The following is a 51,415-nucleotide window of genomic DNA, read 5'->3' on the forward strand; positions in this document are numbered from 1 at the left end:
TAGACTCCTACGGAAAACGGGCGTGCCGAGACCCCGGAAGCGGTTTTTGCTGAGGAGGCTCGGCCGAACGTCCGTGGAAAGCGGGACTGTTCCCTTCACCCTCCTGCACCACAACTTAAATGACAGAGCATCGTAAATCTTAGTTTATATGCAAATAGCAACAATCTTTGGGAAAACAGCCTTTAATTAATAACGTACTTTACCAAATATATACATAATTAATCAAACTCAACACACCATCTAACACCCATAAAATGATAGAAAAAGAGACAAATCCAAAGGATTTGTCTCTTTCCAACCAATTATGAAGAACGGACAGGATCTCCATCAGGTGCCCTATGTCGAGTGAACTTCGGAAGGGCGAACTGAATCGCAATCAATCCGCAAATCGCAATTAATACAGGATAGAAGGCATATGGGATGATGCTGATCGGCGATATACCGGCTACTTCTGCCACGAGCAATGCCTGTGCCCCGTATGGGATCAAGCCTTGAACGGCACAAGAGAAAATATCCAGGATACTCGCTGATTTACGGGCATCCACACCATATTTATCGCTAAGAGTTTTAGCCAGTGGACCTGCGATGATGATTGAAATGGTGTTATTCGCTGTGCAAAGATTCGTCGAGCTGACTAACCCCGCTGTTGCAAGCTGTGCTCCCTGAGGGGATTTAATCTTGCGGGTGGCGAGATAAAGGATCGCCTGAATCCCCCCGTTATGACGGATCAACTCGACTACTCCACCAATCATGATCGAAAGGATCACAATCTCTGCCATCCCAGTCATTCCGTCGGCTACACTGACGAAATAACTGGAAAGGGTAAAGCTTCCATCCACGAATCCGATGAACCCTGCTAACAGGATCCCGCCTAACAGGACGACAAATACGTTCAAACCTGCAAGCGCCCCGATTATGACTCCGAGGTAAGGAATGATTTTTACCCAATCAAAACTTTCTGCTTGTACAGAGGATGGAGTCCCCATTGTTAGAATAAAAAGAATGACCATGGTGACGATCGCTGCCGGTAATACAATGAAGAAGTTCACTTTGAATTTGTCCTTCATCTCCGTTTTCTGGGTACGGACAGCGGCAATGGTCGTATCAGAGATGAATGATAAGTTATCCCCAAACATTGCTCCTCCGATGACAGTGGCCATGGTCAGGGCCATTGAAATATCTGCGCCGGAACTGATTCCTACTCCAATCGGTGCCAGTGCTGCAATTGTACCCATGGACGTTCCCATTGATAAGGAAATGAAAGCGGCGATGATGAATAATCCAACAATGATCAAGTTCCCCGGAAGCACGGATAGAGCGAAGTTGACGGTTGAATCAACGGCTCCCATCTTTTCAGCCACACCGGAAAACGCACCTGCCAATAAGAAGATAAAGACCATTATCATAATATCCGGGTGTCCGGCTCCTTTAGCGAACCGTTCAATCTTCGCTGTCAACGTCTCTTTTCGGTTCATCAAGAGTGCCACAACGGATGCAATGATGATGGAAACGAGTACAGGGAACGCATAGAAGTCTCCTGAGATAATGCCTGCTCCCAGGAACAGTGATACAAATATGATCAAGGGCAATAAAGCCAATAAATTTCCTTTTTCTTGATTCATGCCTAACACTCCTTTGTCGTCGTAATAAGAAAAAAACCAAATAAAAAAACCTCTTCCAACATAAGAAGAGGTTTCATTCAAACGAAACACTCCTCTTATCTTTCAAGCATTACACTTGCTGGATGTGGCACAGCACTCTATATGAGTCCGCTGCCGAGACATCTTTGGGCCAGTCCCTCCGTCTCTCTGGATAAGAAGATATGTTATTTAGTTGATTTAAAATATACTTACATACTTTAAAGGGTTTAATTAAAAAAGTCAAACCGGAAATATTTTCAAACTAAAGCGGAGTTGCTTGTGGGGACTGGGTGGCGCAGCCGGTTGTCGCATTCATGAACCATGACTTTATCCATAAAAAGGCATAAACTCATAGACAATTGCCCGGTCAAGGTCTACTATAAAATAGACAAAAAACATCTTGGGGGATACGGAAGTGGAAAGAACAGTACGAAATCAAATTTTCACGTTACAAGGTTTTTATTTATTGACGTTTTTCGGGGTGGGGAGCCTCTACCCTTTACTCAGTGTGTATTTAAGTGAAAGCGTAGGACTGAACGGTTATCAAATTGGGACCATCATGTCCGTTGGTCCCATCATGATGATCTTCTTTCAGCCGATATGGGGGATGGTAAGCGACACAACCAACCGTCCAACCCTTGTGTTAGGAATGACTTCTTTAATAGCGGGTATCTTTGCCCTTGGTTACTTGTTCATGGACTTCTACTATGGGTTGCTGATCGTTGCGATTTTGGTTGCGATCTTCCAAAGTGCCATCATTCCTGTTTCGGATAGCATCAGTCTGAAGTACACAAGTAAAGTCCGGTATAACTACGGAAATATCCGTCTGTTTGGATCTCTCGGATTCGGAATTGCGGTCTTCATCATGGGAAGGCTTTCGGAGGGGTTCATCGGACCAACGATCATTTTCTACTCGTTCTTTATCTGCCTGGTCCTTTCAGGATTCCTCTCCTTCCGTTTTCCTAAAGAGAGAGCGGCTGCTAAGCTCGACTTAAAAGCGGGGATGAAGGAATTATTTACGATGAAGAAATTTCTGATCTTCCTGGCCGTAACCTTTTTGGTGTTCGGACCGAATTTAGCCAACAATGTTTATTTTGGGCTATTTGTAGAAAATTCCGGTGGTACGTACGCTGGAATTGGCCTCGCGTTTTTAATCGCCGTATTATCTGAAGTACCGTTCATGAGGATTGCAGGAGGGTGGATTGATAAGTTTGGTCTCCTGACCGTCGCAGCTCTTGCAGGTGCCGCTTCCATGATCCGATGGCTGTTTTACTTCACGGAACCAAGTCTTTGGCTCGTATACTCTTCGGCAGTGATGCAGGGTCTTGCCATCGGCTTATTCATTCCCGCAGGACTGCGTTACATTAAAGAAATCACACCGGCTCACATAACCGCCACAGCCGTCACCGTATATTCTGCCATCGGGAACGGTCTCGGTAATTGGTTCAGCACCTTTGTCGGAGGGTTCATCTATGAAACTTACTCCATATACACGGTGTACCTATTCTTTGCTGTACTATCACTTATAGGTATCTTCCTATGCTTCGTTCTCATGAAAGAAGAGAAGAAGAACGCATTGGCCTATTAATAAAGAAATGGCAGGCATCCAGTACTCAGGGTGCCTGTTTTTTTATGTAAAAGGAAGGATTTTCCTTATTTTGTATCGAAGTAAATATAAGAGAAGGCACTCATTTTAACCCTCCATGTAAAAAAAACACCACGGAAGGTTTCGACTTTATGAAATTGTGGTACAAAAAGGATAAGTCATACATTGATATTTATATAAATACACGTTAAAATAATATTATTAGAAAATTCTTTCAATTAAACAGAGAAACTCATAAAATATATATAAAGGGGATAATAAAATGGAAAACACATTCGTTTACTCAAAAGAGAATGCAAACCTTGGAGATACAGTTCAATTTAAAAGAAAGAAACACGTCATCAACGGCATCGTCACAACGCTAAGAGAAAATACCGTCATTGTTAAAATGGATAGGGATTTTGCAAAGAAGCTGGATTTGCCGGATGATCAAACCGTTGTGGCTCATAAAAACTACGTGGTGATTGAACGAGCGGAAAACGATTCACAGCCCGTATTTGTCTATGATGGGTGGAATAGCGCATTAAAAGCTTAATTTCTCAACAAAATAAAAAGCCCTGACCCAACTTCACCAGGAAAATGGATAGTTGTGAGTCAGGGTTATTTATGTTGTCTGAAATGAGGTTAGGCTTATGTTAACCGCCTAACGTATTCTTCAACCATTTCTGAAGTGACAATTTTTCTTTGAGGAACCACACCTTGACGGGCAAGGACATTTATCTCATTTGTCACTTGGTTGATGCGCTCAGTTGTAAACGGCTTCCCCGCTGAACACAGCTGAACCGCTTCATCAATCGCGCTTTCCCTTTTTTCATCCAGCCTTAAGAATTGCTGAACCAGCTGGTTTTGCTTGATGGAATGCTTGGAAATTTCTTTATGAACACTCATGATTTCATTCCTCTCTATTCAATAGCAGATTACCTCTATTATGCCTTTTTCCCGCACCTCATGGCAATGTCGAAACACCCCTTTTTATAAGATGGGGGACAAAAGCCTCGATATGGACTCCTTCACCTTAATCATCAATGGTCTTTGATGATAATCATCCAGTGTTAATTCCCTGCTCTTTTCAATATCATCCTTAAACACTGAGGCCAGGTCTTCAGAGAGTGCCTGGTCATATAGAAATGCATTGACCTCGAAGTTTAAGCGGAAGCTTCGCACATCGATATTGGCTGTGCCGACAGACGAGATCGCTTCATCTACGACGATGGTTTTAGCATGTATGAACCCGTTATCGTAAATATAAATCCTGACTCCCGCTTTCAACAGTTCCCCGATATAGGAATAGGTGGCCCAGTACACAAATAAGTGATCCGGTTTATTCGGAATCATGATGCGGACATCCACTCCCGTAAGAGCGGCGATTCGCAATGAATCGAGGAGGCTGACGTCCGGAATAAAGTAAGGAGTCTGAATGAGGATCGACTTTTTGGCAGACGAAATCATTTTGATATATCCGTTTTTAATTTGCTCCCATTCCGAGTCCGGGCCGCATGTGACAATTTGAACCCCTGCTTCACCCGTAAAAGAAGAGAGGGGGAAGTATCTCAAGTCGTAGGCAATCTTCTTGGACCGGCTCGCCTGGTTCCAATCCAGTATGAAGCGGGTCTGCATGGCCAGAGCTGAACTTCCTTCAATTCTCAGATGAGTGTCCCGCCAATAACCGAACTTCGGATTTAAGCCTAAGTATTCATCTCCGACGTTGAAACCGCCGACGTAACCGACCTTCCCATCGACAATTACGAGCTTTCTGTGATTGCGGTAATTTAAGCGCAAATTGATAAAGGGAATCTTTGAAGGGAAAAATACTTCCACTTCGCCGCCTGCAGAGAGGAGGTCCTTGAAGAACCTGCGCCTCGTTCGCCGGGACCCCATCTCATCGTACAGAACCCTGACCTTAACACCTTGTCGGGCTTTTTCAGTGAGTTTCTCCAAGATCCGCTTTCCAAGCTGATCTTTTTTGAAAATATAATATTGGATATGGATGTGGTCCTGTGCAGCATCCATGTCTTCTAACAGTGCTTGGAACTTGTCTTCACCGTGTGTAAACAGTGTAATCTCATTATCCTGGGTCAGTAACGCTTCATTATTGATCAAATGCATATAGATAAGATCCTGATATCGTGAAGAAATGTCATTCTTAAAAGGAAAACGATGTTCCTTCAGCGTATGGATTTGATTCTGTATCAAACCTTCTATTCCGATTTTCTTCATATCATCCCAATCAAACAACCGCTTCCTGCTTAAATTTTGGCCAAAGACCAAATAGAGGATGAACCCCAGTAATGGAATGAAGAACAATACCATCAGCCAAGCCCAGGTCGCCCCCGCATCCTTCCGCTCCAGAAAAATAATCACGGTTGCAAGGATCAGATTTAGAAAGAACAATATCCCCAGTAGAGTAGATAGGATACTCATAACGTTAAAGCTCCTTTGCTTACTTTCTATGACTAGTATACCTGAGAATGGAATAGAAAAAAATGACAAGAAAAAAAGAGCAGGACCCTGCTCTTTTTTAAATACTGTCTCTTACTCATTCACTGCCTTTTTAGGCATTCCCCTATCACGTTCCGGCCAGCTATCTACTCCCCGCAAGCCGGGAATATCATCCGCGTAGAAGACCGGATCCAGTCCTTGTCTGCGCTGGATCATATAGTTGTCCAGTGCCTTAAAGGCAATCGGGGCCAGGATACCGATTGCAACAAGATTTGTAAGGGCCATCAATGCCATGGAGAAATCAGCCAGGCTCCAAACGATATCAAGACTTGCAACGGAACCGAAGATCACCATCCCGAGTGCAATGAAACGATAGATGAGTAATCCTGTCTTGCTTTTATTGATGAATGGAAGATTGGCTTCGCCATAATAATAACTTCCAATGATGGAACTGAAGGCGAAGGTGAAGATGGCAATCGCCAGGAATATACCGGCCCATGAGTTAAAGTGTTCAGACATGGCTGCCTGAGACAATTCGATCCCCGTCAAGCCTGATCCGTAAGCATCTGATGTTAAAATGATGAATGCTGTTGCCGAACAGACAAGAATGGTATCAAAGAATACTCCAAGTGCCTGGATGAATCCCTGTTTAACCGGATGGGAAACAGATGCAGTAGCAGCAGCATTCGGTGCACTCCCCATACCGGCTTCATTGGAGAATAATCCACGCTTTACCCCGTTCATGATAGCGGCACCGATTCCGCCTCCGACCACTTGCTCAAAGCCAAATGCACTTTTGAAAATAAGGGCGATGACGCCGGGCATTTCAGTGATATTCGTAATGACGACATATAAAGCGAGTACAATATAAAATCCTGCCATGATCGGAACGATGAAGGATGAAAAGTTAGCGATGCGCTTTACTCCCCCAAAGATGATCAGTGCGGTCAATCCAGCCAATATAAGCCCGATAACGAAAGTATTGATTCCGAAAGAGTTACTGAACGCTGTTGCAATCGTATTACTTTGAACCGCATTAAAGGTTGTCCCGAAAGAAAGGATGATGGTGACCGCAAAGATCGAACTCATCCAAGGTTTGCCCAATTGTTTCTTCATATAGTAGCCGGGGCCGCCTTTGAATCCAACCTTATCTTTTTCTTTGTAAATCTGTGCCAATGTACTTTCAACAAAGGCGCTGGCACCTCCGAGAATGGCGACAAGCCACATCCAGAAGACCGCTCCAGGTCCTCCAATTGCTAAGGCAATGGCTACTCCTGCTAGATTACCTGTACCAATTCGAGTACCTGCTCCGATAAAGAATGCCTGCAGGGATGAAATCTGCTTTTCCCCCTCTGCTTCGACCACATCTTTATCTCCTAATAATCGAAACATTTCACCTAGATGGCGAATTTGAACAAATTTAGATCCGATGGTGAAGTATAATCCTAAAATGAGAAGTACGCCGATTAAAATGTACCCCCAAAGAATCGAATTCGCTTCCGTGACTAAATGGTTTAATATATCCATGATAACCCCCTCAGAAATTTGTGTCGGTTACACGTAATATTATCTGAAAATTTGAAATAAAAGTCAAGTTATTATCTGAATATTAAAATATTACCAACTTTTATTTAGAGGTACGAACTATTTTGTCATAGTATTAAAGGGTTTGATGAAGATAGTAGGACGAAGATACTAGAAGTTATAATTATATTAAAATAATTTATTGAGTCGATTGAAATAATATTGGCTTGAAAAGATTTTAAAGAACGAATCACAAAAAAAAGCCATAGGTATCCATGGCGTCAATGATATCAATAATATGAAAAATAATTGCAATTCAATGAATCAATAATAATTCCAAAAACCCAGTACAAATAATAATATACCTGTAATCATAGAAATCCCAAATAACATAAATAAAAAATCAAGAATGCTGTCGGCGAAGACTCTTTTGCGGTTCTCACGTTTGAAATGACGAACTTCCTTTCGGTACGATCGTGCAGTACGACTCATATAAAAACCTCCTCCTCCATAAACACCATTTGTATTAAATCACATATTCGTCACAAATAAAGAAAATCCTCCCTTTACAAGAAAATAATGACGATATACCCGTCTTTAAGTCAAAATGAGTCGAAGAGAGGGACGGACCTGTTAAAACAGAAATAAGGGGCTGTACAGCCCCTTATTCTGTAGAAAGATATGAAGTTAGTGCCCTTTGGCTTTGTGTTAGCGAAGGTGATTCTGTGAAATTCCGCTTAGGGCACTTCCGGCACTTTGATCGGACTTCTGTTGCACTGCCAAATCCCCCAAAGCCAGCATCCCGACAAGCTGTCCGTTTTCCACTACCGGTAAACGGCGCACCTGGTGTTGGGACATCAAAGCTGATGCCTCTTCGACAGAAGCATCCGGAGAAACGGTCACAACCTGCTGTGACATGACCTGAGAGACATTTCCTTGTGCACCTTGAGTCAGTCCACGAGTCGCAATATCACGGTCTGTAATCATACCGACAACCTGCCCGTTTTCAACGACGGGAACGGAACCAACGTTTCTGGAACTCATCTTAGAAGCGACGCTCTCAAGTGAATCCTGGTTAGAAGCGGCTTCCACATTTGTCGACATAATATCACGTACTTGCATGAAAAATTCCCCCTTGATCATAATGGCAGTACATGATTAGTATCGGGAATATCCACTTCGTTATTCCCAAAATGAATTTCCATTTTATTAATAGGGACGGAAATTCCCATCCATATTTATTTCGAAATGAAAAGCTGCGTCCAATACGTACCGTAAGCACCACCTTCTGCATATCCCACGCCTACATGGGTATAGGATCCGTTGAGGATATTCTTGCGGTGAACCGGGCTGTCCATCCATTTCTTCACCACCTCTTCGTAACTCGTCTGTCCGGCGGCAATATTTTCAGCAGCCTGCCTGTATGAAATGTGAAAGCTCTTCAACATATCATCAGGAGATCCGTAGGTCGGGCTCCTGTGAGAGAAATACCCGGCATCTCTCATATCACGGGACTTATATTCGGCGACCATGGAGAGATGCCCGTCTGTTTGAAGAGGGGAGAGCCCGTTTTTCTTCCTTTCCTGATTGATCAATGTAGTGACCCGGCCTTCAATTGAGCCCTTGGAGGCTGTTGGAATATTAATTGCTTGACCGGGGAAAATGATATCGGGATGCCTCACTTGAGGATTCGCTTCGATCAATTCTGATAATCCCATGTGAAACATCCTTGAAATGGACCAAAAAGTATCTCCTTTTTTTACAGAATATGTGCTTTCTGCGGCAGCGATATGTAGATCAAATAGGCTATAAAAAAGGGTTGATGTGATAAGAATGAGTGATAGTTTCGTCTTCATGAGTATAAATTGTGTAATTCGGAACAAATTATTCTTCTGAAATGTGTAAAATTAGGATTATCGTTGCATTTTTAGGGAAAAGGGAAACCATATAACATTAAGTGAAACCTTTTACTGAGTAAAACGTACAAATAGGTAACGATATTATAAAAGAGGTGAATAACGTGGTAAAGGAGAACGATCGCTTTAAAAAAGTGATAACGAAATTGTCGAACGTCGGAGTTAATATTTCAAAAACGAAATCAAGACGGGAAATTCTTCATTCACTAAAGCAGTATCAACCATTACCTAAGACGTTAACACAAGATTCATAAACAAGCGCATCCAGAAATGTGGGACAGACATATTTTCCCTTTCTTCCCGATATACTATAGGTAAGGTGAAGAGGAGGGTGAGGCATGGAGAGAATGATGTTTGATCTACAGGCATTAAAGGAGATCAGGAAGAAGGCAGATGAGATTTCATACTACTGTATGAGCCGGGAGGAACCTTCAGATCCCCGAAGGATAAGCATGGCTTTGGATCAAGTTAGTCGTGCCCTGGCCATGTTTGCGGAAATGGAACTCCATCGCATGCAGAATCGGCATATTCCATATGATCCCCAAAGCTATATCAAAGGGCGTCTTGGGATTGCCCATCGATCCTTACTCCCTGTCCCACAGGAAGATTCGAATACAGCATCGTAAAAGAGGTTGACCCAAGATTAATTTGGTCATAGTAAACGCGACCACAGAATATGAAGGTATCTGAAACATATGGCCTGGTCCGATAAGGATGATAATCACTCATCGTTTTGGGTCAGCCTCTTTTTTTATATTAATTTAATGAAAGAGTCAGGTGACGATTTTTATGTCGAAATATTCGGATATATTATTCATATGCAACGGCAAAGCAGGTCAAGGGACACTTGAGGTCCTGTTAAAGGATGCTGTTCCTCCTCTACTGGATATATGCACTAATCTGATCATTCATAAGACAAAAGAAAAAGGCGACGCAGAGAGGGTTTGCAGAGAAACAGGAAGTCAATATGAGCTTGTTGTGATCATGGGCGGAGATGGCACGGTTCATGAATGCATCAATGGTTTGTCTGCCCTTGAAAGTCGTCCTCTTGTAAGCATCCTCCCTGGTGGGACGTGTAATGATTTTGCCCGTTCATTACATATACCCATGAACATTGGACAAGCTGTCAGGCTGATAACCGAACAGCCCCTTGAGCAGGAAATCGACATCGTCCAAGCGGGTGAGAGATATTTCAGTAATTTTTGGGGGACGGGATTGGTTGCCCAGACGAGCGATAATATCGATGTGGGATCAAAGAGCGTCCTTGGGAAATTAAGTTATTATATTAGTGCTTTCCAATCGATTCAAGATTCTCCTATTTTAAATGTAAAGGTTACAACGGAAAAGGAGACAGTGGAGGAAGAGGTAGTCATGCTGCTGGTTGCCAACGGGCGTTCCATCGGATCCAACCCGCTGCCAATCTGTATTGATATGAGTGACGGCCTCATGGACATCTATATCGTAAAGAAAAGTGGATTTCCATTATTGAAGGAGTTTCTGGTGATCAAAAGTACGGGGAATATCAGTGAGGAATATGATGACATCATCCATATTCAAGCAAAGGAAGCTCATATTGAACTCGGGCAAAACGAAAAGCTTGATATGGACGGGGAGTTATATGAGGGAAGCAGGCAGTCCTTGAAAGTTCTGGAGAAACATCTGCAATTTGTGGTTGGTTCTGCGGACTAAAGGAAAAGGAGCATGGGTGCGTGTGTAACGTACGCCATGCTCCTTTTTATGTCATTGTATCAAGGGGTTCTTTTTTTCTTTTTGATGACCAGGTAGACAAGATATACAGCAATCAATACTCCACCAGCTGCAAGTGTGAGGAGTGTGAAATTTTCCTCGATAAAAGGTTTTGCCTTTGCCCCGAGGGTCAGGATGATGGCTCCTTCCAGGAAGAAACGGATACCTCTTCCGATAATCGACCAGATCACCAATACACGGATCCTTACGCCGGAAACCCCGGCGAAAATGGTGAAAATTTTATAAGGAACAGGTGTCAGACCGGCAATCAAGAGTGCCATGGGTCCGAATTTCGTGAAATATTCCTCTACTTTTTGGATGCGGGCTTCCGAGAATAAACGAACCAGAATCGGTCGTCCCAGTTTTTTTCCGATCAACCATCCAAATAGGGCTCCGATGACGGAAGCGACAGTCGTATAGAGTGCGTAAAGCAATGCGCTATCCGGGTTGGCAATCGAAAGTGGTATCAGTAACACATCAGGTGGGATGGGGAAGAATGATGAGTCTGCGAATGAAACCAGGATCAGTCCCCATACACCATAATCCAATAACCAGGCTTCGAACGTGTGAAGTAGTTCAGACATAGTACTCTCCTTTATGAATAAAGCGTTATTTTTCAAATTAAATAGAACATAAGAAAGTATATCACTTTTCATATAGGGAGTCATGAAATATCCCATTCATATCATTCTATTTCTCGGGAAATAGTGACAGAATTCTTTGCTTTTCTACATTTCTGAAGGTGATTTCATTCCGAGTAAACGCAAACCTTCGGATAGGACGATCCCGACAGCTTGAACCAGAGCGAGGCGCGAGTCTTGTTCTGAATCTCCTGCAAGGATCTTCGTTTTACCATAATAACGGTTGAAACTTTGGGATGTATCGATTAAATATTTAGCAATGATGGATGGGGCATAGTTCTGCCAGGCTTTTTCGATGATTTCCGGAAATAGGCGAAGTTGCTTGATCACTTCCCAGCTTTCGGGATCAGCAAGACCTTCGAACTTCATCGGAGACATGACCTCTGCTTTTCTGAGTAGTGACTGTGTTCTTGCGTAGGTGTATTGAATGTAAGGACCAGTTTCGCCTTCGAACGTGAGCATATGATCCAGGGAGAATTCTATATCATTAAGCCGATCATTTTTTAGATCATGAAATATGATCGCTCCGACTCCGACATTTCTAGCAACAACGTGAGCATTTTCTAAGCCGGGATTTTTCAGTTTAATGTTCTCCTCGGCCATTTTTATGGCCTCTTGAAGGACCTCTTCCAACAGGATGACTCGACCTTTTCGTGTCGACATCTTTTTACCGTCCTTTAAATACAGTCCGAATGGAATATGCTTCATATCATCCGCCCAATCGTACCCCAGCTGTTTCAGTACATTCATCACTTGTTTGAAATGGATCGTCTGCTCCTGGCCGACGATATACAGGGCTTCATCAAAGTCATATTGACGCTTTCTGTAGAGAGCGGCAGCCAGGTCGCGTGTGGCATAGAGAGTGGCGCCGTCTGATTTTGTAATCAGGCAGGGAGGCAGATTCCCATCTTCCATCCGCACTACCTGAGCCCCTTGGGATTCCTCAAGAAGCTGATTCTCCCGAAGGAGTGACACGACTTCTTCCATTTTGTCATTGAAAAACGCTTCCCCTTTATAGGAATCGAATTCGACTCCCAGTAAGGAGTAGATCGACTTGAAGGCTAGAAGAGATTCATTTTTGAACCATTTCCAAAGTTCCGTTACTTCTTCATCCCTATCTTCCAGTAGCTTAAAAGCTCTTCTTCCTTCATCTTCAAGGGCAGGATCGAGTTCCGCCTCAGCATGAAACTTCTTGTAAAGAACAAATAACTCGGCGATGGGATTCTCTTTCACTTTTTCGGGATCTCCCCACTTTTTAAAAGCAACGATCAATTTTCCGAATTGGGTGCCCCAATCCCCGATATAATTGATTTTCTCGGTTGTATAGCCGCATTTTTCAGCGATGGTTGCAATGGCATTCCCGATGACCGTTGAACGTAGGTGTCCCATGGAGAATGGTTTGGCGATGTTTGGAGAGGACATGTCTAATACGATGGTTTTCTCTTCTCCGAAAGTATGTGTACCATAACCTTTTCCTTTCGCCAAAATTTCCGACACGATTTCCTTTCCGGCTATTACCCCGTCGAAATGGATGTTGATATATGGTCCAACTGCCTCCACCTTGGTGAAAAGGGGAGAGGAGAGTGCAGCGGCAAACTCATTGGCGATTTGTGCCGGAGCTTTCTTTAGGGCTTTCGCCAGCTGGAAACATGGAAATGCCAGATCCCCTAAATGGCTATGCTTTGGTGTTTCAATCAAACCACAGAGATCTTCTTCGCTCCAATCTGATAAGAACTGAGTCTTTATTTCATGGGCCAGTATTGATTTTAAATCCATCTTTGTGCACCTCCAATAATAGTAAACAAAACATAAAAAAACCCGCCTCTATATAACATAGAGACGAGTTTAGCTCGCGGTACCACTCTTATTCCCGAAAAGGGCGCTCATTGTATAACGGGAGATCCCGGTTTTTCCCTACTGATTTCAAGAAAAACTTCTCGGAAGTGCGGTTCATCAAGAGTTTAACACCGGGCTTCCACCGTCCCCGGCTCGCTTTTGATTCAACATCAGGATTACTCTCTTCTTCATTGAATGTCGATATCTAATTACTATTATTTTACACATCCAGTGGATGAATGCAACCAGTAATTAAGAATCTTCTGAAGAAAACATATACGTTTTATGGTGAAACCTCATACTGAACACAAGTCCGAGTGCCAGCATATTCCCCATTAGGGAGCTTCCTCCATAACTGATGAACGGAAGGGGGATACCGGTGATCGGCAATAACTGGATCGTCATGCCGATGTTTTGGAATACATGGAATGTAATCATACTGATGATCCCTGCACAAACGTAAGCGTTGAAGGGTTCTTTCGTATCCAGGGCCGTCTTGGTCAAATGATAAATTAACAGGAAATATAAGCTGATGACGACACTTGCCCCGATGAATCCGTACTCTTCACCGATGACACTGAATATAAAGTCCGTATGATTTTCCGGGATATACACTTCGCGATCGCTGTAGCCTTTTCCAAAAATCTGGCCGGAGCCAATGGCGTTAAGGGAGTTGATTAAGTGAAAACCTTCTAATTTCGCGTAGTTATACGGATCAAGCCAAGCATAAATACGTCCGAATTGATAGGGTTTTACATTTAAATACTTTTCTAATAATTCAGGTGCCCAAATCACAAGTGAAAGGATGCCCGCTCCTAAGACCCCGATGGATGCGTAGATGGGAACGATCAACTTCCACGTAATACCTGAAACGAGAATGATCCCTGTCATAATGGCCAGGATGACCAGTGATGTCCCTAAATCCGGCTGCTGCATGATGAAAGCAAGGGGGACAAGGGTGGTCAAGCCGATTTTAATTAACAACTGAAAGTCTGTCTGTACCGTTTTACTTGGATTAAGTTCATGATGATTGGTGATGACGCGTGCCAGAGCAAGAATCAGGAATGTCTTCATAAATTCTGAAGGCTGTATGGACCCGAGCGGTCCGAGCATGAACCAGCTTTTGGCCCCATTCCGATGAGGTGCGATGCTCTCTGGTGAAATCAATAATAAAACGAGCAAGAAAATTCCGGCACCGTATATGTACCAGGCAAGCCGCTTATACTGATCTGAATCCAGGAATAATGCTGCCCCGATAATGATTCCACCCACTACATACCAAAATGCTTGTCTAATGACGAAATTTGTTCCATATTGCCCTGAGGTCTGGGCGCTGCTGATTCCCATTGCGCTTACGATGAAGAACAGCATTAATAAAAAGAGAAGACCCCAATCGATCTTATCAGCAAATCGCTGGCGAGTTTCCATATTCTATTCACCTGAATTTCTAAAGATTTCACATTCCCTAGTCTAATAGAAATGAAGGGAAATTTCTACTCATGACCGGAGAAATATGAGAACTTCTGTCGGGATCTGACAGGTATTTTGAACAGGTGAAGAAATGAATTCTTTGGGAATGTTGATAGCAGTAGGGCTTAATGGATAAAAGAAGAAAACTTCTACCAGTAATTACTTATTTTTGAGGGTTCAATGAGTTTCCGTCTTGTGCTTATGAAAAGTAGTTACAGCCTCAAGTACCGTAATATGACTATTTTCGACAATTCCCTGCGACTTTTGTCATCATTTTGAAATGAAATAGAAAAGAACAAGTGGCTACCAAATTTGATAAAATGAAATATATGAACTGTGCACCGTGTTAATCAGATGGAGGGAATGTTCTTGAAGGCAAATAACCAAGTTAAAGATATCATCTATGTTCACAAGAATCCGGATCGTCAGTATGTCGTTTCTTACGGAATCCATTTTAATGAATTTGTTCACAATGCCCGTAAGCCTTTAAAGAACTTACTTCTTATAAAGCACCAATACGAACAAGGTTCTTTCAATATACATACTCATATGGAATATGTGGAACAGAAAGAAATGAAGAAGCTCATGAACGACGGGGTTCAGAACTATGGAGATTTCTGCTGGATCGACTTTGAGGAAGAAGTGGGAGTCGATGAATTGAACGGCCAGGAAATTGCAGAACTCCTCTATATGGGACATATCAAGCAGCCGTTACATCCTCCTTTTTATTCCAAGCTGAATAATCGTTATGCCTATCTTTCCCACGATGATGGCTGGTTCAATAAGGTTTATTACCGGGACTTCGAGGACTTTTATCATATGCTGGGATCGACCCTTTCTTCAAAGCTCAGCAGCGTCAAGGGTGGGAAAGGCCTGTTCGGCATGAAAAAGGAGAAACCCTACCCTGTGATCGGGAAGGAAGTCATCCATTCCTTCAAAGATAAATTAAAAGAGGGAATGGTCATTTCCCTTGAAAAAGCCATACTAAGCAGAGGGAAGATCGAAATTCCCATCTGGGTGATCGGTGATTATTATGACATGGATGAAATGGCTGAGGATTATAAACAGATCCGCAAGTCACCTGCGAACGGCTTATTATCCTTTGACCGAAAAACGAAGAGTTGGAGTGCTCTGCTTAAATGAGAGGGCGTGAAGCATTGATAGACATACAATTTCAGGATACCCTGGTTCAAGGGGTCTTTCTCGAGAGACTCAATCGGTTTGTGTTAGTGTGTGAGCTTCCCTCGGGTTCAAGAGAAAAAGTCCATTTGCCTGACCCGGGAAGACTGAAGGATCTTTTGGTGCCTGGTGGACCGATTTGGCTCCAGGAATCCAACGATCCCAAAAGGAAAACAAAGTGGTCGGCAGTGATGACCCACGATCCCACAAACGATATATATGTTTCATTGAATACTCAATACCCAAATAGGCTGGTATTGGAAGCCTTTCAATTGGAAATGGTAGAGGAACTAAAAGATTGGCGCTTGGAAAAAGCCGAATATAAGGTAGGAGGGTCACGCTTTGACTTCTTACTTACACATAAACAAAATGATCAAAAGTTACTACTTGAGGTGAAAAGCGTCACCATGGTGGAAGATGGAATGGGTAAATTTCCCGATGCTGTTACGGCAAGGGGAGCAAGGCATGTAGAGGAACTCACCCATTTGCAAACGAAAGGAAACTACCAAACAGCGGTCTTATTCATTGCCCAGCGAACGGACTTGCAGGGAATCACGTCCGCTCCTGAAATCGATCCCCATTTTGCCCGGGTCATGGAAAGAGCCGCATGTCAAGGTGTCCGTTTCTTCGGAAGAAGCTGCATCGTAACGCCTGATCGCATCTCTTTAGATGGACCTATACCTGTATACACAAAAAAGGATTAATCTTATAAGATTAATCCTTTTTATATCCCTATTTGATTTCGACATCTGCCGTCGCTTTATAATCTTGATCCCCTTTGGCAGTCATCCAAACCGTTAGCGTATACGTACCGCTTTCGAGTTCCGGCAAAACAATCTTCTGAGAAAATTCTTCGCCCTGCTTCACTGTGATTTCCTGTATTGCCTGGGTATACATCTTATTCTTCGAATCTTTATATACGACCTCGCCTTTGTCGTTCTTCAGTTCGTAGTCGATTTTCTGACCCGATGAAAAGACAAACGTTTTTTCTTGCTCTGTTTGGTTTTTTACTGCATATACATAAACATTCTGATCTTCCGCATCTTGTACTGTTAATGAAGGTTCCATTGCTCCTGCAACAATTCCTTTCTGTACAGTCATATCTTCACCTGCTTCCTGGTCCGTTCCTTTATTCGTCGGCTCGCTGGCATTTTCATCAGCCGTCCCGCATCCGGCCAACCCCGCCATCAGAATGATCGTCATCATCATTAGTCGTTTCATGTTGAACGTCACCTCCTTACCGTATTAGACAGGCTCCTTTACAAAAGGTTACACACCTTATGAAAAATGAGCACGAAGACACAGGGGAATGTGTTCTACTGAGTTCTTTATGTCCTTCAGAAGGGTAATCTGCATATGTAAGGCAGATTACTTTTTTATATTATTGTGTTCAGTACAATAGAATTATAGTAAAACGCAGAGGAGTAGGATGGATGAGAAAATGGTTGGCTATGGTGAGCATTATTTCCTTACTATTAGTATCCGCTTGTGGTTCTTCGGATGCAACGGATACGAGCAAACTTCCGGATGATGATTGGGAGAGCATTGCTTCAAAAGCGGAAGGGAGCAAAGTGAATATATTCATGTGGGGAGGAGACGACGGGATCAACCGCTATATTGATGACGTCATGGCTCCCTTGCTGAAAGAAAGGAACAATATCGAACTGAACCGGGTACCATTGGATACGACTGAAATCCTTCAGAAGCTTCAAACTGAGAAACGGGCAGGCAAAGAAAAGGGGACAATCGATATCGTATGGATCAACGGGGAAAATTTTAAAAATGCAAAAGAAAATGATCTGCTGGCAGGAGCCTTCACTGAAAAGCTGCCGAACTATAAAAAATACTTCGATACCGATAGCGACGCATTCAAATACGACTTCGGAACCGAAACAGAAGGGTTTGAAGCTCCGTGGGGAAAGGTTCAATTCGTCTTTTTCTATAACAGTGAAAAAGTGAAAAATCCTCCTGCTACTTTTGATCAGTTAAAATCCTTCATGAAAGAGAATCCAGGTAAATTCACTTATCCTAACCCGAGTGATTTCACGGGAAATGCATTTCTTAGACATCTTCTTTATGCGAAAACCGACAAGAATTTCGCACAGGATGGATTTGATGAAGAAAGAGCGAAAGAACTCGGAAAGGATGTTTGGACTGAATTGAATGAAATGAAGCCATACCTATGGAGGAAAGGGGAAACCTACCCTTCCACCCTTACCGATCTGGATAAGCTGTACAGCCAGGGAGAAGTATGGATGACGATGGGCTATAACGAAGCAAGGGCTGAGCATTTGATCAAAGACGGAGTGTTTCCTGAAAGCACAAAGTCCTTCCTCCTTGAAGACGTCGGATCGATCGGAAATACTCATTTCCTGTCGATTCCATTCAACAGCCCCAATAAAGAGGGGGCCATGGTGGCCATTAATGAGTTCCTATCCCCGGAAGCACAGTACGAGAAACTGAAGCCGGATTATTGGGGGGAAAGCTCACCGATCTCTTATGAAAAGCTTGATGAAGACTGGAAGAAGAAATTCATGGAGATCAATCGTGGGGAAAGTGTGCTGGAGGCATCTACGCTTGAGGAATCTTTTAAAGGTGAGCTCGAAGCTGCTTACGTAGAATGGTTAAAGGAGAACTGGATCCGTGAAGTGGCTGAAAGTCAATAATGCGCTACTCATCCTTCCGGGCCTTCTCTTTTTCCTTCTGATCCCTGGCCTGGGAATTGTCCTGGCAATCTTTGAGAGTGTGAGGGACGGGGGAGACATCACCCTCAGGCACTACGGTAAATTGTTTGAAGAGGATCGTTTTGTCTCATCTGTCTTCTTCAGCTTGACGGTGACGGCCGTCTCGACCATCCTTGCACTTCTGATCGGCTTGGCAATCGTGAAGGCATTCGCTCCTCTATTAAAGGAAAACAAATATAAATTGATTGTGTGGATCCCGATGCTCGTTCCCCATTTTGTCTGGGCTTATCTTGTCTACTTACTTTTTAATCAGAGCGGCTTTTTCTCGAATGTTTCCGGGATGCTGGGATGGATTGACGATCGCAGTCAATTTCCGATTTTGGTTCAGGACCGGGACGGGATCGGCATTATCCTGACATATGTATGGAAGGAAGTTCCGTTTGTGACCCTGATGCTGCTGCCGGTATATGCCACCCTTTCAAAAAGGTATAAAGAGGTCGCTTCGTTATTGGGAGCGGGACCTTATCAAGCTTTTTGGGTAGCGGAGTGGCCTTTGATCTTTCCGGTTTTCATTGAAACCGGTGCAATAGTATTTGCATTCATCTTTACTGCATTCGAGGTTCCTCTGCTTCTTGGAGTGACTTCCCCTCAGATGCTGCCGATCCTTGCATATGACTGGTTTTACAGCGGCAGCTGGAGTGACCGTCCACTGGCGTTTGCCTCCCTTGTCCTGACAGGCATCGTCATCGGGATCTTCATGTGGGCCGTCCTTTATAGCACGAACAAGAAACGGATGCACATCACTAAAGGGATTGGGAATTAGAGGTGTTACTATGAGAAAATCTTTATTTTACAGCCTATCCTTCATCCTTTTCGTCTTTCCCATTCTTTTTTTGCTCTACAAAAGCTTTTTCGGTGTATGGGTATGGGGGAGTCCGGATCTTGGCGAACCAAACGCAAGGGCTTGGAAACTGTTATGGCATGAAGGTGAATTCCATGATTCCATAGGAGTTTCAATTTGGATTGCCCTTATCGTACTTGCCCTCAATCTGCTGATCGGCATCACTTCCGGGAAAGCATATGCCTTCTCCTCTTTCAGGGGAAAAGCGGTGCTCGAAGCACTTCTGATGCTACCGCTCTTTATACCAGTATTGGTGGTGGCCATCGGACTTCATATCACGTTTATACGATATGGCCTTTCAGATCACTGGCTGGGTGTAGCCCTTGTCCATCTGGTTCCGACCATCCCTTACAGCATCAAAATGTTTAAAACAGGCTATGAACGGATCGGCTCCAAATTAATCGAACAATCGACTATCCTTGGAGGAAGTGCCATACAACGTTTGTACCATATTGAATTACCGCTGCTATTACCAAGTATCCGAAGTGTATTATTCCTGACGATTGTCATCTCTTTAAGTCAATACGTCTTGACGGCAATCATCGGGGGAGGGAACGTGGTGACCCTGGCGATGGTTTACTATCCGTTTACCAACACGGCAGATGAAGCGGTCATGGCAGCATTCTCCATTGTGTTTGCCCTCATCCCCATCGCATTTTATATCATTCTTGAAGGGTGTTTGACGTTCATGCTCCCATATCAGCAGCAAAGAGGGAGGAAGAAAAGGTGAGTTCATTTATTGAGATTCAAGGGTTATTCAAAACATTTAAAGAGAAAGAAATATTAACCGACACAACCCTTTCCTTGAAAAAAGGAGAGATCCTATCACTCGTAGGAGCTTCTGGTTCAGGGAAATCGACCTTTCTGCGCATTCTATCAGGCTTAGAATCTGCCACGAAGGGAAAGGTGTTAATAGAAGGAAGCGATATTTCCTCGATTAAGCCCCGGAACCGCCCCATCGGCATGGTCTTTCAACAGCCCTTACTCTTCCCCCATATGAACGTTCTTGAAAATGTCATGTACGGGTTGAAAATGAAAGGAAAAAATAAAGAAAATAAGAAGAGAGCAAAGGATTATATAGAAAGAGTCGGACTCGGGGAATTCATGCACCATTACCCATCAGAGCTTTCCGGGGGTCAGCAGCAGCGGGTTTCTTTGATACGCTCCCTCATCTTAAAGCCAAAACTGTTGCTTCTGGACGAACCATTCAGCAGTCTTGATCTGCAGCTGAGGAAAGAATTGAGACAATGGGTACGGAGCATTCTGAAGGAAGAAGATACTACGGTCCTATTCGTGACCCATGACCGTGATGAGGCGTATGAGATGGGAGATCGTGTGGCGGTCTTACAAGACGGGCGCTTCCTGCAGATCGGGAGTCCAGGGGAGATCTACTATAATCCCGCTTCCCCGTTCGTCGCGTCGTTCATGAGTGACGTCCTCATCCTTCAGGAGCAGCAGTTTGTCCATGCTTCCCATATACGGGTCGTCCCTTCCGTAAAGGACCTCACCTCCCCTTGTTGGAAAGGGACGGTACGTCAAAAATTATTTATGGCAGGAACGGATATTCATGAAATATGGGTCGAAGAACTGAGGCAGAAGCTGCATCTTCCCCTAGGTTGGGACTCAATAAACGGAACGGTTTGGCTCTATGCAGAGGAAGAGAACATTCGAACGTTTCAGATAGAGAAATAGGAGGGAAGAATAATGAAGAGGAAGGAAATCGGCAAGATCCTGTTATTCATTGCGGTATTACTGTTCCTCATGTGGCTGAGCCGGAATTTCTTTCATGTAAAGCCTCATGATATCAGGGACTGGATTGTGTCATTTGGCATATGGGCTCCAATTGTATTCATCGCCGCTTACACGATCCGGCCATTGATCCTTTTCCCGGCTTCCATCCTTTCCCTTGCGGCGGGGCTCGCATTCGGTGCTTTTGAAGGCTTCTTTTATATTATTTTAGGAGCCCTAGGCGGTGCGACGGTAGCCTATTATGCAGCCACCTTCCTGGGGGCGAAATTGCTGAAAAAACCATCCCCACGCTTAGAGAAGATTCGTGACAAAATGGATGAGAGCGGCTTCTTCTATGTTCTGCTCTTACGCCTCGTGCCATTTCTGAACTTTGATTTGATCAGCTATTTGGCAGGAATGGGAAAGGTGAGATACCTTCCATTCATTCTCGCGACGGCCATCGGAATTTTACCAGGCACGTTTGGCTACGTCTTCCTGGGGTCAAGCTTGGTAGGAGAAGATCGGACGAAATTATATTTCGCCCTCGCATTTTTCCTGGTCATGATCATCGTACCACTCATTTTCAAAAAGAAGATGAAAGTATGGCTGGGGTTATCGGGTAAAGAAGATAAATAAAGGATGGGAACGATATGTTAGACACACACGCACGCAAATGGGTGCAGCCTAGTATAGAAGGAACGGCAAGGCTGTTTTTAAAGAAAGGCCTATCGGCGGATCAAGTGACGGTCACGGCCTTTGTCGTGGGATCTGTCACTGGATTGGTCTATTACATGGGGTTCCCGATCATCGCCGTCATCTTATTATGGTTGTCCGGATTCCTCGACGCAGTGGACGGCACGATGGCCCGATTGACCAAGCCGTCCCCCTTTGGGACCGTCATGGACGTGACCTTTGACCGGATCGTTGAGATCAGCGTCATCCTTGGTGTTGCCTTCCTGCACCCTGAAATCATGTGGGCACTCCTCTTACTGAGTGTCTCCATCATCGTTTCCATGACCATTTTTCTGACTGTCGGAGCTGTATCGGAAAAGCAGGGCATGAAGTCATTTTATTATCAGGCGGGACTCGCAGAAAGGACGGAAGGGTTCATCCTGTTCAGCGTCATGATGTTATTTCCGTCCATTGTCCTGTGGACGACCTTACTGTTTTTTGCAGTTGAATTGTATACGGGTATTCAACGTTTTCTAGAAGCGAAACGATTACTTTCATAAGGAGAGATGAAGATGGATCAATACGATTTGATTGTTATAGGCGGAGGCGCAGGTGGACTGACCGTCGCATCGGGAGCCGCTTCCCTTGGAGCCAAAGTGGCCCTCATCGAAAAAAGTGGACTGCTTGGCGGAGACTGCCTTCACTTTGGCTGTGTCCCATCAAAGGCCTTCATCCAGGCGGCTAGGGAAGTTGCGACCATCCGGAATGGAAGTGCTCTTGGGTTCGAAAGCAGTGGTACTGTCAATATGAAAAAGGTGAAAGAAAGAGTCAAGGGAGCCATAGCACATATTCAAAAGCATGATGATCCTGACCGGTTCCTGCAAATGGGAGTAGATATCTACTTCGGAGGTGCCGAGTTCCTGGATTCTCACAGTATTCTTGTGGAAAAGGAAGACCGGATCTCTGGGAAAAGAATCGTTGTCGCGACTGGATCAAGTCCTCTCGTGCCGGACATCGATGGCCTTTCCGAGGTGGAATATCACACGAATGAAACCGTATTTGACGTCGAAGAGCTGCCAAATAGGGTTGTATTCGTCGGCGGGGGTCCTATCGGGCTTGAACTTGCCCAGGCATTTTCTCAGTTGGGAGCTGAGGCTGTTGTCCTCGAACAAAATGATGGGATTCTAGGAAAAGAAGATAAGGAGATCCGTGAAGTGGCAACCGGCTTATTGGAGAAGGATATTCAGTTTGAATATGGAGCGGAAATCAAACGGGTTTCAGAGAAGGCTGGCGGTCAGAAGACGGTACATTATATAAAAGAGGGAGTAGAGCAATCTGTAGATGGGGACCTGTTATTTTTGGCAACCGGCCGCAAACCTGGTACAGAATCCTTAAACCTCTCCGCTGCAGGAGTGGAAGTTGACGACCGTGGTTTCATCAAAGTAAATGATGAACTGAGGACCAATCATTCCCATATTTTCGCCATCGGGGACGTGAACGGACGCTACCCATTCACCCATGGAGCCGGAATGGAAGGAAAGCTCGTCGTCCAAAATGCTGTATTCGGATTGAAACGGAAGGTTTCCTACAACAAACTTCCGTGGACGACCTATACGACACCGGAAATCTTCCATATCGGACTGACCGAAGAAGAGGCCGTGGAAAAAGGGATAGAATATAAAGTGTACAAGACGACATTGAATGAGGTCGACCGTTTCGTGGCCGATCACCGAACTGAAGGGCTTGTCAAAATCATCACAGAACCGAATGGTAAGATACTCGGTGCCCACGCCGTCGGTACCGGTGCAGGCGACTGGATGCAGCCCGTCATATTCGCCATGGAAAAAGGGAGCAAAATCGGTGCCCTGTCGAATATGGTCTACCCGTATCCGAACCACGCAGCTGCCGTACAGCAAACAGCGGACCTGTATTGGAGAGAGAAACTGTTTGACGGCGTACTGCCTGTGATTAGTAAGAAATATGTGGAGTTGTTTCGATAGGGGGGTAGAGCACGACTGCTGGTGGGGTGGTCGTGTTTTTTTGTGTGGTGAGAAATAAAGAGATGCCCATGTATCATCATTATTTGACTATTGGAGGACAAAATCACGATATCTCTCCATTTAGAATTCAGAAAAACAGTGCTCAAGATTGTTCAGGCCCTAAACCTCCCCGCCACAGGCACCACCAACACCAAAACCTACTACATCACCCCTCATACTTTCCAACAAACCTCACATCAATCCAATTCTTCAACCGCCAAGCCCATCTGCTGACCAATGAAAACGATCCGTACGTCAGGAAGCCTTGTCCGTTGCCCACAGACATAATCGCCAAATACCTTTTCTGTGGTTCAAATGGAATAATCTTTCCATCCGCCGCTGCACCGGTCAGATTTCTCCACAAAACAGGACCTTGTCGGACGGCCGTGACCCCGTTTTTCGGAAGGTCGGGGAAGTCTTGTAAAGTCGCACAATCCCCGGTTCCGAACACGTTAGGGTAATCCACTGATTGAAGATAGCTGTTTACCAATAGGAAACCTTTTTCATCGTTCCCCAGCACGCTGCTTCCGAACAATGGAGGTGCTTTAGGTCCGCCCAGGAAGATGACTTCATCAAAGTCTAGAATCTCACCTTCATCTGTATGCAGTCGAGCACTCTCAATCTTTGTCACCCGTCCTTGGTGCAACTCGATTCCCTTTGAACGTGCAAGATCCGTCATTTTTTTGGATGAAAAGGAACCCGCCTTTTCTAACAGGGGAGAGGAGTGGACAACCGCTATGGAATGGTCTCCATATCCCTTGTCCATTTTCCATGCCTTTAAAGATAATGCCATTTCGATACTCGCCGCCCCGCCACCGATAAAGACGGTTCTCCGGCTGTTGTGCAGCTTTTCAATTTGCTCCGGGAAACGATAGTTTGGTTTGATGGGCAAATTGTGTTCATGCAAGCCCTGTATCTCCATTGAGTCATTACGGGATCCGATGTCGAAGGAAACAAAGTCGTACGTGAAAATGTCGCCTTGGTCTGTGAGGAGATGCTGTTGATCGGGATCGATGGAGAGGACGGTCCCCTCGACGAAGTCACAGCCGGACCTCTCACATAAGTTCTTTAAATCTATACGGGTTTCTTCCAGTGCGTAGATTCCTTCGGTGTATCCCGAGAACATTCCAGAATAATACTGATAACGGGAAGGGGAAATGAGCATCCACTTCACGTTTTCTTCCTTAGAGTCTATTTTCTTTAAGCAGTGAAGGTGACTGTGGCCGCCACCGACTAGGATGATTGTTTTCATTGAGGATCTCCTTTTTTTAGAGAGCGCGTTTTTCTTCCCACTCTTCCCTGATCATGCCCATGCGGATGGAATCGTAATAGACGCCATCGTAATAGCGGCATTTTCTCATGCGCCCTTCAAGCTGCATGCCGACTTTTTCTGCGGCCTTCATCATCCGCTCATTTCCTGACCACGTCGTGATGCCGACCCGACCGATTTCCTTTGTGGTAAAAAGATGGTCGATCCAAAGAGAGAAGGCTTCGGTTCCATACCCGCCGTTCCAGTATGCAGGATCATATATGACAATGCCTGCCTCAAGCCATCTGGTTGGTTCATAGTCCCAGTAGTATGCCACGGTTCCAATGATGGTCCCATCTACCTCGATGATCCGCTGGAATTCATCGGTGCGGTTTCGATTCCGGATGGATGACTCCATATACTCTTCAAGGGGAACGTACTTATGTTCAAAATATGGAGCGTCCCATTTTTTCCACTCAGGCGATGGATTGCCATAAATATAATCCCATAGGGTAGGAAGGTCCCTCTCTTCTATTTTTCTAAGTGTTACACGCTGACCGGTTAATTTCAATGTAATAGCACTCCTTTATTATGTTAATATTTCCATTATACAGAAAATAACAGGATGATTCAGAAAAGATGAATGTAGGGCTTGTAACATATACCTCATAGCAAGCGGACACACGTGAAACAGTCAAAAGAAAGAATAAAGAAATCCCCCAAATAGAAACAGAGGTCCGTCCCTCACGATCGAGGGACGGACCTCTGGCAGGTCAGCTTACTTTAATAGAAGATACGCGTGCTTTTTTCTTTTGGGTCAGTTTGTCGACGATGGATGTGATGGCACCGTCACCCGTTACGTTGCAGGCTGTACCGAAGCTGTCCTGAGCAAGGTAAAGGGCGATCATGAGGGACGTCATGGTCGGTCCGAATCCAAGCATTGTTTCAAGTAGTCCGAGTGCTGCCATGACCGCTCCACCGGGAACACCTGGTGCTGCGATCATCGTGATGCCGAGCATCAGTATGAATGGGAACAGCTGAGAGAACTGAAGTGCTTCACCCTGGATGAACATAACCGCCATGGCACAGCTGACAAGGGTGATTGTACTTCCTGATAGGTGAATCGTGGCCAGCAGTGGAACGGAGAAGTCGGCGATGCGTTCCCTGGCACCGATTTTCTTTGAGCGTTCAAGTGTCACCGGGATGGTAGACGCAGAAGACTGCGTTCCAAGTGCCGTGAAGTAAGCAGGAAGCATTCCCTTCATCATGGAAAGCGGGTTTTGCTTTCTCAGAGTACCGGCAGCAGTATATTGAATAACTAAAAAGATAAGATGTAATAGAATAATCATGACAAAGACTTTTGCGAATACAGACATGATTGCGCTCACCTGTCCGCCCTGAGTCATATTGGCGAAGATTCCAAGAATATGGATTGGCAGGAGTGGAATGATGATTTTTTCAATTACGAGCTCAATGATGTTCCTGAATTCATCCATCCCCTTTTGAAGGGTGTCCCCTTTGATGGCCGCCATACCAAGACCGATGGTGAAGGCGATAAGGAGTGCCGACATGACGCCCATGATCGGGGGCATGTCCACTGTGAAAAATCCTTTGAGAAGAGCTTCTTCCGGATTTTCAAATGATTGGGACGTTTGATTTGCGAGTAAAGATGGGTAAATAGACTTCGCAACTACAAAGGCGAGCAAACCTGCAAGCACCGTGGAACCATATGCGAGTGCAGTGGTTAATCCAAGAAGTTTTCCTGCGCCTTTACCCATGGAACCAATTCCAGGAGCGATAAAGCCGATGATGATCAGCGGGATCGCGAATCCAAGGAAATTCCCGAATAATCCATTGAATGTAGCGAAGATTTTCACAAACCATTCTGGTGCATATGCTCCAATGACAATACCTGACGCAATACCTAAAAGAATCTTAGGCAGTAAACCGAGCTTTCTCATCTGGGTGTCCTCCTTGAAAGTACAAATGTTTTTAATAGGAGGATTATACACCTTATAGAGTAAGATTTTAATAGCTTTTTAAATAGGCGAAATCTTAAGTGTATTCAGAATAATAATGGTAGGACTGTCGCAGGACTGGTTTTCGTTTGCATACATATATAATGGGCAATGATCCGAATGCCATTTGAATCAAGACAAATGTGGTAATTTTTGATTTCCAAAGGAATCATTCTTTCCCTTTCCCCTGAAAGTGATAAAATAGAAACATCTATTGTGAATATTGGAGGTAACACATACATGAAAACGAAGTTATGCTTACTGTACGGCGGTAAATCTGCTGAACATAATGTATCTCTGCAAACAGCCAAGGCCGTGATTGGTGCCCTGGACTTAAATAAATATGAAATCCACCCTGTTTTTATCTCGACAGAAGGCAAATGGGTCAAGGGTCCACAATTGAACGCCCCCGTTGAAGACGTGAAAGCATTACAATTCAAAGAAGGGGAGGAAATCGCCCCTAATGCGTTGAGTACATCCATCGCTCCTTCTGAATCTGAAGGATATGACATGATCTTCCCATTGCTTCACGGACCGAATGGGGAAGACGGAACGGTTCAAGGGATGCTTGAGCTGTTGAACCTCCCGTATGTAGGGAATGGGGTCCTTGCTTCATCAGCCGGGATGGATAAAGTCATCATGAAGAATCTGTTTGCTCAGGCGGGCATTCCACAAGTCAACTACACATGGTTCATCCGCAGCACTTGGAAAGGAAATCCTGACGCTGCTTATAAGCAAGTGGAAGATGAGATTGGGTATCCTTGTTTCGTGAAGCCGGCAAACCTGGGTTCATCTGTTGGAATCAGCAAGTGTACGTCCCGTAAAGAACTGGAGACGGCTTTTGAAGAAGCATTCCAATTCGACCGCAAGATTATCATCGAAGAAGGCGTGAAGGCACGTGAAATCGAGCTTGGCGTACTTGGAAATGATCAGCCTGAATGCTCTGTCGCAGGTGAAATCGTCCCTAAGAAAGATTTCTATGATTACAAAGCGAAATATGAGGATGGGGATACAGCCCTCATCATCCCTGCAGAAGTAGAAGGCGGCATCTACAATGAAATGAAAAACATCGCGATTCAATCCTATAAAGCCCTGGATTGTTCAGGACTTGTACGTGCGGACTTCTTCTTGACAGAAGATGGTCAAATCTTTATGAATGAAGTGAATACGATGCCTGGTTTCACGCCATTCAGTATGTTCCCGCTTCTTTGGAAGCACACAGGAGTCGATTATCCTACCCTGATCGGGAAACTTGTGGAGCTTGGAATGGAACGATATCAAGACAAACAAACCATTAAACATACGATGTAAAACAACATGGGACTGACCGCCAAAAGGCAGTCCCTGCTCTATTTTGATGATAAAATGAGTAAAAGGAGAAAGCGAATGTTCGAGAAGACGATTAAAGATATCTGTACCATGATTGATGTGAAAAACGATCTTTCCTCGTTTGATGCCGTTGTGGTAAAAGGCGTTTCCATCGATACGAGAAAAATTGAAAGCGGCAATCTATTTGTTCCTTTTAAAGGGGAGAATGTGGACGGTCACCAGTTTGTACGACAAGCCATTGATAATGGGGCGTCTGCTGCACTCTGGGATGTCAATGTCCCTAATCCACCTGAGGACATACCCGTTATAGTGGTGGAGGATCCACTCCTTGCCCTTCAGGATTTGGCGAACAAGTACCGGCATGAACTGGATCTAAAGGTAGTCGGGATTACAGGAAGTAATGGGAAAACAACGACCAAGGATATTGTGGCCAATCTTCTTTCCGTGAAATATCGGGTTCATAAGACGCAAGGGAACTATAATAACCATATTGGCCTCCCGTTAACGATCCTTTCCCTGCCTCAGGACGCGGAAGTGGCGGTGCTTGAAATGGGGATGAGCGGTTTCGGGGAAATTGAACTCTTATCTGAAATCTCCCAGCCGGATGCCGCCATCATTACGAATATCGGTGAATCCCATCTTCAAGACCTTGGCTCACGGGAAGGCATTGCCAAGGCTAAGCTTGAAATCGTAAAGGGCCTTAAAACTGACGGGTTGTTTGCCTACTACGGAGATGAACCGCTGCTGCAGGAAGGTGTTAAAAGTCTCGGTCTGAAGCATATGGAGACATTCGGAAGAAGCGAATCCAATACGATTTACCCGACAAAAATCGAAATGAACAATCAAGGAAGCTACTTTGAAACGTCTTTCGCTGAGGGTGAAACGTTCTACCTGCCTGTCTTAGGTCAGCATAATATCCATAACGCCCTTGCTGGAATCCTGATTGCCCGTCATTTCGGACTCAGTGTAGGTGAAATGAAAGAAGGCTTACAGTCATTGAAGCTGACCCAAATGAGAATGGAAATGCTGGAAGGAGCAAAAGGCGAAAGCATCATCAATGATGCCTATAATGCGAGTCCGACTTCCATGAAAGCGGCCATTGGGCTTGTATCAGAGCTTGAAGGCTTCCGCATGAAGATCCTTGTGCTTGGTGACATGCTGGAACTAGGGGAGAACGAAGATGATTTTCACAAAGAGATCGGGCGCATGATTGACTCTGAGAAGATCCAGCAAGTGTTTACGTTCGGTCCCCTTGCAGCCTTGATTGCAGAAGGAGCCCTGGAGAATTTCCCGGAAGACAGGGTTCACTCTTTTAGCGATAAAGAGAATTTGACGAGTGAATTGTCCTCCATTATTAAAGGGGATGAACTGATTTTATTCAAGGCGTCCCGGGGGATGAAGCTTGAAGAAATCATTGACGGCCTGAAGGCATAAGTTTAAACCTTCAGGAAAATGAACAAAATGAGCTTGTAGATGATGTGGGAGTTTGGCTCGCTCCCTACTTTTTGATAAGTGAGTGGGGATAACATGATCGGTTGTTTATTAATCCATGGTTATACAGGGAGCCCATTTGAAGTGGAGCCTCTGGCAGAATTCCTCCAAGAACGGACCGATTGGGAAATCGTCGTGCCCACTCTCCCAGGTCATGGGGATACTCTTGATTTGAAAGGGATTAAGCATATTGAATGGATTGAACATGCTGAGTCTGAACTGAAGTGCCTGCTTGATACCTGTGACGAGGTCTATGTCATCGGTTTTTCAATGGGAGGATTAATTGCTTCCTATCTTTCTGTGAAATACGACATAGGTAAGCTCGTGCTCTTAAGCGCTGCAGCCTACTATATAAATGTCAAACAGTTACTGAAAGATATTGGAAATTTGATCAAAGAAGGAATGCAAGGCAATATAGTTGAAAACGAGCTGTACAAACGATATAAATTCAAGGTGACACAAACCCCAATTCTTTCCACATACGAATTCAGGAAAGTCGTCCGTATCGCTCGTCCACTTCTTTCTAAGGTGAATATCCCAACCTTTATCGCCCAAGGACAGAATGATGGAATAGTCCCCCCTAAAGCAGCGAAATATATATATGAGACTATTTCCTCAAAAGAGAAAAATTTATTCTATTCCCCAGAAGCAAAACACTTGATTTGTCATAGTGAAGATAAGCACGATCTTTTTGATAAGATCTACCAATTCCTGCAAAGTGAATAGATTGACTATTTGACATTAGATTGAAATTCATTTCTAGAAGTGGTAACATAACTACAACATAGTTCTTATTTTGTTGGACGTGCTAGCTCTTCTATTTTGAAGGGTGTATTTTTTTGTACCAAACATAAAACTAAACATCTCATATAGACGGTTTTAGATTAGATACCGAAGTCTTTCGGTGGGTAAGATTTCGTTCCGACCTAAAAATATAATCAGATATTGATTAGTTATAAAAGATGTAAATTAAAGGAGAATGTAACATTGACTAAGTTTGCAGATTTAAACTTAAGCGCATCTACGTTGAAATCAATCAAACGTATGGGCTTTGAAGAAGCAACACCAATTCAGGCGAGTACGATTCCAGTCGGTTTAGAAGGTAAGGATATCATCGGTCAGGCACAAACGGGAACAGGTAAAACGACAGCATTCGGAATTCCAATGATCGAGAAAATCGATGTGAAGAACCCGAAAGTTCAAGCATTGATCATTGCGCCTACTCGTGAACTTGCGATCCAGGTTTCTGAAGAGTTATACCGTATCGGAGCTGACAAGCGTGCCCGCGTCCTATCTGTATATGGAGGTCAGGACATCCAGCGTCAAATTCGTGCGATGAAGAAGAACCCTCATATCATCGTCGGTACACCTGGTCGTCTACTTGACCATATCAAACGTAAGACGCTCAACCTTGAAAATGTTGAAACACTTGTACTGGACGAAGCAGACGAAATGCTGAACATGGGCTTCATCGAGGACATTGAAAGCATCCTTGAGACAGTTCCAAGCACAAGACAAACACTTCTATTCTCTGCTACAATGCCGGATCCGATCCGTCGCATTGCGAACCGTTTCATGTCAGAGCCTGAAGTCATCAAGGTTAAATCAAAAGAAGTAACGGTTTCAAACATCGAACAGTACTTCACGAAAGTAAGCGAAAAAGAAAAATTTGATACACTTTCACGTTTAATCGACGTACAATCACCTGAACTTGCGATTGTATTCGGTCGTACAAAGCGTAGAGTAGACGAATTGGCACGTGCTCTTAGCATCCGCGGCTACCTGGCAGAAGGAATCCACGGAGATCTTTCACAAGCTCGTCGTATGACAGTCCTTAAGAAATTTAAAGAAGGACGTATCGACATCCTTATCGCTACAGACGTTGCTGCCCGTGGATTAGATATCTCAGGCGTAACGCATGTATACAACTTTGATATTCCTCAAGATCCTGAAAGCTACGTTCACCGTATCGGACGTACAGGTCGTGCAGGTAAGAAGGGTATGTCCATCACTTTTGTTACACCAAGAGAAATGGGTTACCTGAAGATTGTTGAACAAACAACGAAGAAGAAAATGACTGCCCTTAAGCCACCTAGCTTAAACGAAGCTCTTGAAGGTCAGCAGCGTCTGGCTTTAGAGAAACTGGTTGAAGCAGCGAAGGAAAGCGATCTTAAAGATTACTATCCATTAGCAGAAGAGTTCCTAGGCGATCACGATCCTGTTCAAGCAGTTGCAGCAGCGATCCGTGTATTGACGAAAGAGCCTGATACAACTCCAGTTGAAATTACGGAAGAGCGCCCATTACCATCAAGAGGTGGAAATCGTGGCGGCGGAAACCGTGGTGGATACAAAGGTGGATCACGCAGTGGTAAAGGCGGAAGCCGTGGTGGATCATCACGCAGCGGCGGTGGAAACCGCGGAGGCGGAAGCCGTGGGGGAGACCGCAACCGTACTGGCGGCGGCAGACCACAATCTTCAACTAAACGTAAATCTTATAACAATTCTTGATTAGATAGATAGGACACGACGACCTTTAGGGTTGTCGTGTTTTTTTATGGTTTTGGAAGAGATTGAGGGGAGTGTTGTACCGATATTTGTAAAAAGACGCAATTACTACTGAAAATGACGCAATAAATAAAAAAACGACGCAATTATGAAGAAAATGACGCAATCAGGGCCGAAAATGACGCAATCCATATTAATATGTTAATATTTCCAAATCAGAAGAAGGGAAATTCCAATCTGCGGCGAACTAATTAACCATACTGCTAAAGGAGAGTGATCAATTGATCTGTAAAGAGCTGAAAATCCCGATTATTCTTGAAAAAACAGAAGCATTATCCGTTCGGATCGTCAAAAATCATCCAAGGGTCCCCCTCATTGAAAAGGATTTAAGAAAAAGAAGGGCCGGCTACAACGGAGAATCCACGATCTACTACCACCTCACTTTTCTAAGAGATAAAAGATACAAGATCTTTTATAATGTAAGACTCCCCATCTTCTCAAACCATTTTCAAATGGACTTTCTCATCCTCACCCCATTCTATATCTTAATCATCGAAGTAAAAAACATATCAGGAATGGTAACCATTGACCCTTTCATCAAACAGCTTACCCGAACTCATAAAGGAGTGACAGAAGGGGTGGTCGACCCGGTATCTCAAGTGCAAAGGTATAAGTTATTGATCCACAAATGGTTCATTACCCACAGAATAAAGCATCCCCCAATCGAACACCTCGTCGTATTCAGCAATCCATCGACCACTTTGAATTACACCGTATCCCCGGCGCCTGACGATCCCTATAAACAGATTATCCATCCTCAAAATATCATCGATAAGATCAAGGAATTGAATGAAAAACGTCCAACCCCAACCGTTACAGAAAAAGAACTTTTAAAAATGAAAAAGCTCATACTAAAAAAGCACGAAGAACCAGAAATAGATATCCTAACTGCCTACTCCCTATCAAAAAACGATATCCTCACCGGTGTACGCTGCGACAACTGCCAGCACATCCCGATGATCAGAGTCAGTGCAGCCTGGTACTGTCCTAAGTGCAACAACTCTTCAAAAACCGCACACACCAAAGCAATCCAAGAATACTTCTTACTAATAAACAACCACCTGACCAATAGGGAAATAAGAAACTTCCTCCATTTAAACTCAAGAAACACAGCCTATAAACTATTGAAATCCTTTCATCTCCAAACCCAAGGAAGCACCAAATCTGTCACCTATTCAAAACCGACGAGATAATTCCCCATCTAAAGCACATACTAACCCCAAAAAGGAGTCCATCACCCATGACACTCGTAAAACTGGGCTATGTAGCCATGAGCATGAATCTTCAAAATGCCTCTCCCTCACAAACGATGACGTACAAGCAATTTGCAGGCATAAAGGATCGAGAAGCAGCGATTCATAAATTAGAACGGATTGCCCGCTCGAATTTGCAAAATTGCCTCAGGCTTTTAAAACATAATGTCCTGAATGAAATCCATTTCTTCAGGTTCAGTTCGAAGTTGATCCCCCTTGCGAATCATCCGGAATTAAAGGGGTGGGACTTCATTGCCCCTTTAAAGGATGAACTCCATGAGATAAAGAAATACCTCGAGCTTCATCCGATGAGGGTTGGGTTCCATCCCGATCACTTTGTCCTCTTAAATTCGAGCGATGTAGATGTGCTGAAGAATTCGCTGAAGACTTTAAAGATGCATGAGGCATTGCTAAAAGGAATGGGTATTGACCCGACTCACCGCTGTGTTCTTCATGTAGGCGGTGCCTATGAGGATAAGGAAAAGGCGCTTGAGCAATTTATTCATAATTGGGGGCTGACGCCTGTCTCGCTTCAACGGATGATCATTCTTGAAAATGACGATACGGTGTTCAGTGCAGCCGACGCCCTGTATTTGTGTGAGAAACTAGGCATTCCCCTTGTATTTGATTATCACCACCATCTAGCGTACAACGAACGGGACTGGTTACTGGACTGGGAAAGGGTGGTCGGAACGTGGAGTCAGTCCCCGCTTCCGGTGAAAATGCATATCTCAAGCCCCCGGTCACGTGAGGATTATAAAGCCCATGCGGAATTCATCGATCCCGACATGTTTATGGACTTCCTTCACGGGATCAAAGGGACGGTGGCTGAAATCGATTGTATGATCGAAGCGAAGAAAAAGGATGACGCTTTGTTCAAATTAGTGGAGGATCTGAAAGAACATGAAGATATAGAATGGGTGGATAAGAGTACCTTTATTTTAAAATAGATCTGAAACCATCTCTGTTCCAAATCGTATATATACTGTAAGATTTAGTAAGAGAGATGTGAGGGGGATTGGAATGATAGGGGAACCGCAGAAGAGAATTTCACCCAAGGCCTTAAAGGTGTGGAGGATATATGGAGTGTTGGAGTCGCTGGTCGTGGCGTTGCTTGCAGCCGGGGCGATCGTACTCACTTACCTTTTTGATTGGCCCGGGTGGGTAACGGTGATAGCAGGATCAGTTTTTATACTTTTTACATATGTGTTTGTATACTTGCTGCCGATGATCAAATGGAAGAGATGGCGGTATGAAGTGAGGGAACAGGAAATTGAACTGCAGCGTGGGATCTTCATTGTGAAGCGCACACTGGTCCCGATGGTGAGGGTTCAGCATGTCGATACAGTTCAGGGTCCGATTCTAAAGAAATATGGGCTATCGACGATTACGATATCTTCCGCTGCAACTGTTCATGAAATTCCCGCATTGAACATGGAGGAAGCGGATGAGCTGAGAAACTCAATATCGCAACTGGCAAGGGTGGCGGAAGATGATGTCTGAACATAAACGTCTTCATCCGATATCGGCAGTAGCGAGTTTCATTAAGCAGCTGAAGGATCTGATTGTACCCTTTGTCTTTTTATTTGTTATCAACAATCGTGGAGAGAAGAACGTATTCTGGGATTATCTCCCTTTATTATCCATGGCAGTCGTTCTTGTTGCCGTCCTTGCTTTCGGCATCATTAAATGGCTTCGGTTCACTTACCGGGTGGAAGAGGGAGAGCTCCGGATTGAGTATGGCCTTTTTGTCAAGAAGAAACGGTATATCCCGATAGACCGTATCCAGAGCCTGAATTTCTCCGAAGGGGTGCTTCACCGTCCATTTGGACTCGTGAAAGTGAAAGTCGAAACAGCGGGTTCTTCAAACGCGAGAGAATCGGAAGCTGAGCTGACGGCCATTTCAAAAGAGGAAGCAACCGACCTGGAAAAACTGATTTACCTGGAGAAAAAGGGCCAAAAAGTTACGGAGGATCTTTCGGTAGAACAACCTGAAAACCACAATGAGAAATCGGTTTTCACTCTGGGATCTAAAGATATCTGGGTGCTGGCTGCGACTTCTGGAGGAGTGGGTGTGATCATTTCGGGTGTTGCGATCTTCCTGTCGCAATTTAATGAACTCATTCCCTATGAAGCAGTATTTGAAGAGCTGGCCGTGTTTGTACAAAACGGAGTGCTCATTGTCGCGTTGACTGCATTTGTGGGGCTTGTCCTTGCCTGGTTGCTATCGATCATTTGGACATTCATTATTTACGGTGATTTTAAGATCAGGATCGTCGATGAACATATCGTGATTACCAGGGGGCTGCTTGAGAAGAAGCAGGTGACGGTTCCGTTAAACCGGGTTCAGGGAATCAGGATTGTGGAGAACCCAGTCAGGCAGCTGATCGGCTATTGTACCGTACATATTGAAAATGCAGGCGGGTCTGTATTGGAGAAAGATAGCATGAGTATCAAATTGTTTCCGATTGTAAAGAAGGAGCGGGTACCTGAGTTGTTAATGGGCTTGTTTCCTGATTATATCATCGAAAAAGATTTCAAGGGGCTGCCGGAACGCTCCATGAGAAGGTATGTTTTCAGGCAAACTGTATGGATATTGGTACCGACCGCAATCGCCTGTTATTTCTATTGGCCATATGGCCTTTGGGCAGCTCTATTGGCCCTGCCTTTTGGTATTCTTGGCTACTTTCAGTTCCGCGCAGGTGGCTTTAGGATCGATGGTGGACAATTAACGTTGCGGTATAGAGGTGTTCTGAAGAATACGATGTATATGAAGAAAAGCAGGATTCAGTCTTTGGATTCAAAAGTGAGCTGGTTCCAGGCGAGAAATGAGCTGGGGAGTCTTACGACCACAGTGAAGTCGGGGGTAGCCGGCTATGCTAGTCCTGTAAGGGATCTGGATCATGAAGATGTTAAAAGGATTACTTCCTGGTTTTCCCATAGTAAGTAAGTGAAGAAGCGGCCAGCTTATGCGGGCCGCTTCTTGCCTATTATTTTCTCCCGGAGATCCATCCGATAACGAAGCCGGCAATCAATCCGAAGATGTGTGCTGTAATATTGATACCCGATTGCATAAAGGTCATGACGACCCCGATGATGACGATGGGTAAGATAATCTGACGACTTTCCCTCGTAATGAAATGGTTCTTCAGAACAATCATGGCGATGTAATAACCGAACAAGCCGAATATGGCTCCTGATGCCCCGACGTGACTGTACGTGAGTGGTTTGACAAGGAATGTGATGATATTGGCAAACACACCGCTTGCTATATACAGGGCGACAAACTTCGCCTTTCCGAGATGCTTTTCCAAAGGTGGTCCGAACAATACAAGAGAAAAGGAGTTAAATAACAGATGGGCAAAACCCATATGAACGAAAATCGGGGTGATCAATCTCCACCATTCGCCTTCTTTAATAAACAAATTCACTCCGGCCAGTTGTTCATATACCCACAGTTGAGGGAAAATAGGGAGGGTGCTGACTGTGTAAAGGACGATATGAATCAAGACAATCAGGGAGATAATAGGATAGAACCGTAAGAATTGAGAAAAACTTTCCGTTCGTACAAACATAGTGTATCCTCCTAGACAAGATCATGACATAAAAAAACTAGTTAGTACTATAGTATAAGAAAACGGGAGAAATCACGAGTAGAGTTCATTATCAAAATATGCAGGGTAGGACAAAAGTAGAAGGGGAGTCACAGATGATTAAAGGAATAGGGATGGACATCGTGGAAATCGGGCGCATTCAGGAAATGCTGGATCGTCAACCAAAGTTCGTGAAGAGAATATTGACTGAGAGAGAAGAGGACACCTTCTCTTCATTGAGTGAACGGCGAAAAATAGAATATATGGCAGGTCGCTTTGCGGCGAAAGAGGCGTATGCGAAAGCGAATGGAACCGGGATCGGGGCGGCGATTTCATTTCAGGATATCGAAATCAGTAAGGACGGAAGCGGGAAGCCTTATTTTTCAAAGCCGCAGGGGGCGAATGCACATCTTTCCATTACCCATAGCAGGGAATTTGCGGCTGCTCAGGTTGTGATAGAGCAATAAATTTTAAGCTTGTCAGCATAATCCCCCGGGTTGTCTCATATATTCAGTAGTGCAATAGGAGAGACAAGGTCAGGTGTCTCACAATCGCGGTTCGTTGGCGAATGGAACAGGGCATTCTTTCAAGGATCGTCCATTCTTTGACACTTGGCCTTCCCCTCTCTCAATTACGTATATCCTGGGACAAAAGGGGTTGAAAAAATGAAGAAAAAGCTAGTGATACTAGTGATCGCCATGCTAGCGGTGCTTGCGCTCGCCGCTTGTGGAGAACAATCGAAAGAAGATGTAACCAAGGACCTTAAGGCAAAAGTAGAGGATATGAAGGGATACAAGGCGGATGCCAAAATGACCCTTCAAGTGGGAGATGAACCCCAGACCTATGATGTAGAAGTATGGCATAATGACCCTAATTATTACCGTGTAGCCTTAAAGAATGCTACGAAAGATCAAAGCCAGATGATCCTGCGTAATGATGATGGAGTATTCGTCCTGACGCCGGCTTTGAACAAGAGCTTCCGATTCCAAAGCAACTGGCCTGAAAACAGCAGTCAGGCATACTTGTACGAATCACTTGTCAAAGATGTGTTGGAAGACAAAGAAGCGACCTTCAAAGAAACAAAGAGTCACTACGTCTTTACGACAAAAACACGCTACCAGAACAGTCAGATGCTCCCAACTCAGGAGATTGCCTTTAACAAGAAAGACTTGACGCCTGCATCCGTCAGTGTCATGGATTCAGATCAGAATCCCCTTGTGAAAGTGGAATTTTCTAAAATGGATATGAAGGCGGCGTTTGATAAAAAGGATTTCGATATGAAGAAGAACATGACCGGCGCCCAACTTGAGGTTCCTGTAACGGCAGGTGTGGAAGATACGGAATTCACTGTACTTTATCCGATGTCAGAAATCACAGGGACGGAATTGATTGAGGAGAAAGAAGTGGCGACGGATACCGGAAAACGTGTCATCTTGACTTACGACGGTGAAAAATCGTTCACGATCGTCCAGGAGAAGACCACTGTCGTTCCGACGATGACCGTATCGACGTCACTGAAAGGTGAGGTAGTGGACCTTGGATTTACCGTAGCGGCCATGACGGATCAATCCATCAGGTGGACCAATAACGGCGTAGATTATATGCTTGCTTCAAATGATCTGACCCCATCCGAAATGGTAATGGTGGCGCAGTCTGTACAAGGTTCAATGGTGAAATAACTCTATGATCGGGGCGGGCTCTTTGGGTCCGTCCCTTTTCTATGGAAGGAATCAAGAGCGAAGAGAGTAAGTCGATAATAAATACCCCAAATCCGATAATATATAGTTGCAGACTTCAAGAATCAAGCAATCCGGAGTGATCAAAGTCCCGCCTCAACCCATCTTCTCCTTAAAACCTCTATGCTGAATTCCCTTCCCCGAAAAATCTTCTTATCACAATCCATGATAATATGAATAAACCATGGTATTCTTGAATAGAATGACAATGTTTTGTGTAAAGATATGAGGAAGTGAAGAGAGTGGAAACCCAGACGCAATTTTTTCGTGATACTTGGGCTGAAATTAATCTAGATCATTTATATGAAAATGTAAAGAATATTAAAGGGCATATCCCTGAGGATGTGAGCGTTTTCGCCGTTGTGAAGGCCAATGCTTATGGGCATGGGGATGTGCAGACTTCTCTGACGGCACTCGCTGCAGGGGCGCACGGCTTGGCTGTTGCATTCCTGGATGAAGCGATTTCCTTGCGAAGGGGAGGCATCATCGCTCCAATCCTTGTATTGGGTGCTACACGGCCAAAAGACGTGCAGATTGCCGCGCATTTGGATATTTCGTTAACCGTATTTCAGAAGGAATGGCTGATTGAAGCTGAAAAGCAATTGTCTAAAGGAGAGCGTTTAAACCTCCATATCAAGTGTGACACCGGTATGGGCCGGATAGGGGTCCGTACTATTGAAGAGTTAAAGGGGGTTGAGGAGTACATCCATGCCCATCCCCGATTTGAGCTTGAAGGGATCTTCACCCATTTTGCCACAGCGGATGAACTGAATGATGAATATCTTGAGGAGCAATTGAAGCGGTTTGAATATATGCTCGAACAATTGGAATCCCTTCCACTGTATATTCATTCTTCCAACAGTGCAGCTACACTGCGGAAGACGAACACCCTTTTCAACGCTGTACGGGTAGGGATTGCCATGTACGGCCTCACCCCTTCTATTGAGATGAAGCCGGAACTGCCATTTCCCTTAAAGGAAGTCTTCTCCCTTCATTCGAGACTCATTCATATAAAAGAGCTCGGAGCTTTTGAGAAAGTCAGCTACGGGGCAACGTATCAGACAGATAATAAGGAGTGGATCGGCACGATTCCCATCGGGTATGCTGATGGATGGCTTCGGAAATTGCAAGGACAGGACGTTTTGGTGCAAGGTGAAAGAGTTCCAATTGTTGGAAGAGTTTGTATGGATCAATGCATGATCAGTCTGCCTGAATTCAAGGGAATCGGTACACGGATCACGTTAATCGGCAGCCAGGGTAATGACTCGATAACAATGGATGAAATCGCTGGAAAGCTTGATACCATTAACTATGAGATCCCTTGCATCATCTCCACAAGAGTACCGCGGATCTATATTCGAAATGGTGAAGCAACGGAAGTATCCAATAAACTCCTAATGCCAGGGGTACGCAGTCAACAGGAAAATAACGGCCCGTCCGATGAATAATTCCTATTTTAAATGGCGGATAATAGAAGAGATTGATAAATTAACTTTTCATTCCCTATAATTGATGGTATGATAAATATGTTAATGAACAGAAACGGTATGTAGTGATTGGTGGAGGTGTAGTTTGTGTCTGAATCCAGCGCAACAACAGAAATCTTAATTCGTCTACCGCAACAGCTCGTTACAGAATTAGACGGCTTTGCAGATCAAGAAAATGTGAATCGCAATGAGTTTATTTATCGTGCAACCAAAATGTATTTAAGAGAGCGTAAGAAGAGACAATTACGTGAATCTATGAGACGCGGCTATATGGAAATGGCTAAGATTAATCTTGCAATCGCTTCAGAAGCGATTCAAGCAGAATATGAGGCAGAACATACAGTCGAACGCTTAGTAAGCGGAGGTTAATCCTTTGATTGTAAAGCGTGGTGACGTATACTTTGCAGACCTTTCTCCTGTTGTAGGTTCAGAACAAGGCGGAGTTCGGCCGGTACTTGTAATTCAAAACGATATAGGGAACAGGTTCAGTCCCACCATTATTGTAGCTGCCATTACCGCACAAATTCAAAAAGCAAAACTGCCTACTCATGTTGAAATTGATGCAAAACGTTATGGCTTTGAACGTGATTCCGTTATCTTGCTTGAACAGATTCGAACGATTGATAAACAACGTCTTACCGATAAGATAACCCACTTGGACGATGAGATGATGGAGAAAGTGGACGACGCCCTGCAGATTAGTGTAGGTCTGATCCAGTTTTAACCGGAATTCTTTTCGATCATATGTGTAATCATGCTCATATGTACAATAGGGACAGTAATACTGCAAACCAGAAGGCTTGCTGATCAACACCATCTTGATCATTGAGCCTTTTTGTTTTGCCTTTTTTTATGTTCTGACTATCCCTCGACCTGTTACGTAAGTTAAGAAGAATATGGATAATGGAAATATAGACAATTTTATGACAAAACAAGGTAAACAATTTATAATGGGAAAAGAAAGATAAATACCCGAAAAGGCATAGGTTTTTTCTTTTCCATGTTTATTTGTTACTATTAAATTAATTACGTCATTTTTCGACCACGGTTGTAAACTACTTTAAAATTGGATTACATCACCGGGCATAAATACTGAGGTTAAATTTCATATGATAGAATGGAGAGAACTAAATGTTTAGTGAAGTCACGGATTATATTCAAAATAATAAATCAGAGATCACTAGTATTTGGATGGAACGAATGAGAAATGAAGCGGATGAGAAATTTCTCCAAGTCGTTTCTGATCAGGTTTTCACTAAGACAAGCCATGAGTTTGTTGAAATGATTGCTTCCAATCTGAGAGATTCGAAAGAATTCAACAGCCGCTTGGAAGATTTCGCTGAGAAGGTTGTCAGATTGGGGTGGCCTCTGACGTTTGTGACAACGGCTTTAGGCACTTTTGGTAAAGTGGTATTTGAGGGCATGACGAATGATCAACTGATTTCAGAAGAAAATTACGCTGCTCAGGTTGAAAAATTCGATAAGTGGCTGACACCGATGTACAACAGAGTAGTCAAAGCGTATACAGAATCATGGGAAAGAACGGTTTCTCTTCAGAAGATCGCATTGCAGGAATTATCGGCACCGCTCATACCGGTTTTTGAAAAGATCTCCATTATGCCTCTTGTTGGTACGATTGACACAGAACGGGCGCGACTGATCATGGAAAACCTGTTAAACGGTGTAGTGAAGCATAGGGCGGAAGTTGTGCTGATTGACATTACGGGTGTACCTGTGGTCGATACAATGGTTGCTCATCATATCATTCAGGCAGCAGAGGCTGTGCGTCTGGTCGGTGCGAAGTGTATGCTTGTGGGAATCAGACCGGAGATTGCCCAGACCATCGTTAATTTAGGAATTGATCTTAATCAGTTCAGTACGAATAGTACGTTAAGAAAAGGAATAGAAAAGGCTCTTGAAATGACAAATCGAAAAATTGTTTCGGCGGAGGGATTAGAGTGAGAATACCAATTTTAAAGCTGCATGATTGTTTGTTAATTTCCATTCAGTGGGAGCTGGATGATCAAACCGCCCTTCAATTTCAAGAAGATCTTCTTCAGAAGATTCACGAGACGAGTGCAAGGGGAGTAGTAATCGATATCACCTCCATTGATTTTATAGATTCCTTTATCGCCAAAGTTCTTGGGGATGTCATCAATATGTCGAGATTGATGGGGGCTAAAGTGGTCATCACGGGTATTCAGCCTGCTGTAGCCATTACGTTGATTGAGCTTGGAATCAGGTTAGAGGACGTTCTAACCGCTCTCGACCTGGAAAAAGGTCTGGAGAAATTACAATTGGAACTGGGGGACTAGGTATGGATAGCCAATCCTGCGTGAAGATCACGAATGAATGGGACATCGTTGCTGCCCGCCAGTTAGGGAGGAATGTAGCGAAAGAGCTCGGATTCGGCACAGTTGACCAAGCTCGTATCACTACGGCTATCAGCGAATTAGCAAGGAACATCTATTTATATGCCGGCTATGGTCAAATTTGCATTGAAAAATTATTTGACGCCGGAAAGAAGGGTGTGCGCATTATCGCCTTAGATGAAGGTCCTGGTATTGCTGATATCAGGAAGGTAATGGAAGATGGATATTCCACATCGGGCGGATTAGGAGCAGGTTTGCCTGGGGTTAAACGTTTAATGGACGAATTTAACGTAGAATCTGTACCGGGTGAAGGAACAGATATTAGGGCGACTAAGTGGCTCCGCTAGGGGGAGTTAGATGAATTTCAGAGAATTGATGGATTCAAAATATAGAGAGATCATTGAGCATTATCTTAACGATCAAGATGAGAAAGCTCTTTACTTAGGGCAGAAATTCAGTCGTAAATCAATTGAGCATCACGTATCACCGGAAGAAATCATCAGCCTTCATAAGAATGTCATTCTTGAAATGGAACCGAATATACCGCATCAGGTACTGCACTCATTCGATATCCTGTTGGAAGTCATGATTGGCTATGGTTTTGCATACCGTGAGCATCAAAGTCTGAGAACGAAACAACAGGAATTAAACAATGAAATAGATGTAGCATCCAATATGCAGCAGACCCTGCTTGGTACAGTCATCCCTGCAGTGAAGGGACTGGATATTGGGGCAGTCAGCGTCCCTGCCAAGAAGATGAATGGGGATTACTACCACTTTGTCCAGGACGAAAATGATCATGTCAGTGTGGCTATTGCAGACGTCATCGGGAAGGGGATACCGGCTGCTCTTTGCATGTCCATGATTAAATACGCGATGGACAGCTTGCCCGAGTATCGCCATGAACCGAACGCCGTCTTGGAAAGTTTGAATAGAGTCGTGGAGCAGAACGTGGATGCAAGTATGTTCATCACTATGTTCTACGGGGTTTATAACCCTGAGAAACATTTGTTTTCATATTCATCAGCTGGGCATGAACCTGGCTTTTTTTATAGAGCGTCAACCGATGAATATGAGGATCTTGATGCAAAAGGACTTCTGTTGGGAGTCGATAAGAAAGCGAAGTACAGGCAGTATGAACGACGGGTAGAAGTTGGGGATATGATCATCCTCCTTTCCGACGGCGTAACGGAATGCCGGACAGAAGAAGGATTCATCGAGAGGGAAGATCTGGTCCAATTAATCAGCCGATATACTCATCTGCCTACACAGGAGATTGTGAATAAGGTGTATAAACAACTCGAAAAGCTTCAGCATTTTGAGCTTAGGGACGATTTCACCTTGATCATCATAAAAAGAAATTCATAAAGAAGTTTATTTTTATTTTAAATAGGGTAAATAATTAGAGACTTATTATAATGTTGCCAAAAAGGTGGTCTTTTTATGAACTTATCAATAGATATGAAAGAAAAAGAAAACGATCTGCTTGTGAAAGTGGCGGGGGAAATTGATGCATATACTGCTCCAAAGCTTAAAGAAACGCTTCAACCATCTGCTGAAGCTGATAATAAAGATATTACTGTCGACCTTTCCGAAGTGTCATATATGGATAGTACGGGACTTGGGGTTTTCGTCGGCCTGTTTAAAACGGTAAAAGCACGCGGGGGACAGCTTCATCTTGTAGGTTTGTCCGAACGTCTGCAAAGACTGTTTGATATTACAGGTTTAGGGGATATTATGAATATTAATTCCAAGGTAGAAGGTGGAGTGGAATGATGCAAGCTTTTGATTACATCGAAATGAAGATCCCCGCAAAACCGGAATATGTCGGAGTTATTCGTTTGACGCTTTCGGGAATTGCAAGTCGCATGGGGTTTGATTATGATGCCATCGAGGATTTGAAAATCGCTACAAGTGAGGCAATCACCAATGCTGTACAGCACGCATACAAGGACAATGACGGTGAAGTTGTTGTCGGGTTTGCACTGTATAGGGATCGTCTTGAGGTGATGGTGGCAGATCACGGTGAAAGTTTTGATTTCAAGGAAATCCGAAGTGCTGTTGGTCCTTATCATGCCGATCATTCCGTTGAGTTCTTGAGAGAAGGTGGGTTGGGTCTTTACCTTATTGAGAGCCTGATGGATGATGTAAAAGTGCATCACAAGGAGGGAGTGACAGTCTTCATGACTAAATTCCTATCAGGGGAGCAGGTGGAGAGGGATGAAAAAACTATCTCAACCTAACCAGCAGGCCCAAAAGGAAAAAGTACTGCAATGGATCAAGGATTACCAGGAAACCCAGGATGATGACGCTCAGAGTCAACTTATCCTGCACTATCAAAATCTTGTTGAGTCCATTGCGAGAAAATATTCAAAGGGCAGGTCTTTCCATGAGGATATCATCCAGGTGGGGATGATAGGACTTCTTGGAGCGATTAGAAGGTACGATGAATCTTTCGGCAGATCATTTGAAGCCTTTGCCATTCCAACCATCATCGGAGAAATCAAAAGGTTCTTAAGGGATAAAACATGGAGTGTACATGTCCCCCGCAGAATAAAAGAACTTGGCCCGAAAATAAAATCGACGGTTGAAGAGTTGACTAATAGATTGGAGCGTTCTCCCCAGGTTCATGAAATTGCAGAGTACTTGGAAGTGAGTGAAGAAGAAGTACTTGAAGCAATGGAAATGGGCAGAAGTTATCAGGCGTTGTCTGTTGATCACTCCATCGAGGCTGATTCAGAGGGTAGCACGGTAACGATACTGGATATTGTTGGAGACCAGGATGAGGGCTACGAGAAAGTAAATCAGAGACTTGTTCTGGAGAAAGTACTTCATGTTCTTACCGATAGGGAAAAATCTATTATACAACACACTTACTTGGAGAACTTAAGCCAAAAAGAAGCTGGTGAAAAGCTCGGAATTTCTCAAATGCATGTTTCCCGACTGCAAAGAAGAGCGATTAAGAAGCTAAGGGAAGCCATACAAGAAGAGATGAACGATTCGGAGAGTCATTATTAATGGCGTATCTTCAACAAAATGATATAGAGCTTTATGCAGAGCAGGTATCGAAAAATGGGAACCCCTTTTGTGGCGATAGTTATTACTATACGTCTACAAGCGATTACTTTATCTGTGTCCTGGCCGATGGTTTAGGAAGCGGTAAGTTTGCCTATGAGTCTTCTCATGTAGTCGTGGAAATTGTTGAAGAACATCACCACGAGGATGTGGATACACTTATGAGCCTCTGTAACGAAGCCCTTCAAAGAAAACGCGGGGCTGCCGTGGCGATTATCAAGGCCTATTACCATTCCAAAGAGTTTGTGTATAGTTGTGTAGGAAATATCCGTTTTTATATGTATGCACCTGAAGGAAAGATGACTTATCCCCTGCCGGTAACAGGTTATTTATCTGGCAGGCCGCAGAAGTATAAAACCCAACGCTTTCACTACAATCCTAATTCGAGATTCCTCATTCACTCGGATGGATTAAATATCTCTGGTGTGAAAAATATCCTGCAGAGATATCCAACGCTTCACGGAGCATTAGGTGATATTCAGTCGTTAGTCGACGGTACTTCAGATGATACAACATATATCATTGGAAACTTACTCTAAGAGCTTTAGGGTAAGTTTTTTTTGTATTTTGTATGTTTGGCGTACTTGTGGAATGGAATCAACAGCCTTTTCAATCCTAAAAGGTAATTATGGTAAAATATAAAAGAATCCTATTAATGGAGGTTATAGATGTGACAACAACCTTATCAAAGCAAGAACCATTACTCAACCAAGTATCAAAAGAATTAAACTTATCAATAAAGAATGTAAAAAACGTCATCTCACTACTGGAGGAAGGGAATACAGTTCCTTTCATCGCCAGGTATCGAAAAGAACAGACAGGCGCGCTGGACGAGGTTCAGATCCGGAATATTATGGATAAATGGAACTACCTGCAGAATCTTGAGCAGCGGAAAGAAGAAGTCATCCGCTTGATAGAAGAACAGGGGAAGTTAACAGAAGAATTAGCTCAAAACATAAAAAAAGCGGACAAGCTTCAAATGGTGGAAGATTTATACCGTCCTTATAAACAAAAGAGACGTACCAAAGCGACCGTAGCGAAAGAAAAAGGATTGGAACCCCTTGCTGAATGGATCCTTACTTTCCCTTCAAACGGAAACCTCGAAGCTGAGGCAACACGCTATATTTCTGAAGAAAAAGAAGTGAAAACTGTCGAAGAAGCCTTGAACGGAGCAAGGGATATCATTGCAGAATATATTTCCGACGAAGCTTCTTACAGGGACTACATAAGAAAACACACATTTAGAAAAGGGTTAATTGAAACGAAGGTGAAAAAGGAAGAGCTGGACGAAAAAAGAGTTTTTGAAATGTATTATTCCTATCAGGAGCCTATACATAAAGTGGTTCCCCACCGGGTGCTGGCGATGAATAGAGGGGAAAAGGAAGACATCCTCAAAGTGAATATCCAGCCAGATGCAGAGGGTATTCAACACTATTTAGAAAAGCAGGTCATTAAAAATATCCATTCCATTTCCACGCCTTTAGTGAAAGAAGCGGTGGAGGATAGTTATAAAAGACTTATCCAGCCATCGGTGGAAAGGGAGATCCGAAACGAATTAACAGACAAAGCAGAAGACCAGGCCATCCATATCTTCTCTGAAAACTTACGGAAATTACTGCTTCAGCCCCCTATGAAAGGAAAGATGGTATTGGGTGTAGATCCTGCATTCCGTACGGGCTGTAAGCTGGCTGTCATTGATGAAACAGGGAAAACCCTCGATATCAATGTGGTCTACCCACACCCGCCTAAATCAAAACGGAGCCAGGCAGAAGACATAATGAAAAGCATTTTGAAGAAATATTCGATCGAAGTGATCGCGATTGGAAATGGAACAGCTTCGAGGGAAACAGAACAATTCGTGGTGGATATATTAAAAGATCTGAACGAAAACATTTCCTATTTGATTGTCAATGAAGCAGGGGCAAGTGTGTATTCCGCGTCTGATGTGGCGAGAGAAGAATTCCCTGATCTTCAGGTTGAAGAGAGGAGTGCTGTCTCCATTGCAAGACGACTGCAGGATCCGTTGGCAGAGTTAGTGAAGATCGATCCTAAATCCGTCGGAGTCGGCCAGTATCAACATGATGTTTCTCAGAAGAAATTGAATGAATCCTTAACCTTTGTCGTGGAAACAGCGGTGAACAAAGTAGGAGTGAACGTCAATACGGCGTCATCTTCTCTGCTTCAATATGTAGCAGGACTCTCAAAGACGGTGGCAAATAATATCGTGAAAAAGAGAGAGGAAGAAGGCAGGTTTCAATCGAGAGCCCAATTAAAGAAAATTCCACGGCTTGGAGCCAAAACGTATGAGCAGTGCATCGGATTCCTGCGGATCGTAGATGGGAAGGAACTTCTTGATCGTACTCCGATTCACCCCGACAACTATCAGGATGTGAAGAAGCTCCTCGCTAAAGTAGGATTAAGTGTTGAGGCCATTGGTTCAGAAGAATTAAAGCAGGCGCTCAGTCAGTTGGATCTAAATGAAGTTTCAGAAGAACTTGAGATTGGGAAACTGACCCTGAAGGATATCATTGATTCACTCGTTCGGCCGGGTCGTGATCCGAGGGACGAGTTTCCTAAACCATTACTGAAAAAGGACGTCCTGAAATTAGAAGATCTCACTCAAGGGATGGAACTACAAGGGACTGTGAGGAATGTAGTGGATTTTGGAGCGTTTATAGATATTGGTGTGAAGCAGGATGGGCTTGTCCATATATCCAAATTGAAAAATGGTTTCGTAAAGCATCCATTAGATGTGGTATCTGTTGGAGATGTCGTAACGGTTTGGGTGGACGGTGTGGACGTCCACAAAGGAAGAGTCTCACTGACGATGATTCAGTAGGGAATAAATAGGAGCTGACTCACGTGATAGGGAAACTATCAGGGGGTCAGCTCGTTTTCTTTATATGGGATTGAATGACTTTAGGATTGGCGGCTTTCATTAAGAGCAGTTCTTCTTTCGATAAAAGTACCAGCACTGATTAAGTAGTTTAATTTGATAACGATCCTTTTCAAAATAAGCTTTCCTTAATTGATTGACAAGCCAATTAGGCATGGATGAACCTCCTTGTCTCTAAGAAAACACCAGTGAAATCCCAGAGTAGATTGTCGGGTTTAAACAGTAAGGGTGATACCTAGTTTATGCTATAATAGGTTGTCATGTTCTAATAAAGAAAGAAGGATTTAAGATGACGAATGCCGAGTTACAACAGTTGGTTGAGAAAATTTCAATGAGGTCATTCCACAAGCCGTTCCTTCATAAGGCGTACTTTAATCCCAGATTAAGAACAACAGGCGGAAGATATATGCTGAGAAGCCACGACATCGATATTAATCGCAAATATCTTGATGAGCATGGGATGGACGAATTGATAGGCATCATAAAACATGAGCTGTGTCATTATCATTTGCATATAGAAGGAAAAGGGTATAAACATGGAGATCCGGACTTTAAGGGGCTTTTAAAGAAAGTTGGGGGACCGAGGCATTGTTCTTCGTTACCCAGTGTGAAGACGAGAAAGCGATTATTACTTTATATCTGTTCTAAGTGCGGATGGGAATTTGAAAGGAAGCGAAAGATTAATACGACTAAATATGTTTGTGGTCGCTGCAGAGGGAAGCTTCGATTGGAGAAGGAAATGGTAATTGAAAAAAGATGAAAAATGAGCTTATCGATCACATCCGGTTAATCGGGAAAAAAGTGTCTGAAAGTAGTTGACAAGAAATCGATGAGTCATTATAATCTAAAGAGTCGATAAGACGAGTTAAGCGAAAGAATACTTTACGTTCCGCAGTAGCTCAGTGGTAGAGCTATCGGCTGTTAACCGATCGGTCGCAAGTTCGAATCTTGCCTGCGGAGCCATTTTTATGGGGAAGTACTCAAGTGGCTGAAGAGGCGCCCCTGCTAAGGGTGTAGGTCGGGCAACTGGCGCGAGGGTTCAAATCCCTCCTTCTCCGCCATTACTACTTTTAAAACGCGGCCCGTTGGTCAAGCGGTTAAGACACCGCCCTTTCACGGCGGTAACACGGGTTCGAATCCCGTACGGGTCATTTCATTTTTACTTAATGAAATATATTGCTAGCAGAAGGGTAATGAAACCTATTTTGCTAACGCAAGGTAAGGATAGTTATTTTCGCTAATGCAATATAATGTAAGGTAAAATATTTTGCTGACGCAAAAATTTTTTGGTCCGGTAGTTCAGTTGGTTAGAATGCCTGCCTGTCACGCAGGAGGTCGCGGGTTCGAGTCCCGTCCGGACCGCCAGATTTTTTTCATGAAAGTTATTGACTTCATCGGGGTGGACGTGCTATTATAAAAACCTCGTCACTTTTTAACAAAGTATTGGGCTATAGCCAAGCGGTAAGGCATCGCACTTTGACTGCGACATGCGTTGGTTCGAATCCAGCTAGCCCAGCCATTACGAGCCATTAGCTCAGTTGGTAGAGCATCTGACTTTTAATCAGAGGGTCGAAGGTTCGAGTCCTTCATGGCTCACCATTTTCGCCAATGCGAAAATATATCACAGATTCATGCGGGTGTGGCGGAATTGGCAGACGCACCAGACTTAGGATCTGGCGCCGCAAGGCGTGGGGGTTCAAGTCCCTTCACCCGCACTTTCAAAACTTTTTCAAAAAGTTATTGACAAGATAGATTATCCTCGGTATAATAGTGTTTGTCGCTTTAAAACGCGGTCGTGGCGGAATGGCAGACGCGCTAGGTTGAGGGCCTAGTGGGGGCGACCCCGTGGAGGTTCAAGTCCTCTCGGCCGCACCAAAAGATCACAAAAGACATAATGCGCCCGTAGCTCAATTGGATAGAGCGTTTGACTACGGATCAAAAGGTTAGGGGTTCGACTCCTCTCGGGCGCGCCATCTTATTTCTACTAGCGAGCATCATGCACGCGGTTATACATATGCTTTTCTGACGGGAAGTAGCTCAGCTTGGTAGAGCACTTGGTTTGGGACCAAGGGGTCGCAGGTTCGAATCCTGTCTTCCCGACCATCATAATTTTATATGCGGGTGTAGTTTAGTGGTAAAACCTCAGCCTTCCAAGCTGATGATGAGGGTTCGATTCCCTTCACCCGCTCCAATTTTACCTTTTATTGAACCTTGAAAACTGAACAAAACAAGACAATACGTCAACGTTAATTCTAGATTTATTTTTAAAGAGCTATTCAAACTTTTATCGGAGAGTTTGATCCTGGCTCAGGACGAACGCTGGCGGCGTG

At 44.0% G+C, this 51,415-nt stretch carries 53 protein-coding genes, 11 tRNA genes, 1 riboswitch and 1 other annotated feature; of the genes, 48 read left to right on the forward strand and 16 right to left on the reverse strand.

What is annotated here, in order from left to right; genetic code table 11:
* Window positions 1–302 precede the first annotated feature (302 nt).
* Window positions 303–1,622: a Na+/H+ antiporter NhaC family protein gene (locus SLH55_RS20655; RefSeq protein ID WP_219166306.1), complete on the reverse strand. Its 1,320-nt coding sequence runs from the start codon at window positions 1,620–1,622 to the stop codon at window positions 303–305.
* Between the two features lie 92 nt (window positions 1,623–1,714).
* A riboswitch (SAM riboswitch) is annotated at window positions 1,715–1,819 on the reverse strand.
* Window positions 1,820–2,055: 236 nt separating this feature from the next.
* Here SLH55_RS20655 and SLH55_RS20660 point away from each other — a divergent pair.
* Window positions 2,056–3,228, forward strand: coding sequence for an MFS transporter (locus tag SLH55_RS20660; RefSeq protein ID WP_226677389.1), 1,173 nt, complete (start codon window positions 2,056–2,058; stop codon window positions 3,226–3,228).
* Between the two features lie 280 nt (window positions 3,229–3,508).
* Window positions 3,509–3,781 (forward strand): DUF2187 family protein, encoded by a 273-nt coding sequence (locus tag SLH55_RS20665; protein ID WP_219166308.1) that lies wholly within the window; start codon window positions 3,509–3,511, stop codon window positions 3,779–3,781.
* 95 nt (window positions 3,782–3,876) lie between these two features.
* On the opposite strand, the gene SLH55_RS20670 is transcribed toward SLH55_RS20665, so the two are convergent.
* The 6 genes from SLH55_RS20670 to SLH55_RS20695 all read right to left on the reverse strand — a co-directional run bounded on the left by SLH55_RS20670 (window position 3,877) and on the right by SLH55_RS20695 (window position 8,927).
* The gene (locus tag SLH55_RS20670; protein ID WP_320324383.1) at window positions 3,877–4,134 is read right to left on the reverse strand and encodes a YpbS family protein; all 258 of its coding nucleotides are present in this window, start codon (window positions 4,132–4,134) and stop codon (window positions 3,877–3,879) included.
* Window positions 4,135–4,218: 84 nt separating this feature from the next.
* Entirely contained in the window at window positions 4,219–5,667 is a 1,449-nt protein-coding gene (cls, locus tag SLH55_RS20675; RefSeq protein ID WP_219166310.1) for a cardiolipin synthase, read from the reverse strand.
* Between the two features lie 111 nt (window positions 5,668–5,778).
* Window positions 5,779–7,212, reverse strand: coding sequence for an alanine/glycine:cation symporter family protein (locus tag SLH55_RS20680; RefSeq protein ID WP_320324384.1), 1,434 nt, complete (start codon window positions 7,210–7,212; stop codon window positions 5,779–5,781).
* Window positions 7,213–7,533: 321 nt separating this feature from the next.
* The gene (locus SLH55_RS20685; protein ID WP_219166312.1) at window positions 7,534–7,701 is read right to left on the reverse strand and encodes a hypothetical protein; all 168 of its coding nucleotides are present in this window, start codon (window positions 7,699–7,701) and stop codon (window positions 7,534–7,536) included.
* Between the two features lie 216 nt (window positions 7,702–7,917).
* On the reverse strand, window positions 7,918–8,331 hold the full coding sequence (locus tag SLH55_RS20690; protein ID WP_226677400.1) for a CBS domain-containing protein: 414 nt from the start codon (window positions 8,329–8,331) through the stop codon (window positions 7,918–7,920).
* Between the two features lie 116 nt (window positions 8,332–8,447).
* Window positions 8,448–8,927 carry a CAP domain-containing protein gene (locus tag SLH55_RS20695; RefSeq protein ID WP_413787119.1) on the reverse strand — a complete coding sequence of 160 codons (480 nt, stop codon included), beginning with the start codon at window positions 8,925–8,927 and terminating at the stop codon, window positions 8,448–8,450.
* Window positions 8,928–9,229: 302 nt separating this feature from the next.
* On the opposite strand from SLH55_RS20695, the gene SLH55_RS20700 reads away from it, so the two are divergent.
* The 3 genes from SLH55_RS20700 (at window position 9,230) to SLH55_RS20710 (ending at window position 10,814) form a co-directional block, all read left to right on the forward strand.
* A complete protein-coding gene (locus tag SLH55_RS20700) occupies window positions 9,230–9,379 on the forward strand; it encodes an Lmo0850 family protein (RefSeq protein ID WP_098351100.1) in 150 nt (49 codons plus the stop codon).
* A gap of 84 nt (window positions 9,380–9,463) precedes the next feature.
* A complete protein-coding gene (locus tag SLH55_RS20705) occupies window positions 9,464–9,751 on the forward strand; it encodes a hypothetical protein (protein WP_257474884.1) in 288 nt (95 codons plus the stop codon).
* A gap of 163 nt (window positions 9,752–9,914) precedes the next feature.
* Window positions 9,915–10,814, forward strand: coding sequence for a diacylglycerol/lipid kinase family protein (locus SLH55_RS20710; RefSeq protein ID WP_219166313.1), 900 nt, complete (start codon window positions 9,915–9,917; stop codon window positions 10,812–10,814).
* Between the two features lie 59 nt (window positions 10,815–10,873).
* Here SLH55_RS20710 and SLH55_RS20715 read toward each other — a convergent pair whose 3' ends face one another.
* The 3 genes from SLH55_RS20715 to SLH55_RS20725 all read right to left on the reverse strand — a co-directional run bounded on the left by SLH55_RS20715 (window position 10,874) and on the right by SLH55_RS20725 (window position 14,776).
* The gene (locus SLH55_RS20715; protein ID WP_219166314.1) at window positions 10,874–11,455 is read right to left on the reverse strand and encodes a YqaA family protein; all 582 of its coding nucleotides are present in this window, start codon (window positions 11,453–11,455) and stop codon (window positions 10,874–10,876) included.
* Between the two features lie 144 nt (window positions 11,456–11,599).
* The gene (gene argS / locus SLH55_RS20720; RefSeq protein ID WP_320324385.1) at window positions 11,600–13,288 is read right to left on the reverse strand and encodes an arginine--tRNA ligase; all 1,689 of its coding nucleotides are present in this window, start codon (window positions 13,286–13,288) and stop codon (window positions 11,600–11,602) included.
* Window positions 13,289–13,344: 56 nt separating this feature from the next.
* Window positions 13,345–13,549: a binding site (T-box leader), on the reverse strand.
* A gap of 51 nt (window positions 13,550–13,600) precedes the next feature.
* The gene (locus SLH55_RS20725) at window positions 13,601–14,776 is read right to left on the reverse strand and encodes an FtsW/RodA/SpoVE family cell cycle protein (protein ID WP_219166316.1); all 1,176 of its coding nucleotides are present in this window, start codon (window positions 14,774–14,776) and stop codon (window positions 13,601–13,603) included.
* A gap of 405 nt (window positions 14,777–15,181) precedes the next feature.
* Here SLH55_RS20725 and SLH55_RS20730 point away from each other — a divergent pair, with 405 nt between their 5' ends.
* Both SLH55_RS20730 and sfsA read left to right on the forward strand, forming a co-directional pair.
* On the forward strand, window positions 15,182–15,961 hold the full coding sequence (locus SLH55_RS20730; RefSeq protein ID WP_219166317.1) for a hypothetical protein: 780 nt from the start codon (window positions 15,182–15,184) through the stop codon (window positions 15,959–15,961).
* Window positions 15,958–16,701 (forward strand): DNA/RNA nuclease SfsA, encoded by a 744-nt coding sequence (sfsA, locus tag SLH55_RS20735; protein WP_320324386.1) that lies wholly within the window; start codon window positions 15,958–15,960, stop codon window positions 16,699–16,701. The genes SLH55_RS20730 and sfsA overlap by 4 nt, the downstream gene beginning before the upstream one ends.
* Window positions 16,702–16,729: 28 nt before the next feature.
* Here the strand turns inward: sfsA and SLH55_RS20740 are convergent, their stop codons facing one another.
* Window positions 16,730–17,218, reverse strand: a complete 489-nt coding sequence (locus SLH55_RS20740) for a BsuPI-related putative proteinase inhibitor (protein ID WP_219166319.1) — start codon at window positions 17,216–17,218, stop codon at window positions 16,730–16,732.
* 212 nt (window positions 17,219–17,430) lie between these two features.
* Between SLH55_RS20740 and SLH55_RS20745 the strand changes: the two genes are divergently transcribed.
* From SLH55_RS20745 to SLH55_RS20775, 7 genes are read left to right on the forward strand one after another with little or no spacing between them, the layout of a single operon-like run.
* A complete protein-coding gene (locus SLH55_RS20745; RefSeq protein ID WP_320324387.1) occupies window positions 17,431–18,663 on the forward strand; it encodes an ABC transporter substrate-binding protein in 1,233 nt (410 codons plus the stop codon).
* A complete protein-coding gene (locus SLH55_RS20750) occupies window positions 18,641–19,504 on the forward strand; it encodes an ABC transporter permease (protein ID WP_320324388.1) in 864 nt (287 codons plus the stop codon). The genes SLH55_RS20745 and SLH55_RS20750 overlap by 23 nt, the downstream gene beginning before the upstream one ends.
* A 10-nt stretch (window positions 19,505–19,514) precedes the next feature.
* Window positions 19,515–20,312, forward strand: a complete 798-nt coding sequence (locus tag SLH55_RS20755; RefSeq protein ID WP_219166322.1) for an ABC transporter permease — start codon at window positions 19,515–19,517, stop codon at window positions 20,310–20,312.
* Window positions 20,309–21,274: an ABC transporter ATP-binding protein gene (locus SLH55_RS20760; RefSeq protein WP_320324389.1), complete on the forward strand. Its 966-nt coding sequence runs from the start codon at window positions 20,309–20,311 to the stop codon at window positions 21,272–21,274. Before SLH55_RS20755 ends, SLH55_RS20760 begins: the two co-directional genes overlap by 4 nt.
* Before the next feature lie 12 nt (window positions 21,275–21,286).
* Window positions 21,287–21,946, forward strand: coding sequence for a TVP38/TMEM64 family protein (locus SLH55_RS20765; RefSeq protein WP_320324390.1), 660 nt, complete (start codon window positions 21,287–21,289; stop codon window positions 21,944–21,946).
* Between the two features lie 14 nt (window positions 21,947–21,960).
* Window positions 21,961–22,542 carry a CDP-alcohol phosphatidyltransferase family protein gene (locus SLH55_RS20770; protein ID WP_219166325.1) on the forward strand — a complete coding sequence of 194 codons (582 nt, stop codon included), beginning with the start codon at window positions 21,961–21,963 and terminating at the stop codon, window positions 22,540–22,542.
* A 12-nt stretch (window positions 22,543–22,554) separates the two neighbouring features.
* On the forward strand, window positions 22,555–23,982 hold the full coding sequence (locus tag SLH55_RS20775; RefSeq protein ID WP_320324391.1) for a dihydrolipoyl dehydrogenase family protein: 1,428 nt from the start codon (window positions 22,555–22,557) through the stop codon (window positions 23,980–23,982).
* A gap of 205 nt (window positions 23,983–24,187) precedes the next feature.
* Here the strand turns inward: SLH55_RS20775 and SLH55_RS20780 are convergent, their stop codons facing one another.
* From SLH55_RS20780 to SLH55_RS20790, 3 genes are all read right to left on the reverse strand, one after another.
* Entirely contained in the window at window positions 24,188–25,273 is a 1,086-nt protein-coding gene (locus tag SLH55_RS20780; protein WP_219166327.1) for an NAD(P)/FAD-dependent oxidoreductase, read from the reverse strand.
* A 16-nt stretch (window positions 25,274–25,289) separates the two neighbouring features.
* Window positions 25,290–25,841: a GNAT family N-acetyltransferase gene (locus tag SLH55_RS20785; RefSeq protein ID WP_413787120.1), complete on the reverse strand. Its 552-nt coding sequence runs from the start codon at window positions 25,839–25,841 to the stop codon at window positions 25,290–25,292.
* Window positions 25,842–26,043: 202 nt separating this feature from the next.
* Complete coding sequence (locus SLH55_RS20790) at window positions 26,044–27,231, reverse strand: dicarboxylate/amino acid:cation symporter (RefSeq protein ID WP_320324392.1); 1,188 nt, start codon at window positions 27,229–27,231, stop codon at window positions 26,044–26,046.
* 297 nt (window positions 27,232–27,528) lie between these two features.
* On the opposite strand from SLH55_RS20790, the gene SLH55_RS20795 reads away from it, so the two are divergent.
* From SLH55_RS20795 to SLH55_RS20830, 8 genes are all read left to right on the forward strand, one after another.
* Complete coding sequence (locus tag SLH55_RS20795; protein ID WP_219166329.1) at window positions 27,529–28,599, forward strand: D-alanine--D-alanine ligase; 1,071 nt, start codon at window positions 27,529–27,531, stop codon at window positions 28,597–28,599.
* A gap of 75 nt (window positions 28,600–28,674) precedes the next feature.
* The gene (locus SLH55_RS20800; RefSeq protein ID WP_320324393.1) at window positions 28,675–30,051 is read left to right on the forward strand and encodes a UDP-N-acetylmuramoyl-tripeptide--D-alanyl-D-alanine ligase; all 1,377 of its coding nucleotides are present in this window, start codon (window positions 28,675–28,677) and stop codon (window positions 30,049–30,051) included.
* 93 nt (window positions 30,052–30,144) lie between these two features.
* The gene (locus tag SLH55_RS20805) at window positions 30,145–30,834 is read left to right on the forward strand and encodes an alpha/beta hydrolase (protein WP_320324394.1); all 690 of its coding nucleotides are present in this window, start codon (window positions 30,145–30,147) and stop codon (window positions 30,832–30,834) included.
* Window positions 30,835–31,095: 261 nt separating this feature from the next.
* Window positions 31,096–32,616, forward strand: a complete 1,521-nt coding sequence (locus tag SLH55_RS20810; RefSeq protein ID WP_219166332.1) for a DEAD/DEAH box helicase — start codon at window positions 31,096–31,098, stop codon at window positions 32,614–32,616.
* 278 nt (window positions 32,617–32,894) lie between these two features.
* Window positions 32,895–33,866, forward strand: coding sequence for a nuclease-related domain-containing protein (locus tag SLH55_RS20815; RefSeq protein WP_320324395.1), 972 nt, complete (start codon window positions 32,895–32,897; stop codon window positions 33,864–33,866).
* A 47-nt stretch (window positions 33,867–33,913) separates the two neighbouring features.
* On the forward strand, window positions 33,914–34,876 hold the full coding sequence (uvsE, locus tag SLH55_RS20820; protein ID WP_219166335.1) for a UV DNA damage repair endonuclease UvsE: 963 nt from the start codon (window positions 33,914–33,916) through the stop codon (window positions 34,874–34,876).
* Between the two features lie 73 nt (window positions 34,877–34,949).
* Window positions 34,950–35,429: a PH domain-containing protein gene (locus SLH55_RS20825; RefSeq protein WP_219166336.1), complete on the forward strand. Its 480-nt coding sequence runs from the start codon at window positions 34,950–34,952 to the stop codon at window positions 35,427–35,429.
* Window positions 35,422–36,876 (forward strand): PH domain-containing protein, encoded by a 1,455-nt coding sequence (locus SLH55_RS20830; RefSeq protein WP_320324396.1) that lies wholly within the window; start codon window positions 35,422–35,424, stop codon window positions 36,874–36,876. Before SLH55_RS20825 ends, SLH55_RS20830 begins: the two co-directional genes overlap by 8 nt.
* 40 nt (window positions 36,877–36,916) lie before the next feature.
* Here SLH55_RS20830 and SLH55_RS20835 read toward each other — a convergent pair whose 3' ends face one another.
* Window positions 36,917–37,501, reverse strand: coding sequence for a rhomboid family intramembrane serine protease (locus SLH55_RS20835; RefSeq protein ID WP_219166337.1), 585 nt, complete (start codon window positions 37,499–37,501; stop codon window positions 36,917–36,919).
* A gap of 134 nt (window positions 37,502–37,635) precedes the next feature.
* On the opposite strand from SLH55_RS20835, the gene acpS reads away from it, so the two are divergent.
* The 14 genes from acpS (at window position 37,636) to SLH55_RS20905 (ending at window position 49,028) form a co-directional block, all read left to right on the forward strand.
* The gene (gene acpS / locus SLH55_RS20840; RefSeq protein ID WP_219166338.1) at window positions 37,636–37,986 is read left to right on the forward strand and encodes a holo-ACP synthase; all 351 of its coding nucleotides are present in this window, start codon (window positions 37,636–37,638) and stop codon (window positions 37,984–37,986) included.
* A 198-nt stretch (window positions 37,987–38,184) separates the two neighbouring features.
* Complete coding sequence (locus SLH55_RS20845) at window positions 38,185–39,198, forward strand: LolA family protein (RefSeq protein ID WP_226677448.1); 1,014 nt, start codon at window positions 38,185–38,187, stop codon at window positions 39,196–39,198.
* Between the two features lie 299 nt (window positions 39,199–39,497).
* Window positions 39,498–40,703 carry an alanine racemase gene (gene alr, locus SLH55_RS20850; RefSeq protein ID WP_320324397.1) on the forward strand — a complete coding sequence of 402 codons (1,206 nt, stop codon included), beginning with the start codon at window positions 39,498–39,500 and terminating at the stop codon, window positions 40,701–40,703.
* A 126-nt stretch (window positions 40,704–40,829) separates the two neighbouring features.
* Window positions 40,830–41,111, forward strand: a complete 282-nt coding sequence (locus SLH55_RS20855) for a CopG family ribbon-helix-helix protein (RefSeq protein WP_032085355.1) — start codon at window positions 40,830–40,832, stop codon at window positions 41,109–41,111.
* A gap of 4 nt (window positions 41,112–41,115) precedes the next feature.
* Window positions 41,116–41,466 (forward strand): type II toxin-antitoxin system endoribonuclease NdoA, encoded by a 351-nt coding sequence (ndoA, locus tag SLH55_RS20860; protein WP_034763063.1) that lies wholly within the window; start codon window positions 41,116–41,118, stop codon window positions 41,464–41,466.
* A 407-nt stretch (window positions 41,467–41,873) separates the two neighbouring features.
* The gene (locus SLH55_RS20865; RefSeq protein WP_219166341.1) at window positions 41,874–42,704 is read left to right on the forward strand and encodes an RsbT co-antagonist protein RsbRA; all 831 of its coding nucleotides are present in this window, start codon (window positions 41,874–41,876) and stop codon (window positions 42,702–42,704) included.
* On the forward strand, window positions 42,701–43,057 hold the full coding sequence (locus SLH55_RS20870) for an STAS domain-containing protein (protein WP_034763058.1): 357 nt from the start codon (window positions 42,701–42,703) through the stop codon (window positions 43,055–43,057). Before SLH55_RS20865 ends, SLH55_RS20870 begins: the two co-directional genes overlap by 4 nt.
* Window positions 43,058–43,059: 2 nt before the next feature.
* Window positions 43,060–43,461, forward strand: coding sequence for an anti-sigma regulatory factor (locus SLH55_RS20875; protein ID WP_034763056.1), 402 nt, complete (start codon window positions 43,060–43,062; stop codon window positions 43,459–43,461).
* Between the two features lie 10 nt (window positions 43,462–43,471).
* A complete protein-coding gene (locus SLH55_RS20880; protein ID WP_219166342.1) occupies window positions 43,472–44,482 on the forward strand; it encodes a PP2C family protein-serine/threonine phosphatase in 1,011 nt (336 codons plus the stop codon).
* Between the two features lie 75 nt (window positions 44,483–44,557).
* Entirely contained in the window at window positions 44,558–44,890 is a 333-nt protein-coding gene (locus SLH55_RS20885) for an anti-sigma factor antagonist (RefSeq protein ID WP_219166343.1), read from the forward strand.
* A complete protein-coding gene (gene rsbW, locus SLH55_RS20890) occupies window positions 44,890–45,357 on the forward strand; it encodes an anti-sigma B factor RsbW (RefSeq protein ID WP_307513643.1) in 468 nt (155 codons plus the stop codon). The genes SLH55_RS20885 and rsbW overlap by 1 nt, the downstream gene beginning before the upstream one ends.
* On the forward strand, window positions 45,335–46,132 hold the full coding sequence (sigB, locus tag SLH55_RS20895) for an RNA polymerase sigma factor SigB (protein WP_219166345.1): 798 nt from the start codon (window positions 45,335–45,337) through the stop codon (window positions 46,130–46,132). Before rsbW ends, sigB begins: the two co-directional genes overlap by 23 nt.
* Window positions 46,132–46,728 carry a PP2C family serine/threonine-protein phosphatase gene (locus SLH55_RS20900; RefSeq protein ID WP_219166346.1) on the forward strand — a complete coding sequence of 199 codons (597 nt, stop codon included), beginning with the start codon at window positions 46,132–46,134 and terminating at the stop codon, window positions 46,726–46,728. The genes sigB and SLH55_RS20900 overlap by 1 nt, the downstream gene beginning before the upstream one ends.
* A gap of 116 nt (window positions 46,729–46,844) precedes the next feature.
* Window positions 46,845–49,028: a Tex family protein gene (locus SLH55_RS20905; protein ID WP_413787121.1), complete on the forward strand. Its 2,184-nt coding sequence runs from the start codon at window positions 46,845–46,847 to the stop codon at window positions 49,026–49,028.
* 99 nt (window positions 49,029–49,127) lie between these two features.
* Here SLH55_RS20905 and cmpA read toward each other — a convergent pair whose 3' ends face one another.
* Window positions 49,128–49,241 (reverse strand): cortex morphogenetic protein CmpA, encoded by a 114-nt coding sequence (cmpA, locus tag SLH55_RS20910; RefSeq protein WP_219166347.1) that lies wholly within the window; start codon window positions 49,239–49,241, stop codon window positions 49,128–49,130.
* Between the two features lie 133 nt (window positions 49,242–49,374).
* Between cmpA and SLH55_RS20915 the strand changes: the two genes are divergently transcribed.
* From SLH55_RS20915 to SLH55_RS20970, 12 genes are all read left to right on the forward strand, one after another.
* Complete coding sequence (locus SLH55_RS20915) at window positions 49,375–49,845, forward strand: SprT family protein (protein ID WP_219166348.1); 471 nt, start codon at window positions 49,375–49,377, stop codon at window positions 49,843–49,845.
* Window positions 49,846–49,973: 128 nt separating this feature from the next.
* Window positions 49,974–50,048 (forward strand) — tRNA-Asn (locus SLH55_RS20920).
* A gap of 7 nt (window positions 50,049–50,055) precedes the next feature.
* Window positions 50,056–50,146: transfer RNA gene (locus SLH55_RS20925), tRNA-Ser, on the forward strand.
* 18 nt (window positions 50,147–50,164) lie between these two features.
* Window positions 50,165–50,236, forward strand: a tRNA-Glu gene (locus tag SLH55_RS20930).
* Window positions 50,237–50,373: 137 nt separating this feature from the next.
* Window positions 50,374–50,450, forward strand: a tRNA-Asp gene (locus tag SLH55_RS20935).
* A 79-nt stretch (window positions 50,451–50,529) separates the two neighbouring features.
* A tRNA-Gln gene (locus SLH55_RS20940) sits at window positions 50,530–50,604 on the forward strand.
* 4 nt (window positions 50,605–50,608) lie between these two features.
* Window positions 50,609–50,684, forward strand: a tRNA-Lys gene (locus tag SLH55_RS20945).
* 34 nt (window positions 50,685–50,718) lie between these two features.
* A tRNA-Leu gene (locus SLH55_RS20950) sits at window positions 50,719–50,800 on the forward strand.
* Between the two features lie 74 nt (window positions 50,801–50,874).
* Window positions 50,875–50,960, forward strand: a tRNA-Leu gene (locus tag SLH55_RS20955).
* Window positions 50,961–50,981: 21 nt separating this feature from the next.
* Window positions 50,982–51,058 (forward strand) — tRNA-Arg (locus SLH55_RS20960).
* Window positions 51,059–51,111: 53 nt separating this feature from the next.
* Window positions 51,112–51,188: transfer RNA gene (locus SLH55_RS20965), tRNA-Pro, on the forward strand.
* 14 nt (window positions 51,189–51,202) lie between these two features.
* Window positions 51,203–51,276, forward strand: a tRNA-Gly gene (locus tag SLH55_RS20970).
* Window positions 51,277–51,415: the final 139 nt, after the last annotated feature.

This window comes from Rossellomorea sp. YZS02 (assembly GCF_033963925.1).
GTDB lineage: Bacteria > Bacillota > Bacilli > Bacillales > Bacillaceae_B > Rossellomorea.

Excerpts from the sequence above, each read along its gene's own strand:
- SLH55_RS20710 (WP_219166313.1), top strand. The coding sequence starts at position 9,915 with ATGTCGAAATATTCGGATATATTATTCATATGCAACGGCAAAGCAGGT.
- SLH55_RS20795 (WP_219166329.1), top strand. The coding sequence starts at position 27,529 with ATGAAAACGAAGTTATGCTTACTGTACGGCGGTAAATCTGCTGAACAT.
- SLH55_RS20905 (WP_413787121.1), top strand. The coding sequence starts at position 46,845 with ATGGAGGTTATAGATGTGACAACAACCTTATCAAAGCAAGAACCATTA.
- SLH55_RS20900 (WP_219166346.1), top strand. The coding sequence starts at position 46,132 with ATGGCGTATCTTCAACAAAATGATATAGAGCTTTATGCAGAGCAGGTA.
- SLH55_RS20685 (WP_219166312.1), bottom strand. The coding sequence starts at position 7,701 with ATGAGTCGTACTGCACGATCGTACCGAAAGGAAGTTCGTCATTTCAAA.
- SLH55_RS20830 (WP_320324396.1), top strand. The coding sequence starts at position 35,422 with ATGTCTGAACATAAACGTCTTCATCCGATATCGGCAGTAGCGAGTTTC.
- SLH55_RS20770 (WP_219166325.1), top strand. The coding sequence starts at position 21,961 with ATGTTAGACACACACGCACGCAAATGGGTGCAGCCTAGTATAGAAGGA.
- SLH55_RS20665 (WP_219166308.1), top strand. The coding sequence starts at position 3,509 with ATGGAAAACACATTCGTTTACTCAAAAGAGAATGCAAACCTTGGAGAT.
- SLH55_RS20780 (WP_219166327.1), bottom strand. The coding sequence starts at position 25,273 with ATGAAAACAATCATCCTAGTCGGTGGCGGCCACAGTCACCTTCACTGC.
- SLH55_RS20765 (WP_320324390.1), top strand. The coding sequence starts at position 21,287 with ATGAAGAGGAAGGAAATCGGCAAGATCCTGTTATTCATTGCGGTATTA.
- SLH55_RS20755 (WP_219166322.1), top strand. The coding sequence starts at position 19,515 with ATGAGAAAATCTTTATTTTACAGCCTATCCTTCATCCTTTTCGTCTTT.
- SLH55_RS20745 (WP_320324387.1), top strand. The coding sequence starts at position 17,431 with ATGAGAAAATGGTTGGCTATGGTGAGCATTATTTCCTTACTATTAGTA.
- SLH55_RS20690 (WP_226677400.1), bottom strand. The coding sequence starts at position 8,331 with ATGCAAGTACGTGATATTATGTCGACAAATGTGGAAGCCGCTTCTAAC.
- sfsA (WP_320324386.1), top strand. The coding sequence starts at position 15,958 with ATGAGAGGGCGTGAAGCATTGATAGACATACAATTTCAGGATACCCTG.
- SLH55_RS20865 (WP_219166341.1), top strand. The coding sequence starts at position 41,874 with ATGTTTAGTGAAGTCACGGATTATATTCAAAATAATAAATCAGAGATC.
- uvsE (WP_219166335.1), top strand. The coding sequence starts at position 33,914 with ATGACACTCGTAAAACTGGGCTATGTAGCCATGAGCATGAATCTTCAA.
- SLH55_RS20805 (WP_320324394.1), top strand. The coding sequence starts at position 30,145 with ATGATCGGTTGTTTATTAATCCATGGTTATACAGGGAGCCCATTTGAA.
- SLH55_RS20740 (WP_219166319.1), bottom strand. The coding sequence starts at position 17,218 with ATGAAACGACTAATGATGATGACGATCATTCTGATGGCGGGGTTGGCC.
- SLH55_RS20825 (WP_219166336.1), top strand. The coding sequence starts at position 34,950 with ATGATAGGGGAACCGCAGAAGAGAATTTCACCCAAGGCCTTAAAGGTG.
- SLH55_RS20680 (WP_320324384.1), bottom strand. The coding sequence starts at position 7,212 with ATGGATATATTAAACCATTTAGTCACGGAAGCGAATTCGATTCTTTGG.
- SLH55_RS20835 (WP_219166337.1), bottom strand. The coding sequence starts at position 37,501 with ATGTTTGTACGAACGGAAAGTTTTTCTCAATTCTTACGGTTCTATCCT.
- SLH55_RS20880 (WP_219166342.1), top strand. The coding sequence starts at position 43,472 with ATGAATTTCAGAGAATTGATGGATTCAAAATATAGAGAGATCATTGAG.
- SLH55_RS20655 (WP_219166306.1), bottom strand. The coding sequence starts at position 1,622 with ATGAATCAAGAAAAAGGAAATTTATTGGCTTTATTGCCCTTGATCATA.
- SLH55_RS20695 (WP_413787119.1), bottom strand. The coding sequence starts at position 8,927 with ATGGGATTATCAGAATTGATCGAAGCGAATCCTCAAGTGAGGCATCCC.
- SLH55_RS20730 (WP_219166317.1), top strand. The coding sequence starts at position 15,182 with ATGTTCTTGAAGGCAAATAACCAAGTTAAAGATATCATCTATGTTCAC.
- SLH55_RS20670 (WP_320324383.1), bottom strand. The coding sequence starts at position 4,134 with ATGAGTGTTCATAAAGAAATTTCCAAGCATTCCATCAAGCAAAACCAG.
- SLH55_RS20715 (WP_219166314.1), bottom strand. The coding sequence starts at position 11,455 with ATGTCTGAACTACTTCACACGTTCGAAGCCTGGTTATTGGATTATGGT.
- SLH55_RS20915 (WP_219166348.1), top strand. The coding sequence starts at position 49,375 with ATGACGAATGCCGAGTTACAACAGTTGGTTGAGAAAATTTCAATGAGG.
- SLH55_RS20790 (WP_320324392.1), bottom strand. The coding sequence starts at position 27,231 with ATGAGAAAGCTCGGTTTACTGCCTAAGATTCTTTTAGGTATTGCGTCA.
- argS (WP_320324385.1), bottom strand. The coding sequence starts at position 13,288 with ATGGATTTAAAATCAATACTGGCCCATGAAATAAAGACTCAGTTCTTA.
- SLH55_RS20725 (WP_219166316.1), bottom strand. The coding sequence starts at position 14,776 with ATGGAAACTCGCCAGCGATTTGCTGATAAGATCGATTGGGGTCTTCTC.
- SLH55_RS20885 (WP_219166343.1), top strand. The coding sequence starts at position 44,558 with ATGAACTTATCAATAGATATGAAAGAAAAAGAAAACGATCTGCTTGTG.
- SLH55_RS20705 (WP_257474884.1), top strand. The coding sequence starts at position 9,464 with ATGGAGAGAATGATGTTTGATCTACAGGCATTAAAGGAGATCAGGAAG.
- rsbW (WP_307513643.1), top strand. The coding sequence starts at position 44,890 with ATGCAAGCTTTTGATTACATCGAAATGAAGATCCCCGCAAAACCGGAA.
- cmpA (WP_219166347.1), bottom strand. The coding sequence starts at position 49,241 with ATGCCTAATTGGCTTGTCAATCAATTAAGGAAAGCTTATTTTGAAAAG.
- acpS (WP_219166338.1), top strand. The coding sequence starts at position 37,636 with ATGATTAAAGGAATAGGGATGGACATCGTGGAAATCGGGCGCATTCAG.
- sigB (WP_219166345.1), top strand. The coding sequence starts at position 45,335 with ATGAAAAAACTATCTCAACCTAACCAGCAGGCCCAAAAGGAAAAAGTA.
- SLH55_RS20875 (WP_034763056.1), top strand. The coding sequence starts at position 43,060 with ATGGATAGCCAATCCTGCGTGAAGATCACGAATGAATGGGACATCGTT.
- cls (WP_219166310.1), bottom strand. The coding sequence starts at position 5,667 with ATGAGTATCCTATCTACTCTACTGGGGATATTGTTCTTTCTAAATCTG.
- SLH55_RS20800 (WP_320324393.1), top strand. The coding sequence starts at position 28,675 with ATGTTCGAGAAGACGATTAAAGATATCTGTACCATGATTGATGTGAAA.
- SLH55_RS20845 (WP_226677448.1), top strand. The coding sequence starts at position 38,185 with ATGAAGAAAAAGCTAGTGATACTAGTGATCGCCATGCTAGCGGTGCTT.
- SLH55_RS20775 (WP_320324391.1), top strand. The coding sequence starts at position 22,555 with ATGGATCAATACGATTTGATTGTTATAGGCGGAGGCGCAGGTGGACTG.